Raw genomic sequence first — 54,995 nt, 5'->3', positions numbered from 1 at the left:
CATGGCCGCCGAGGGCCGCGCGCTGCTGATGGTGTCGTCCGACCTGCGCGAACTCATGGCCATGGCCGACCGCATCGGCGTGATGAGCGCGGGCCGCCTGGTGGCCGTGTTCGAGCGCGGCGAGTGGTCCGAGCAATCGCTGCTGGCAGCAGCGTTCTCCGAGCCCGGCGGGCGCACCAGCACCACCCCTTCAACTTCTTCTCCTGTGACCGCATGAACGCCCCCACCGCATCTGCCGCGCCCGCTGCGGCGCCCTCCCCCGCCTCGGTCTGGCGCAGCCAGCTGGGCACCTACCTGGGCCTGATGGCCGTGCTGGCGGGCATGGTGGCGCTGTTCTCGTCGCTGTCCGAGTACTTCTGGAGCGCCGAGACCTTCATCACCATCGCCAACGAGATCCCGGCCCTGGCCGTGATGGCCGTGGGCATGACCTTTGTGCTCATCATCGCGGGCATCGACCTGTCGGTGGGCTCGGTGATGGCGCTGGCCGCCGCCACCTCGGCCGCCGCCATCCTGCAGTGGGGCTGGACGGTGCCCGCCGCCGCCGCGCTGGCCCTGGCCACGGGCCTGGTGTGCGGCACCATCACCGGCATGATTTCTGTCGCATGGCGGCTGCCCTCGTTCATCGTGTCGCTGGGCATGCTCGAAGCCGTGCGCGGCAGCGCCTATGTGGTGACCGACTCGCGCACGCAGTACGTGGGCGATGCGATCTCGTGGCTGTCGGCCCCCTTCTTTGGCGGCATCTCGTTCGCCTTCTTGCTGGCCGTGGTGCTGGTGGTGGTGGCACAGCTGGTGCTGTCGCGCACGGTGTTTGGCCGCTGCGTGGTGGGCATTGGCACCAATGAAGAAGCCATGCGCCTGGCCGGTGTGGACCCACGCCCCATCCGCGTCATCGTGTTTGCCATGACCGGCCTGCTAGCCGGCTTGGCGGGCCTGATGCAGTCGGCCCGGCTCGAAGCTGCGGACCCCAACGCGGGCACCGGCATGGAGCTGCAGGTGATTGCGGCCGTGGTGATTGGCGGCACCAGCCTCATGGGCGGGCGCGGCTCGGTGGTGAACACCGCGTTTGGCGTGCTCATCATCGCGGTGCTCGAAGCAGGCCTGGCCCAGGTGGGCGCCAGCGAGCCCAGCAAGCGCATCATCACAGGTTTTGTGATCGTGGCGGCCGTCATTGTGGACACGCTGCGCCAGCGCCGCGCCAAGGTCTGAAAGACTAGCCCCGCATCCAGCCGCCCCACCACCCACGACCTCATTCTTCTTTTTGCATGGCTACTATCAAGGACGTTGCGCGCCACGCCGAGGTGTCGGTCACCACGGTGTCGCACGTGGTCAACGGCACCCGCCGCGTGAGCCCCGAGGGGCGCGAGCGGGTCGAGGCCGCCATCCGCGCCCTGGGCTATGTGCCCAGCGCCATCGCGCGCAGCCTCAAGAGCAACAACACGCGCACGCTGGGCATGCTGATCCCCAACAGCTCCAACCCCTACTTTGCCGAGATCGTGCACAGCGTGGAAGACCGCTGCTTTGGCGCGGGCTACAACGTCATCCTGTGCAACACCAACGACGAGGCGCACCGCCAGGGCACCTACCTGCAGGTGCTGGCCGAGCGGCGCATCGACGGACTCATCGTGGTCTCCACCGGGCATGACGCCACGCTGGCCACGCAGCTGGCGGGCCTGTCCATCCCCACCGTGCTGGTGGACCGCGAAATCGACATTGCCGGGCAGCAGCCTTGCGACCTGGTGGAAACCGCCCACATGCAGGGCGGCCTGCTGGCCACGCGCCACCTGCTGTCGCTGGGCCACCGCCGCATTGCCTGCATAGGCGGCCCCGAAGGCATTGCCCCCAGCGAGCAGCGCATTGCCGGCTGGCGCACCGCGCTGGCCGACGCGGGCTGCGGCACGGGCGAGGGCCTGCTGTGGCACGGCAACTTCACGAGCCAGGGTGGCTACGAAGCCATGCACGCGGTGCTGCGCGCACCCGAGCCGCCCACTGCCGTCTTCGTCTGTAACGACCTCATGGCCATGGGCGCGCTGTGCGCCGCGCACGAGCGCGACCTGCGTGTGCCTGAGGCACTGTCCATCGTGGGCTTTGACGACATCGAACTCACCGCCTTCACCAGCCCGCCACTGACGACCGTGGCCCAGCCCAAGCAGCGCATTGGCGCGCTGGCCGTGGACATACTGCTGGAGCGCATCGACGGCAAGCGCCAGGATGCGCGCAAAGTAATGCTACAGCCCGAGCTGCGCGTGCGCGCCTCCACGGCCCATGCGCCCGGAGGTGCGGCATGAGCACCAATAACACACCCCGCATCGCCGTCGTCGGCAGCCTGAACATGGACCTGGTGCTGCAGGTGCAACACGCGCCGGGCCCCGGCGAAACCGTGCTGGCCGACGCCCTGCACCTGGTGCCGGGCGGCAAGGGCGGCAACCAGGCCGTGGCCTGCGCGCGCCAGGGCGCCCGGGTGGCCTTGTTCGGCCGCGTGGGCAACGACGGCTACGGCCACACGCTGCGCGCCGGGCTGGACGCCGATGGCATCGACCACAGCGGCGTGCAGACTGACACCGACACCACCACCGGCGTGGCCGCCATCACGGTGGAAGCGACGGGGCAGAACCGCATCGTGGTCGTGCCCAGCGCCAATGGCCGCTTTGTGCTGGATGCCGCCGCGCTGGGCAAAGCGCTGCAAGGCGCAGGCGGCCTGGTACTGCAGTTCGAAACCCCCCTGCCCCAGGTGCTGGCCGCCGCCGAGATGGCCCATGCGGCGGGCTGCCCCGTGGTGCTCAACCCCTCTCCCATCCAGCCCCTGCCCGAAGCGATGTGGCCGCTGGTCCACACGCTGGTGGTGAACGAGGTGGAAGCCGCCGCGCTGGCAGGCCGGAACGTGACCACGCCCGCCGATGCCGCGCAGGCCGCACAAGCCCTGCGCGCCAAGGGCCCCGCCCAGGTGGTGGTGACCCTGGGCGCGGCAGGCGCCGTAGCCGCCGACGCCGCAGGCAACCGCTACCACCCGGGCCTCGTCGTGAAGGCCGTGGACACCACGGCCGCTGGTGACACCTTCCTGGGCGCGCTGGCCGTGGCGCTGGCACGCGGCGAGCCGCTGGACGCTGCCGTGCGCGAAGGCATCCGCGCATCGGCGCTGTGCGTCACCCAGCCCGGCGCCCAGCCCTCCATCCCCACCCGCGCCGCCGTGGCGCACAGCCCCCAACCGCCCGCCTGGAGCCCCTTGTGAAACGCACCGCCCTGCTGCACGCCGAACTCTCCCACGCCATCGCCACCCTGGGCCACGGCGACATGCTGGTGATTGGCGACGTGGGCCTGCCGATCCCCAACGGCCCGCGCCGTATCGACCTGGCGCTCACGCCCGGCATCCCCGCCGTGGCGGATGTGCTGCGGGCGGTGCTGGAAGAAATGCAGGTCGAGAAAGCCGTGATCGCCACCGAAGCCGTGGAGCGCAACGGGGGCCAGTTGCCCGCGTGGTGCCAGCTACCGGTTACGCCACAGTCCGTGTCGCACGACGAGTTCAAACGCCTGACCGAGCAGGCCCGGGTGATGGTGCGCACGGGCGAGTGCACACCGTACGCCAACGTGATCCTGGTGGCGGGCGTGACGTTCTGAGGTTCTGACGTTGTGAAACCCGCCAGGCCCGCCGCGGGCCGGGCGTTGCGGGTTTTGGAGAACGTCTGGCAGGGCACACCTGGGGTACGCTGGGGCATCACCTATTGCCTGCCCCCATGCCCAGCTCCGAGCCCCACGACCTCCTGCCCCCTGAAATCACCGTCCTCGAACGCGGCTGGCTGTCGGCCAACAACATCCTCTTCATCGGCCAGCACGACACGGCCATCGTGGACACCGGCTACTGCAGCCATGCCGATCAAACCGTGGACCTGGTGCGCGGCACGCTGCAGGGCCGCGCGCTGGACCGCATCCTCAACACCCACCTGCACAGCGACCACTGCGGAGGCAACGCGGCGCTGCAAAAGGCTTGGCCCAGCGTGCTCACCGCCATCCCGCCCGGCCAGGCCGACCATGTGCGCCAGTGGGATGCCTATGCGCTCAGCTACACGCCCACCGGGCAGGAATGCCCTCCCTTTCGGGCCGACACGCTGCTGGTGCCGGGCTCGTGTGTGCTGCTGGGCGACAAGCCCTGGCAGGTGCATGCCGCGCCCGGGCACGACCCGCATTCGGTGGTGCTGTTCGAGCCCCAGGGCCGCGTGCTGATATCGGCCGATGCGCTGTGGGAAAACGGCTTTGGCGTGGTGTTCCCCGAGCTGGAAGGCGACGATGCCTTCGCCCAGGTGGGTGCCACGCTGGACCTGATTGAGGCACTGTCGCCCCAGGTCGTGATCCCGGGCCACGGGCCGGTGTTTGCCGATGCGCCCCGCGCCATCGACGGCGCCCGCCGCCGCCTGGACGGCTTTGTGCGCAACCCGGGCAAGCACGCGCTCTACGCAGCCAAGGTGCTGCTGAAGTACAAGCTGCTCGAATGGCAGCAGATCGGCATCCCCGACCTTACGGCCTGGGCGCAAGCCACGCCGTATTTCGGCATGCTGCGCGCGCGGCACTTTGCAGCGCAGACCGAGGCCGAATGGCTGCAGAGCCTGGCGGATGAACTGGTGCGATCAGGCGCTGCGGTGCGCCAAGGGGAGATGTTGCACAACGTGTGATGGGTTTCCGACTCATCGGCGCCGCATTTCCATCGCGTCCACAGAGGCAACGAACCCCAGTTTTGCAAAAAACTCCGGTGCTCCAGGTCGCCCTGCACGCAGTACCCAAGTAACGGACGCGTCGGACCCAACGATGTGTTGTACGAGAGCGCGTCCAACTCCCTGCCGACGCCAAGGCTTGGCGACAACAACCATCGACAGGTAACCGTTCGACAGGCCATCGGTGATGGCACGGGCGAATCCAACCACTTGGTCATCAAGCATCGCCACAGCGGTTAGATGCGATACCTGAACAAGTCGCTGCAGATAGCCGGCGCTTTCAATGCGATGCGCCCAACCGCTCGCGGTGAGCATTCGATAGACGCCATCCAGATCTGCGGATTCGAAATCGCGAAGCTGCACCCTACGCCTCCTCTGAGCCGGAGCCAGGTCTCGTGCCACACCACTCACCAAGCCACCCCAAACACCCCATCAGTGCTTGAACTGCTTGTCGCAGCCCGTCACGTGGTTCTTGCTGCTGGACATGCACTGGTAAAACGACTTCTTGTTGCCCGATGACCCCTGGCAGTCGGACACGCTGTACTTGCCCTTGGCTTCGCGGATCTTGGGGGCTGTGGCGTCGAAAGCCGCCTGGGTCATGTAGCCGTCTCGCACGTTCTTCTGGCCCACTTCCAGCATCAGGTCGGCCTGGTAGTGGATGTTGTCCACGGCCACGGCGCAGTTCAGGGGGACTTGCTTGCTGTCCACGGTGCCCAGCGATTTTTTGAGCCCCTCGCCAAACTCCTCGACGTCCTTGGAGACCTTTTTGGTGCCGTCCGGGTTGTACTGCTGGCCCGCCTTGGCGCTGGCGCCCTTGCCGCTGGAGGAACCACTGCCCCCACTGGTGCCGTTGTTGCTCTGCAGCTTCAGCGGCTCGGTATCCTGCTTGGCAGGCGGGGGCTGCGATCCGTAATGGGTCTTGCCATCGGCATCCACCCATTTGTACACGGGCTGCGCCTGCGCGCCCGCGCTCCACGCCACGGCCGCGCCGATTGTGGCCACACAGGCCATCCATGCCAGTTTGCCCATCACACCCTCTCTTTCTTTTAGTAAAAAACCGCTGAGGCGCTAGTTGAATATGCACCTTCAGCTCCTCTCTTGATAGCAAATCGAATACCACTCGCCCCCGCGTGGCGAGCACCTGGGTGTTAAGGCAGGTCCTTATTCACCTCGGGCAGGTTCGCGTCGCGCGGGCCAATGGTGCCCAGGCGGCTCTTGAGCGACTGGGGCAGGCCGGTGAGGATGGCCGCGTAGTTGGTGGTGTTGGACAGCACCTTCTTCACGTAGTCGCGCGTCTCGGCAAAGGGCACGTTTTCGGCCCAGATGGCAGCATCCAGCACCGGGCCGTTGCGCCAGCTGCGTGGGCGGCCAGGGCCCGCGTTGTAGGCAGCAGCGGCCATGGGCATGGAGCCTGCAAAGTCGTCCAGCGCCAGCTTGAGGTAGGCAGTGCCAATGGTGATGTTGGTGTCGCGGTCGGTGATCTGGTCGGGCGTGAAGTTGGTAAGGCCGATCTTCTTGGCCGTCCAGCGGGCGGTGGCGGGCATCACCTGCATGAGGCCCGAGGCGCCCACATGCGAGCGCGCATCCATCACAAAGCGGCTTTCCTGGCGGATCAGGCCGTACACATAGGCCGGGTCGATGCCGATGCCCTGCGCGCGCTCCACCACGGTGCTGCGGAACGGCATGGGGAAGCGCTGGTTCACCTCGATCACGCCCTTGGTGCGCTCGCTGGTGTTGATGCACCGGTCCCACACCTCTCGCTGGCAGGCAAAGTCGGCAGCGGCCAGCAGTTCGCGGTCCGGCATGCCGCCGGGCTGGTGCAGGTTGGTGGTGTAGTTCCACTCCCGCACGCCTTCGCTGCGCAGCCCCAGCAAAATGGCGTAGAGCGCGCGATTGAGCCCCGGGTTGGCGCGTGCAGCCGCCTTCTCTTCGGCGGTTAGGGGGGCCGGCGCAGGCGGCACGCTGATGCGCTGGCCCAGTTCCTCCAGCGCCAGCTGCTCATAGAACCCGCGCGTGCCGGCAATGCTTTCGAACAGCTGGCGCGCCTCGGCACGGTCTGCGTCGCTGGGCTTGCCGGCCAGCAGCGCACGCGCCTTCCAGTACACCCACGTGCTGTCCTGGCGGCCTTCGGGGCCCATGGCGTCCACAGCCTTGGCCACGGCTTTCCACTGACCGGCGCGCAGCGCGGCGCGCACCTTCCAGCCCAGCAGATCGTCGTTGAGGTCGCTGTCCTTGGTGATGTTGCCAAAGTAGCCCATGGCATCGCTGGACAGCTTTTGTGCAGCCGCCTTGCCGATCACGCCCCAGGCCCAGTTGCGCTCCTCGGGCGAGAGGTGCACGCTCCATTTGCTGTCGAGCTGGCGAGCAGCGCCGTCCGGGTCGCTGCCTGCAAGCTTGATCAGTGCCAGCACGATCAGCTCCTGGCGCACCTTGCCCCGCGCCGTGGCCCGGCCGAGCAGGTATTTGCTGGGCGTGTCGAGCGCTTCCTTGAGCTGGGGCAGCGCATCGGGCGCCACGATTTCGACGGCATTGCGCACCACACGGGGCCGGTTGGCGTCCACACCCAGCCGCGCCTTGCGCCAGATGTCCAGCGCAGAGAGCTTCTTGGCGGTGTACAGCTCGCCCGCCGCATGGTTGCAGCCGTCGTCAGCGTCGCGGATGGCGTACCAGTTGCTGCGCACGTCGTCCGCCACCGTGGCGGGTGCCGTGCCCTTGATGTGGTCGATGAGCAGCGCGTAGCAGCGCACCTCGCGGTCGTCCGACATGCGGTAGCTGGGGTGCTGCTCGGCAAACTGGCTCCAGTCGCGCCGCTGACCCAGCAGCAGCAGCCAGTCGTTGCGCAGGCGGTCTTCCTGGTAGGTGCCGGCGTAGCGCTGCATGAATGACTGGATCTCCTGCGGCGACGCCTCGCCCAGGCGCACCCGCAGCTCCCAGTAGGCCGCCCAGGGTTCCAGCGCATGGCCGCGCGCGGCAGGCAGCAACTGCGCGAGCTTGTTGCGGTCGCCCTTGCGGAACGCCTGCTGCATCTCCAGCAGGGTATCGTCACCACGGTTTTGCGCCATGACAAGCGGCGCGGTGGCGGCCAGCAGGGTGACGGCCACAAGGGGTGTCAGAATCGCTCTGAGAAATTGCATGGGGGAATTATCTGATGGACAAAGCAGCCCTTCGGCGCACATTGATAGAAGAACGCCTCAACCTGCCCGACCGCCTACAGCGGGCCGACCTGTTGCAGCAGGTGATGCGCATCTGGCTGGTGAACCGGCCGGATACGGTGATCGGCGCCTACTGGCCGATCAAGGGCGAGTTCGACCCCCTGCCCGCCCTGCACCGCTGGAAGGAAGACGGCGAGCTGCTGGACGAACCCCTGCGCCGCCGCATCGGCCTGCCGGTGGTCAACAAGCAGCACAAGACCCTGACCTTCCACGCGTGGTACCCAGGCTGCCCCATGGAAGAAGACGCCTACGGCATCCCCAAGCCCAAGGACACCGAGGTCATCGTGCCCACGCTGCTGTTTGTGCCCTGTGTGGGCTACGCCGCCGGAGGCTACCGGCTGGGCTACGGCGGCGGTTTTTACGACCGCACGCTGGCCACGCTGCAGCCCAAGCCCTTCACGGTGGGCCTGGGCTTCACCAACGGCTATCTGGACGAGTTCGAGCCCGAGGAGTTCGACCTGCCGCTCGATGCCATCCTGAACGACAACGGCGTGGTCTGGCCGGTCTGATCCCCTCAGTGCCCGCTGGCGGCCGCACGGCAGACCGCCCACGGGCACTTGCCGGTCGGCACGAAGGCCTGTGATGCCTGTGATGCCTGCTGCGCATCATTCGGACCGATTTTTCGCATCGCTGGCGCGCGCCGCAACGGCTAGCATGGCAGGCTGACTCTTCATTTCAGGTGCCCACCATGCTCAAGCTCTACATCGGCAACAAGAACTACTCGTCCTGGTCCATGCGCCCCTGGGTGCTGCTCAAGCAGGCGGGCATCGTCTTTGAAGAAGTGCGCGTGCGCTTTGACAGCTTTGACGCGCAATCGGAGTTCAAACGCACCATCGGCGCCGTGAGCCCGACTGCCAAGGTGCCCGTGCTGATTGATGGCGACCTGGTGGTGTGGGACACGCTGGCGATTGCCGAATACGTGGCCGAAACCCATCCCGACAAAAAGCTCTGGCCCACGGACGCCAAAGCCCGCGCACGCGCCCGCAGCGTCTGCGCCGAGATGCACAGCGGCTTCACCGCCCTGCGCAGCCACTGCCCCATGAACATCGAAGCCCAGCTGGCCGACACCGGCGCCCTGATCTGGCGGGACCAGGCGGGCGTGCGCGCCGACGTGCAGCGCCTGGTGGAGATGTGGAGTGCGCTGCTGCAGGAGCACGGCGGCCCCCTGCTGTTTGGCGACTTCACCGTGGCCGACGCCTACTTCGCCCCCGTGTGCATGCGCCTGCACACCTATGCCCTGCCGGTGCCTGCGCCCATCCAGGCCTATGTGGACCGTGTGCGCACCCTGCCCGGTGTGAAGGCCTGGATCGACGAGGCGCTGGCCGAGAAGGACTTTCTGGACTTCGAAGAACCGTACCGCCTGCGCCATACCGAAGGCTGAGCCCCATGGCCGTCACCCTCTACCTGCGCTATGTGCTCAACACCAGCAAGCTGAAAGAGTTTGAACACTACGGAAAACTGTGGATTCCGCTGGTCGAGAAATTCGGCGGCCAGCACCACGGCTACTTCATGCCCAGCGAGGGCGCCAACAACATTGCGCTGGCGCTGTTCACGTTCGAGAGCCTTGCAGCCTACGAGCGCTATCGCGAGGCCTCGATGCAGGATGCGGACTGCCAGGCGGCTTTCCGCTATGCCGAGGAGACGGGGTGCATCGTGAGCTATGAGCGGAGCTTCTTCAGGCCTGTATTCGCCTGAATGAAGCCGCGCACAGGCAGTCCTTTAACGGAACTGCTTGCGCAAAAACGCCTTGTGCCGCGCGATGTGTGCCAGCTGGGCGGGGGCAATGGTGCCGCCCAGGTCTTCGTCTTCGGTGTTGAGCACCTGGTTGGCATAGGCCAGCGCACGCGCCACCACCTCCTCTTCACTCACTCCCTGGGTGGCCGCCAGGTCCATGGCCACGCGGCGCATCGCGCGCTGCGACAGCATCCACATGGCACCGAACGAATCCCACGCGGCCGCCATCTCCTTGAACTTGTCGTGTTCGGCCAGGATGTCGTTGAGCGGCTTGGCCAGGATCTCCTGCAAGCCTTCCACCTGGGCCTTCAGGGCCTCGAACTGCGCTTCGCGCTGCAGGGCCTCGGCAGCCGCGTTGGCGGCGGCGTCAGGCGCCTGGGGCACGGGCACGCTGCCGTCGGGGTTGAGCTGGGCAATGGTGAGATCAGACGATAGGGACATGGTGGCGGGACTATACGACCCTCGTCCTAAACTACACCGATGCAAATCTACATGGTGGGCGGCGCGGTCCGCGACAAGCTGCTGGGCCGGCCGGTGAATGACCACGACTGGGTGGTGGTGGGCGCCACGCCCGAACAGATGCTGGCGCAGGGCTACCTGCCCGTGGGGCGCGACTTCCCCGTCTTTTTGCACCCCGAGACGCGCGAGGAATACGCCCTGGCCCGCACCGAGCGCAAGAGCGGGCGCGGCTACCGGGGCTTTGTGGTGCAGAGCTCGCCCGATGTGACGCTGGAGGAAGACCTGTCGCGCCGCGACCTCACTATTAATTCAATAGCATCCAGCACAGATGAATCCGGCGCTACCCGCCTGTTTGACCCCTACCACGGCGAAAACGACCTCCGTGCACGCGTGCTGCGCCATGTGACCGATGCTTTCCGCGAAGACCCCGTGCGCATCCTGCGCGTGGCGCGGTTTGCGGCGCGCTTCACCGACTTCACGGTGGCGCCCGAGACGATGCAGCTGATGTGCGAGATGGTCGCGCATGGCGAGGTGGACCACCTGGTGGCAGAGCGCGTGTGGCAAGAGCTGGCGCGCGGGCTGATGGAAGCACAACCCTCGCGCATGTTCGAGGTGCTGCGCGAGTGTGGCGCACTGGCCGTGCTGCTGCCCGAGGTGGCGTGCCTGTGGGGCGTGCCCCAGCGGGCCGAGTACCACCCCGAGGTGGACACCGGCGTGCACCTGATGATGGTGCTGGACATGGCCGCGCGGCTGTCGGCGCCGCTCACCGTGCGCTTTGCCTGCCTGGCGCACGACCTGGGCAAGGGCACCACGCCCGCTGACGTGCTGCCGCGCCATATCGACCACGAAACCCGCAGCGCCGAGCTGCTGAAAGACGTGGCCGAGCGCCTGCGCGTGCCGGTGGACTGCCGCGAGACCGCCGATGTGGTGGCGCGTGAACATGGGCACATCCACCGCAGCCAGGACCTGTCGGCCGCAGCACTGGTGCGCCTGCTGGAACGCTGCGACGCCATCCGCAAGCCCGAGCGGTTTGCCGAGATCCTGCTGGCCTGCGAATGCGATGCGCGCGGGCGGCTGGGATTTGAAGAGTCTGCCTACCCGCAGCGCCCCCGCCTGCTGGCCGTGCTGGCCGCCGTCCAGTCGGTCGTCACGCGCGAGATTGCTGCGCAGGCCTCCGCCAGGGGTCAGAGCGGTCCGCAGGTGGGTGCGCTGATCCACCAGGCACGGGTCGAAGCCGTGGCGCAGTGGCTGCAAGCCCAGGCGCACAGTGCAGCCACCTGAACCGGTGCGCTGCGTCTCAAAGATCGGTCTAAGGCAACGCTGAATAAGTCCCCGCAGTGGCGCGCCCCCTGATTTGGGATGGGATGCAAGGCGCAAACCACAGCGATAGCCGTAGCTATCGCGAGGATTTGCAACGCGGCAGACCGCCCAAAGCAGGGGTGCGCGGTGCGCGAGGGACTTGTTCAGCGTTGCCCTAACCCTCCCTACAATCCGCGTCCGCTCGCGCCCTGGGAAGGGTGCGCCTTTTGGCTGTTTTGCGATCACGACGTCCCCATGACCTCTGTGCACATCCGCCCCGCCACCACGAATGACGCCGACACCATCGCGCCGCTGTTTGACGCCTACCGGCAGTTCTACGAGCAGGCGCCGGACCTGGCCGGAGCGCGGGCCTTCATCGCTGAGCGGTTGGAGCGGGAAGAGTCCGTGATCCTTCTGGCGTTGGATGGGACGCAGACGGCCGTGGGCTTTTGCCAGCTCTACCCCACGTTCTGCTCGGTAGAGGCCGCGCCCATCTACACACTGTACGACCTGTTCGTGGCGCCTGCAGCACGCAAGACAGGCGCTGGGCGCAGCTTGCTGCTGGCAGCAGAAGCCACCGCCCGCGCGCATGGCAAGGTGCGCATGGACCTGACCACGGCCCACACCAACACCACGGCGCAAAAACTTTACGAGTCGCTGGGCTGGACGCTGGACACGGTGTTTCGCGCCTATAACAAACGCATCAGCGCCTGAACCGTCCTGCCACTGGCGCTGCCAGTCGCCCTCACCAGCGCAGCAAGCGTGGCCCCAGGATTGCCCCCAGCGCGGTCGGAATGGCCATGCCCACCACGTACCACACCGCCAAAAACGGGGTGGCCATCTCGGGGCAGTGCAGGGCGTACACCAATGCGCCCAGCGCACCTGCCAGCAAGCCAGCGCCCGCACCGGCCCACGCCAGTCGCGTCGGGGCGGCGCCCTTCAGCGCCCAGAAGCCCGCAACAAACGCCGGCACGGACAGCGCTGCGATATTGAACGGGCAAGTACGCCACGTGCTGCCCAGAATCAGCGGCACACGCTCGGCCGCAGGCACCTGCCACAGAGCCCCCAGCGCCATGGCCCACAGCAGCAACGGCGGCACCGCCAGCCACAGCAGCGCATGGCCCAGCGGCATGCCCGGGCGGGCCATGCGGCGCAGCAGCGCCAGGCCGGCGGCAGCCAGTGCAGCGGCAAACACCAGCTTGCCCCAGAACATGGGCAGCGCCATGGTCGCCAGCAGATCAGGCCGCAGGCCGAACAGCGCCAGCATCAGCACCCCGGCGCCGGCAATGCCCGCCGCGCTGGCCACAGCAAACCGCTGCTCGATGGCGGTGCGCTGCACAGGCCGCTCATCCGCAGCCAGCAGGTGGATCAATTCATCGGTTTTCATGTCATTCCTCCTGGGACTTGCGCAAACCAGAATGCGACGCCGAGCCGCTGGATGGACCCGTCGATTTGCCTGAACCCTGTTTTGCGTAAGTCATGTCTCTGATCCTGGCGGCCAGGGCCTTGAGCCCCCGGTGTACGCCGACTTTGACGGCCGACTCCGACAGCCCCGTAAGGCGCGCCGTCTCGACCACCGACAAACCTTCCAGCTTCACATACTCAATCGGCAGACGCTGCTTGTCCGGCAGGGTCTGCAGCAACTGCCCCAGATCGCGCCGCGCCTCGGCAGCCTCGCTGTCGCTGCTGGCAAACAGCTCGTCCGCATCGTCCAGCGGGTCGTTGCGCGCCTCCTTGGCGGCATGCGAGCGTAGCCAGTCGATGAGCTTGTAGCGCGCAATCGCATGCGCCCAGGCCGTCACCGGCATCTCGGGCCGGTACGTGTGGCGCTGGTTGTGCACGGCCAGCAGCGTCTCCTGCACCAAGTCTTCCACCTCATCGGGCCGCTGCGCAAGGCGGCGGCGCAGGAAGGCGCGCAGGTGGGCGCTCAACTCCTTCAGAAAGCGCTGGTAGGCGGCTGCATCGGCATCCAGGCCCTGCAACAACAAGCCGCGCAAGCGCTCTTCCACTATCTCCATGGTGTCTCCCTGAAGGCAATTCGGATGCCGGGACGAATGGGTTACAGGCCGTGCAAAAAAATTTTGTGGTGCATGCCACCCCATTTTTTGCGCAGCGCTGTAACCCGCTGGCTGCACAGCGCGAATTACAACGCAGATCGGGCCACGCAACGCAACCGCTGTGCTGTCACCCGGTCGGATTCAACCTTTATCAACCCTTGGAGAACCGCACCATGACCACCCGCACCCTCAGCCTCGGCGCCCTCGCCCTTGTGGCCCTGACCTCTGGCGCCGCCATGGCCCAAACCAGCGCCGCCCCCATGGACGGCGCCAAGCCCGCCATGGAGAAGTGCTACGGCGTCTCGATGGCCGGCAAGAACGACTGCGCCGCAGGCCCTGGCACCACCTGCGCAGGCACGTCCAAGATGGACTACCAGGGCAACGCCTGGAAGTTTGTGCCCGCAGGCACCTGCACCACGATCAAGACGCCCAAGGGCATGGGCATGCTGACGCCCATGAAGAGCTGACCATGGCACCCGCTCTCACCGCCGGCCTGGGCCTCAAGCCCCAGCACTACGACGAGGCGCTGCGGTGCACCGCCCCCGGCCTGTGGTGGGAGGTGCACCCCGAGAACTACCTAGCCGACGGCGGCCCGCGCCTGGCCTGGCTCGAAGCCATTCGCGCGCGCCACCCGGTAGCCCTGCATGGCGTCTCGCTGTCGCTCGCGGTCGACGCGCCGCCCGATGCGGCCCACCTGGCACGGCTGGCCGCCCTGGCAAAGCGGGTGGAGCCAGTCATCATCTCGGAGCACTTGGCATGGTCCAAATGGCGCGGACAGTACCTGCCCGATCTGCTGCCGTTTCCGCGCACGCACGCGGCGCTGCAACGCATCGCAGACAACATCGCCCGCACGCAGGATGTGCTGCAACGCCCTATCGCCATCGAGAACCCCACGCACTATCTGCACATCGACGGCCACGACTGGCTGGAGACCGAATTTCTGGCCGAGCTGGTGCGGCGCACCGGCTGCGCCCTGCTGCTGGACGTGAACAACGTGTACATCAGCGCCAACAACCTGGGCTTTGACGCGCAGGCCTACCTCGATGCTTTCCCCCTGCACGCCGTGGCAGAGATCCACCTGGCGGGCCACCATGCGGACCCGGTGCATGGCGATACGCTGCTCATCGACAGCCACGATGCGCCCGTGGTGCCCGCCGTGTGGGCGCTGTACGAGCAGGTGATGGCGCGCACCGGCCCCGTTCCCACCCTGATCGAACGCGACGACCAGCTGCCTGCCTTCCGTGAACTGCTGGCCGAGCGGGAGCAGGCCCACCGCGCGCTCGCCCATGCACAGCCCCGTGAGGTTGCATGCAGCTGAGCACCTTTCAGGATGGCTTCTCTGCCGCGCTGCTCGGCCCGGCGACCGATGCGCCGTGGCTGTCTGCACTGGAGTCCCAACCGGGCTTTGCCGTGTACCGCAACACCGTGCTCAAGGGCTGCATCGATGCGCTGCAGGCCAACTACCCCACGGTGGGTCAGCTGGTGGGTGACGACTGGTTCCGCGCCGCTGCAGCAGTGTTCGCCCGCACCCAGCCGCCGCGTAACGGCCTGCTGGTGAGCTATGGCGAAGGGTTTGCCGACTTTCTGGCCGGGTTTGCCCCGGCCGCCGAGCTGCCCTACCTGAGCGCCGTGGCGCGCCTGGACCGATGCTGGACCGAATGCCATCTGGCGGCAGATGCCACCGCCGTGGACCGCCAATGGCTGGCACAGCAGACCCCTGACACTTTGCCCCAAGCATCACTGCGGCCCCACCCCGCTGCACGCTGGGCTTGGTGCGACGAGCATCCAGCTTATGCCCTGTGGCAGAGCCACCGTGAAGGTCTGCATCCCAATGAGGCGCTGGAGTGGACGGGCGATGGCGCCTTGCTGACCCGGCCGCATGCCGAGGTGGTGTGGCATCCCTTGTCGCGCGCAGGAGTGGTTTTTTTGGACGCCTGTGCCCAAGGCCATACGCTGGAAGCCGCCGCCACCTCGGCCCTGAATGCCGAACCCACCGCTGACTTTGCTGCCCTGATCAGCACCTTGCTGGACGCAGGCGCCTTGATACCCACCGATTCACGCACAGGCTGAGGAGCCCTTCATGACCACCAGCACACACTTCCCTTCGGCCCCTGCCAAAGGCCCACGCTTGCTCTTGGCGCGCCTGGCCGACACCGCCGCCTGGCTCACCCCGCACAGCCTGCTGGCGCTGGTCAACCGGGTGGCCATCGCGGGCATCTTCTGGATGTCGGCACGCACCAAGGTCGAGGGCTGGTTCACCATCTCCGACAGCGCCTACGCGCTGTTCCGCGACGAATACAAGCTGCCCTTGCTGCCGCCCGAGCTGGCGGCGCAGATGGCCGCCGTGGCCGAGCACCTATTCCCGGTGCTGCTGGTGCTGGGCCTGTTCACACGCCTGTCGGCCCTGGCACTGCTGGGCATGACGCTGACGATTCAACTGTTTGTCTATCCGGACGCATGGCCCACCCACCTGTCATGGGCGGGGCTGATGTTGTACCTGGTGGGGCGCGGTGCGGGGAGCGTGTCGATGGACCGCGTGCTGGGAATCCGCTGACCGCTGCGCATCAACCTGCGGTGGTGCGCACCCAGCGCACGATATCGGCCGCCCCCAGCGCGCCCGAAATACGCGCCACCTCACGCCCTTGCTGGAACAGGATCATGGTCGGAATGCTGCGGATGGCATAGCGCGCCGCAATGGCCTGCTGGTCTTCGGTGTTGAGCTTGGCCAGGCGCACGCGGGGTTCCAGCTCGCGGGCGGCCTGCGCAAAGGCGGGTGCCATCTGGCGGCAAGGTCCACACCACGGGGCCCAGAAGTCCACCAGCACCGGGATGTGGCTGCGCGCCACATGCTTGTCAAAGCTGGTCGCATCCAGCTCCAGCGGCGCCCCCGCAAACAGGGGCCGATGGCATTGGCCGCAATCGGGCGCGCTGCCCAGGTCGGCGCTCTGCACGCGGTTGGTGGTGTGGCAATGGGGGCAGACGATGTGCAAGGCTTCGGTCATGGCGCGGCAAGGGCTGGAGGCAAAAAAGCTAGGGATGTCCTGCATAACCCTCGCGGGTCGGTGGTAGTGCGGATCGGGACAGGCCGCAAGGCGTCTTTTTGCAGCCCATAGCGGGGCTATGGGCCAAAAAAGCAACGCAGCGGATGGCCCGAGACCGCGCTATCACAGACTGCAGGGAGTTATGCAGGACATCGCTTACTGATCACATGGCGCCGCAGGCGCTTCGTTTCAAGGCTCCGCCCTGCAATCCGTGGTCACCCCAGTTGCAACCGGTCGCAGACCTTGCGCGCGTTTACCAGCCCTGAATCCCCCTGGTGGCCGTGCCTGCATTGCAGCGTCTGCTATGGTTTCGCGCATGCAGCTGCTCCCCACACTGACAACTGCCCATGCGCTTTTTCTCGATTTCGATGGCACGCTCACCGAGCTGGCACCACGCCCTGAGGCGGTGCGCATCGCATCGGGCCTGATTCCCACGCTGTCATCGCTGCACGCCCAGTTGGGAGGTGCGCTGGCCATCGTGACCGGCAGACCCGAAGCCGACATCGACGGATTTCTGGCGCCGCTGCGCCTGCCGCTGGCGAGCGAACATGGGGCCCAATACCGCCTCTTTGACACTTCGGTGCCCGCCACCGCACCACCCGCGCTGGAGTCCGTCTTGCAAGCCGCTCAGTCCCTGGCAGCGCGCCACCCCGGTCTGCTGGTGGAGACCAAACGTGTGAGCGTCGCCCTGCACTACCGCCTGGCGCCCCACCTTGAATCCCTGTGCCACGACACGCTGGTACACGCCATGCGCGAGGTGGACGGTGTGGAACTGCTGCGCGGCAAATGCGTCTTTGAAGTGAAGCCCCGTGGCGTTCACAAGGGCCAGGCCATCATCGATTTCATGACGCAGCCCCCCTTTGAGGGCCGCACGCCGGTCTTTGTGGGCGATGACGTCACCGACGAGGCCGGCTTTGCCGCTGTGCAATCGCTCGGCGGCTGGGGCATCAAGGTGGGTGAGGGGCCCACCATGGCACAACACCGCTGCATGACATCGGCCGCACTGCGGGGCTGGCTTTCGTCTGCACGCACAACGCTGGAGCGCGAACGATGAACACCGCCGCCACACAGCCCCAGACGGGCTCGCTCAACCTCGGGATGATCGGCAACTGCGCCATCAGCGCACTGATCGACGACCACGCCCGCATGGTGTGGTGCTGCCTGCCGCGCTTTGATGGCGATCCGGTGTTCAACGCCCTGCTGCAGCCCGGCGACGAGGGCAGCCACTTCGCGATCGAGCTGGAAGACCTGGCATCGGCCCACCAGTGGTACGAGCCCAACACCGCCATCCTGCGCACGCAGTTGTTCGACAAGGCGGGCCACGGCATCGAGATCACCGACTTTGCGCCGCGCTTTTACAGCCGCTCGCGCTACTTCCGGCCCATGACGCTGGTGCGCCGGGTGCGGCCCATCCAGGGGTCGCCGCGCATCCGGGTGGCGCTCAAGGTGCGCTACGACTGGGGCCAGACCACGCCCGAGATCACGCGCGGCAGCAACCACATCCGCTATGTGGGCGACAGCATGACGCTGCGCCTGTCCACCGATGCACCGGTGTCGCATGTGCTGTCGGGCCAGGCGTTTGTGCTCACGCGCGAACACAACTTTCTGCTGGGCGCCGACGAGACGCTGGTGGATGGCATTGCGGACACCGCCCGCCACTTCGAGCAGGAGACCACGGCCTACTGGCGCAGCTGGAGCCGCGCGCTGGCCATCCCGCTGGAGTGGCAGGACGCGGTGATCCGCGCAGCCATCACGCTCAAGCTGTCGCTGTACGAAGAAACCGGCGCCATCGTGGCCGCCATGACGACCAGCATCCCCGAATCCGCCCACAGCGGCCGCAACTGGGACTATCGCTACTGCTGGCTGCGCGATGCCTTCTTTGTGGTGCGCGCGCTCAACAGCATCTCCGAGGTGGGCACCATGGAGGACTACCTGCGCTGGCTGAGCAACGTGGTGGTCGAAGGCGGCGACGGCCACATCCAGCCGCTGTATGGCATTGGGCTGGAGAAAGACCTGCCCGAAAGTTTTGTGCCCCAGCTGGCGGGCTACCGGGGCATGGGCCCGGTGCGCGTGGGTAACCAGGCGGCCGAGCATTTTCAGCACGACGTGTACGGAAACATCGTGCTGGGCGCGGCCCAGGCCTTCCACGACCACCGCCTGCTGCACCGCGCGGGCCTGGCCGAATTCAAGCGGCTGGAACAGGTGGGCGACAACGCCGTGCGCGTGTACGGCCAGCCCGACGCCGGCATGTGGGAGCTGCGCACGCGCGCCCGGGTACACACCTCGTCGGCCCTGATGAGCTGGGCCGCCTGCGACCGGCTGGCCAAAATCGCCGCCACGCTGCAGCTGGCCGACCGCGCCAGCCACTGGCAGCAACATGCCGACCGCATGCGCGCCGAAATTCTCGACAAGTCGTGGTGCGAAGAACGCCAGGCGTTTGCCGAGAGCTTTGGCGGGCACGAGCTGGACGCCAGCGTGCTGCTGATGGCCGAAGTGGGCCTCATCGACCCGAAAGACCCACGTTTTGTGAGCACCGTGGAGGCCATGGAAAAGAGCCTGTGCGATGGCCCCTACATGCGCCGCTACGAGGCGGCCGACGACTTTGGCAAGCCCGAAACGGCCTTCAACATCTGCACCTTCTGGCGCATCGACGCGCTGGCGCGCATTGGCCGCAAGGCCGAGGCGCGGGCCATCTTCGAAACCATGCTGGCCGCGCGCAACCCGCTGGGCCTGCTGTCGGAAGACACCCACCCCGACACCCGCGAGATGTGGGGCAACTTCCCGCAGACCTATTCAATGGTGGGCGTGATCAACGCCGCCGTGCGCCTGTCGGCGCCCTGGGACAGCGTGATTTGAGGCGCTGTCCGACAGCGGCCAGGGGCGGTCTGCACGGATGATGGCCCCCATGAGCCGTCTTGTCGTCATCTCCAACCGCCTTGCCGATCCCCGCAAACCCGCCGCCGGGGGCTTGGCCGTGGCCCTGGGTGAAGCCCTCAACCAGACCGGAGGACTCTGGTTTGGCTGGAGCGGCACCGTGGTCGAAGGCGGCACGCCTGGCGAGGGCGAACTGCACACCCGCCAGGCCGGCCCTGTCACCCTGGCCACCGTGGACCTGTGCCGCGAAGACCACGACAGCTACTACCACGGCTACAGCAACAGCGTGCTGTGGCCGGTGTTCCATTACCGGCTGGACCTGGCCGACTTCAACGCCAGCTACATCGCAGGCTACCGCCGCGTGAACCAGATGTTTGCGCGCAAGCTGCTGCCGCTGCTGCGCGACGACGATGTGATCTGGGTGCACGACTACCACCTGATCCCGCTGGCCGCCGAGCTGCGCGCCATGGGCTGCAAGCAGCGCATCGGCTTCTTTTTGCACATCCCCATGCCGCCACCGCTCATCATGGCGGCCATCCCGCAGCATGAATGGCTGATGCGGTCGCTGTTCGCCTACGACCTGGTGGGCCTGCAGAGCGAGGCCGATGTGGCGCATTTCACCCGCTATGTGCGCAACGAAGGCAGCGCCGAAGCGGTGGACGAAAAGCGCGTGCGCGCCTTCGGGGCCACGGTAGTGGTGCAGTCGTTTCCCATCGGCATCGACGTGGACGAGTTCACGCGCCTCACGCACGCCCCCGACGCGGTGGAGACCTACGAGAACATGCGCGACGAGTATTCGCGCAGGCGCCTGCTGCTGGGCATCGACCGGCTCGACTACTCCAAGGGCATCCCGCACCGCGTGCGGGCCTTCCGCGAGCTGCTGGACCGCTACCCCGAAAACCGGGGCAGCGCGACGATGATCATGATCGCCTCGCCCAGCCGTGACGACGTGCACGCGTATGCAGACCTGCGCCAGGAGCTGGAGGGCCTGTGCGGCTCGGTCAACGGCGACTACGGCGAGCTGGACTGGATGCCCGTGCGTTATATCCACCGCATGGTGGCGCGCAAACGTGTGCCGGGCCTGTGCCGCGCCGCCGCCGTGGGGCTGGTCACACCGCTGCGCGACGGCATGAACCTGGTGGCCAAGGAATACGTGGTGGCGCAAGACCCGGACAACCCCGGCGTGCTGGTGCTGTCACGCTTTGCGGGTGCGGCAGAGCAATTGAAAGAAGCTCTGCAGGTGAACCCCTACGACCCCCAGGGCATGGCCGACAGCATTCAGCAGGCGCTGCAGATGCCGCTGGCCGAGCGACAGGCGCGCCACCAGAAGCTCATGGCGAGCATCCGGGAGCACGACGTGCACTGGTGGCGCAAGGCGTTTCTGGATGCGCTGCAGACGGCGGGCTAATTTGAGATACCAGCGCAGCAGCAGCGGCCGCTGCACTACAACAGCTTGGTGATCAGACTGACCACAAAGCTCAGCAGCAGCGTGGACGCCAGCGGCACATCCCAGTCCCGCCCCAGCCACCGAAACCGAAAGTCTCCAGGCAAACGCCCAAAGCCCATGCGGCGCAACAGCGGCGACAGCCAGCTGATGAACATCAGGGCCAGGAGGATGACAAGGAGCCAGCGAAACATGGGCAGCGCGGCAGCAGGCGGTCAGAGCCGGTGCGAACGGTCGCCGTGGCTGAACCCCAGCGGCTCCCACGGCTCGCCCGCACCCACGGCCAGCACCTTGAACAGCTCGCCCATCTCGTGCTCCATGATCAATTTGGCCGCTGTCGCCCGCTGGGTTTGCGGTAGCTGCTCCATTTTTGGGAGCAGTCCACAGTTGATGAGGAAATGCGCCTGCGTGGTGTAACCCAGCACGTTCAGGCCCGCCTCCTGCGCGGCCAGCGCCATGGCGGTGAAGTTGACGTGTGCAGTGATGTCTTTGCGGCCCACCTCCACCAGCGGGTCGCCATCGGCCAGGTGGCCCTGGTGGCACATCACCGTGCCCATGTGGCGCTGAGGGTGGTAGTACTCGTCTTCGCCAAAGCCATAGTCCAGCAAGAAGGCTGCGCCGCGCGTGAGCCGGTCGGCCAGCATGCGCATGAAGCCTTCGCCCTGGGCGTGTATTTCTGTCAGGTAGTCCTGCGGGCCTTCGATGGCGATGGGCGGGCGCAGGTCGGTGGGGCGGTCGGCCCAGGCAAAGCGGCCGTCTTCGGCCACCACCACACCGCGCTCATGCCACACGCCGCCCTGCTGGCCGCCATGGCGCGTCAGCAGCTGCACAGGCATCGCATCGAGCACCTCGTTGCCCACCACCACGCCTTCGATGTGCTCGGGCAGTGCATCCACCCAGCGCAGCTTGGGGGCGTGGGCCACCAGCTTGGCCTGCTGGCGGGCGCGCAGGCTGCCCGACAGATCGACGATGGTGTAGCGCTGCACCTGGTCGCCCAGCGCATCCAGCAACTGCAGCGCCAGCGCGCCGGAGCCTGCGCCAAACTCCCAAACTTCATGGGTGCCAGTGCGCTCCAGCGCCTCGCCCACCTGCACGGCCAGCGTCTGGCCGAAGAGGGGCGTGAGTTCGGGCGCGGTCACAAAGTCACTGCCCGACTCGGGCATGGCACCGAATTTGGTGGAGTCGTTGGCGTAATAGCCCAGGCCGGGCGTATACAACGCCAGGGCCATGAAGCGGTCAAAACCCAGCCATCCGCCCTCGGCGGCAATGGCCTGGGTGATGTGCTGGTGCAGGGCGGTCGTTAAACTGTCGGGTCTTTGGGTCACGGCCCGCATTGTCCCCCACATGTCCACCCCTTCCCTCCCCCATCGCCCCCGCACCGTGCTGGTGACCGGTGCCGCCAAGCGCCTGGGTCGCAGCATTGCGCTGGCCCTGGCCGCCGGCGGCTGGCAGGTGGCGGTGCACTACCGCTCGTCAGCGCAAGATGCTATCAATACCGTAGCTGAATGCGCAAGATTGACTAGCGCAAGCGCCCATTTTGAGGCTGATTTTGATGACGAGGCCGCCGTGCGCGGCCTGCTGCCCCGCGTGGTGGCGCACTTTGGCCGCGTTCATGCCGTGGTCAACAGCGCCTCGCTGTTCGAGCACGATGACGCCGCCACCTTCAGCTTTGCGGCACTCGAAAAGCACCTGCGCAGCAACACGGCGACGCCCGTGCTGCTGGCCCAGGCCCTGCACCAGCATGTGGCCGACCGTGTGGCGGCGGGAGAGGCCGACGCGCAGGGCGCCGTGGTCAACCTGCTGGACCAGAAGCTCTGGAACCAGAACCCCGACTTTGTGAGCTACACGCTGTCGAAAGCGGCACTGGAGGCCGCCGGCACCATGCTGGCCCTGGCCCTGGCGCCGCGTGTGCGCGTGGTGGGCGTGGCGCCCGGACTCACGCTGACCAGCCACATGCTGAGCGACGAAAAGTTCGCCCAGCTGCACGCCTTGAGCCCCCTGGGCCGCTCGTCCACCCCCGAAGACGTGGCCGCCACGGTGAAGTTTGCGCTGGAGAACCGCTCCATCACCGGCACCACGCTGCTGGTCGATGGTGGCCAGCACCTCATGAAGTTTGACCGCGATTTCTCGCTGATGTGAGCCCAACGCCGGCGCACCCAACGAGCCCCCACCCCATGACACAGACCCCTTCCCAGATGACTGGCACGCAGATCCTGACGCTCACCGGTTTGCGCTTTGATGCCAACCTGGGCATCCTCGACCACGAAAAGACCGACCCGCAGCCCATCCAGGTGGACGCTGAGCTGAGCCTGGGGGTGCAGCCGCTGGCCCCGCGCGACGACGACATCGGCCATGTGCTGGACTACCGGCGTGTGCGCCAGATCATCATCGACGAGTGCACGGCCGAGCATGTGAACCTGCTGGAGAGCCTGATCGGCAAGCTGGCCAACCGCCTGATGCAGTTGCCCGGCGTGCTGGGCGTGCGCGTGAAGATTGCCAAACTCGAAATTTTTGACGACTGCGAAGTGGCCATTCGCGTCGAGACAGGACAGTGGTGACCCCATGAGCACCGTAGTGAACGAAGCCCCACCCACCAACCCCGCCCTCTCCGCCCCCTCCGGCTGGACCGACGAGCCTGCAGAGGCCGCCGCCGGCGGCGCCGCCCGCATGAAGATCGAGCGCGAAACCCACAAACTGGAAAAGCGCCTGTGCCGCGAGGTCGGCAAGGCCATCGTCGACTTCAACATGATTGAAGAAGGCGACAAGGTCATGGTGTGCATGTCCGGCGGCAAGGACAGTTATGCGCTGCTCGATATCCTGCTCAAGCTCAAAGCCCGCGCGCCCATTCACTTTGACCTGGTGGCGGTGAACCTGGACCAGAAGCAGCCTGGGTTCCCCGAGCATGTGCTGCCCGAATACCTGGCCAGCACCGGCGTGCCGTTCCATATCGAAAACGAAGACACCTACAGCATCGTCAAGAAGCTGATCCCCGAGGGCAAGACCACCTGCAGCCTGTGCAGCCGCCTGCGCCGGGGCATTCTGTACCGCGTGGCCGATGAGCTGGGCTGCACCAAGATCGCGCTGGGCCACCACCGCGACGACATTTTGCAGACGCTGCTGCTCAACATGTTCTTTGGCGGCAAGATGAAAAGCATGCCGCCCAAGCTGGTGAGCGACGACGGCAAGCATGTGGTGATCCGCCCGCTGGCCTACGTGGCCGAGAAAGACACCGCCCGCTGGGCCGCGCACCGCAACTTCCCCATCATCCCGTGCAACCTGTGCGGCAGCCAGGAGAACCTGCAGCGCAAGCAGGTGGGCGAGATGCTGCGCGAGTGGGAAAAGCGCTTTCCTGGCCGCGTGGAGAACATGTTCAACGCGCTGCAGAACGTGGTGCCCTCGCACCTGCTGGACGGCAGCCTGTACGACTTCAAGAATGCCAAGGCCACGGGCATTGCCAGCGAAGACGGCGACAAGGCGTTTGACAAGGAAGAGTTTGCGGCGCCATCGCCGTCGTTGCCGGGTGTGCAGGTGGTGCAACTGTCGTGAACTGCCGGGGCCAGCGGCACTCTCACGGAGATCCTTGTTTCAGGACACTCTGACCATGACACAACGCCGATGGATTACCGCCCTGCTCCTGGGCCTCACCGTCACCCTGCTCGCAGGCTGCAGCACCACCCGCGTGGTGGAGGGCCAGGTGCAGAGCTTCTCAACGCTGGCGGCCATGCCCGCACCTGCCACGTACCGCATTGAGCGCCTGCCTTCGCAGCAGGCCCCTTCGTTCAACGCCATCGCCACGCTGGCCGACCAGGCCCTGGCACGCGCAGGTCTGCAGCGCGACGAGGCCGCGCCCCGCCTGCTGGTGCAGCTGGGTGTGCAGGCCGACGCCGTGCCGCGCTATGACCCCTTCCGCCCCTATGGCCCCTACGGCGCTTACGGGCCCGGCCCCTGGGGCATGGGCGGCTGGTATGGGCGGGGCTGGGGCGTGCATGGCGTGTGGCGCTTTGGCGAACCCACGCCCCTGCACCGCCGCGCAGTCAGCATCGTGATGCGCGACGCCAGCACCCAGGCCGTGGTGTACGAAACCTCGGCCGTGCACGAAGATGTGTGGGTGAGCGACCCGGCCGTCTATGGCGTGCTGTTCGACGCGGCCCTCAACGGCTTTCCCAAACCGCCCCAGGGGCCCCGCCAAGTGCGCATACCCCTGGCCCCCCCTGCCCCCTAGGGCGTCCCATCCTCAGTCATTCCGCCACTGCATGCAAGCCACCCGCATCGTTGCCATCCGCCACGGCGAAACCGCCTGGAACGTGGACACCCGCATCCAGGGCCACCTGGACATCCCGCTCAACGACACCGGCCTGTGGCAGGCCACCCAGGTCGCCCAGGCCCTGGTGGGCGAGCCGATTGCAGCCATCTACTCCAGCGACCTGCAACGCGCGCACGCCACCGCGCAGGCCGTGGCCCGCACCACGGGCGCCCCGTTGAAGACCGAGCCGGGTCTGCGCGAACGCAGCTTCGGGCACTTTCAGGGCCGCACGTTTGCCGAGATCGAGGCCGAGCTGCCCGAGGACGCCTTGCGCTGGCGCAAGCGCGACCCGCACTACACACCCGAGGGCGGCGAGTCCCTCGTCACCTTGCGTGACCGCATCGAACGCACCGTGACCGCGCTCGCACAACAGCATGTGGGCGAGCAGGTGGTGATGGTGGCGCATGGCGGCGTGCTTGACGTGCTGTACCGCCTGGCCACGCGCCAGGACATCCAGGCGCCGCGCACCTGGCAACTCGCGAACGCCGCCATCAACCGCCTGCTGTGGACGCCTGACGGCCTCACCCTTGTCGGCTGGGCGGACACCCAACACCTTGACCAGATTGTCGTGCGCGATGAAAACCACGCCTGAAGCCTTGCAAACCACCGTCGGCCAACGCGTGGACCTGATCGACACCCCCGCGCTGGTGGTGGACCTGGACGCCATGGACCGCAACATCCAGCGCATGGCCGACTTCGCACGCAAGCACCAGGTGCGCTGGCGCCCCCATGCCAAGCTGCACAAAAGCGCCGAAATCGCGCTGCTGCAGCAACGCGCGGGTGCTCAGGGTGTGTGCGTGCAGAAGGTGGCCGAGGCCGAGGCGCTGGCTGCCGGTGGCGTCGATGACATCACCATCACCAACCAGGTCATCGCCATGCCCAAGCTGCACCGCGTGGCGCGGCTGGCCGCGCAGCTGGCGGCACGCGGCGGGCGCCTGGGGGTGGCGGTGGACCATGCCGATGGCATCGCCCGCCTGGCCGAAGCCATGGCCCAATCCGGCAGCGATGCGGGCATCGATGTGCTGGTCGAGATCGACGTGGGCCAAGGCCGCTGCGGCGTGCCACCGGGCGAGGCCGCCGTGCCCCTCGCACTGGCCGTGTCGCGCAGCCCCCGGCTGCGCTTTGCGGGCCTGCAGGCGTACCATGGCCGAGCCCAGCACCTGGCCAGCAGCGTGGGCCGCCGCGAGGCCATCGCCAAGGTGGTGGAGGCGGCCTATCACACGCGCCAACTCATCGAGGCAGAGGGCCTTGCCGTGCCCCTGATCACGGGCTCGGGCACTGGCACCCTGGTGCACGAGGCTGCCAGCGGCGTGTTTGGCGAGCTGCAGGCGGGCTCGTTTTTGTTCATGGACGCCGACTACGCCCGCAACGAACGCGACCCGGCCCAGCCCGCGTTTGAGCACGCGCTGTACGTCAAGACCCAGGTGGTTTCGGTGCGCGACACCCACGCGGTGTGCGACGCAGGCCACAAGAGCCATGCCATCGACTCGGGCCTGCCCACCGTGGCCCTGCTGCTCGCCGACCGCACCCTGCGCTACGCCAACGGGGGCGACGAACACGGTTTGCTTTACGCAGACGCTCCCGATGCCCGCCTGCCCAGTTTGGGGCACATGCTCTGGCTCATCCCCGGTCATTGCGATCCCACCGTCAACCTGTACGACTTTTTGATCGGCGTGCGCGGCGGGCTGGTGGACGGGGTCGTGGAGCGGATCATCCGCGTGGATGCGCGGGGAGCGCTGACGTAGACGCGGCCCTCTAAACACGGGCGCTATAGGGGTTCACCTGCCCCAGTGAGGGCTGGCTGCTGGACCACAATCCAGCAGCATGAGCCCCAGCCAGATCATCGTCCTTGCGACGCCCGTCTTCTTTGTGCTGATCGCCATTGAACTGGCCGTCGGCTTCAAGCGCCAACGCAACACCTACCGCCTGGCCGATGCGGTGAGCAGTATCAGCCTGGGCATGCTCAGCCAGACCAGCGCAGTCTTCACGCGCCTGCTGCGCATCGGCATCTACACCGCCCTGTTCGAGCATGTGGCACTGTGGCGCAACGATGCGTTCTGGACCAGCCTGCCCGGTTGGCTGCTGGCGTTGGTGTTCTACGACTTCTGCTACTACTGGCTGCACCGCATGGGGCACGAGTCGGCCGTGCTCTGGGCCGCGCACGCGGTGCACCACCAGAGCCAGGACTACAACCTCAGCACCGCGCTGCGCCAGACCAGTTCGGGCGCGCTGCTGGGCTGGATCTTTTACGTGCCCATGGCGCTGGCTGGCGTGCCGCCCCTGGTGTTCGGCGTGGTGGCGCTCATCGACCTGCTCTACCAGTTCTGGGTACACACCGAGCAGGTGGGGCGCCTGGGCTGGTTCGACCGCTGGTTCTGCAGCCCCAGCAACCACCGCGTGCACCATGCCGTCAACGACGCCTACCTGGACAAGAACTACGGCGGCATCCTGATCCTGTGGGACCGTATGTTCGGCACCTTCAAGGACGAAGACGCGCAGGAGAAATGTGTGTACGGCACGCGCGGCCTGCTCAACAGCTGGGATCCGCTGTGGGCCAACGCCCAGGTTTATGCGGGGCTGGCGCACGACAGCTGGCATGCGCGCAGCTGGGCAGACAAGCTCCGGGTGTGGATCAAGCCCCCAGGCTGGCGCCCGGCCGATGTGGCCGAGCGGTTTCCCAAGCCCGCGTTCAGCATGGCGCAGATGCAGCTCTATCACCCGCCCATGTCGCGCGCCGTGCAGTGGTTTGCGCTGGTGCAGTTTGCGCTGCTGCTCACGGGCGTGGCAGCCTTTTTGTGGCAGGCCGATGCAGCGCCGTTGGCGCACAACGCCATCTGGTTTGCCGTGCTGCTGACGGTGCAATGGTCGCTGGGCGCGGTGATGCAGGGGCGCATCGGCATGCTGATGGCGCTGATGCTGCAAAGCGCGGCGCTGGCCACGGCCACCAGTGCGCTGGGGCTCACGGCGTGGCATTGGCTGTTCAAGCCACTGACCATGGTAATCGCTATTATTTTGGTAGCTACCAGCGCATATTCGACTAGCGCAAGGGGCACACCGGGCTCCAATACGCCCTGGATCTTGCTGATGGCCGCCCTGAGCGGGTCCTTGGCGGGGGATGTGTTCCTCATGTTCCCGGGGTTGTTCATCCCCGGTCTGGTGAGCTTTCTGGTGGCGCACCTGTTCTATGTGGCGCTGTTCAAAAGCGGGCAGACCTGGTTTCCGCACCGGGGTGCACTGGCGGCCACGCTGGGCATCGGCGTGGCCATGTACGCCTTTCTGTGGACGGGCGGCCTGCCGCCTGCACTCCGCGCCCCCGTCGCGGCCTATGTGCTGGTGATTGCGTTGATGGCGGCCCAGGCCATTGGCCGCGCCACCGTGTTGCGCGACGCCGCTTCGCTGTGTGTCGCCATCGGCGCCGGGTTCTTCATGCTCAGCGACTCGCTGCTGGCCACCAACCGCTTCGTGACGCCCCTGCCCATGGCCCAAGTGTGGGTGCTGGCGACGTACTACGCGGCGCAGGCGCTGATCGTGGCGGGCATGCTGCGGGGCACAGCCCGCGCGGAGCCCAGCTCTGCCGCGCCCCTCACACCCCAAACAGATCTTGCCCGCTCGCCTTCGGCGGCGTGACCCCCAGATGGCGGAACGCGGCCAGCGTGGCAATGCGCCCGCGCGGCGTGCGCTGCAGGAAGCCCTGCTGGATCAGGTAGGGCTCGATCACATCCTCGATGGTGCCGGCCTCTTCCCCAATGCTGGCAGCGATGTTGTCGAGCCCCACAGGCCCGCCGTCAAAGCGGTGGATCACGGCTTCGAGCAGCTTGCGGTCCATCACGTCAAAGCCCTGCGGGTCCACATCCAGCATGGCCAGCGCCTTGTCGGCAATGGACTTGGTGATGCGGCCATTGCCCTTGACCTCGGCATAGTCGCGCACGCGGCGCAACAAGCGGTTGGCAATGCGCGGTGTGCCACGCGAGCGGCGGGCGATCTCGAAGCCGCCGTCCTCGTCCATGGGTGCGTTGAGCAACCCGGCACTGCGCTGGACAATGCGCGCCAGCTCTTCGGCCGTATAGAACTCCAGCCGCGCCACGATGCCAAACCGGTCGCGCAGCGGGTTGGTCAGCATGCCCGCGCGCGTGGTCGCGCCCACCAGGGTGAAGGGCTGCAGGTCCAGCTTGATGCTACGCGCCGCAGGGCCTTCGCCGATCATGATGTCGATCTGGTAGTCCTCCAGCGCGGGGTAGAGGATTTCCTCCACCACGGGTGACAGACGGTGGATCTCATCGATGAAGAGAACGTCGTTCTTTTCCAGGTTGGTCAGCAGCGCCGCCAGGTCCTTGGGTTTTTCCAGCACCGGTCCGCTGGTCTGGCGCAGGTTCACCCCCAACTCGGCCGCGATGATGTGCGACAGCGTGGTCTTGCCCAGGCCCGGCGGGCCGAACAGCAGCACGTGGTCCAGGGCCTCCTCGCGCTTCCTCGCCGCGCCGATGAAGATCTCCAACTGCTCCCGCGCCTTGGCCTGGCCCACGTACTCCTGCAGGAGCTTGGGGCGCAAGGCGCGTTCGATGGCCTCCTCTTGGGGAGAGGCAGGGGCGGCAGAGATGACGCGTTTGGCGGGGGCGGGGGAGAAGTCGTCGGTCTGGATGGTCACGGCAGTTATGTCTGGGCGGCGAATGCCATGCTGGCATGCAATCTGCCACTATATCGCCCAAGGATTCCCCGGGGGTCAAGTAAGCGGGAACAGCGCCGATAGATGAACCAGACCATGACCAAGACGATGCCTGCGCCCCCTTGCCTGCCCCGGCCCCTTTTCCTCCACCAGCTGGCTGTGTTGGTTGCCTGTGGCGCTACCGCCCTCGCTGCGACCGGTCAGATTCCCCCGCCCTCACCAGCCCGGTCCGCCAGCGGCTCCATCCGTATTGAGAACCCGCAGGAAAAGGCCGACTTGGCCACTCGGATCGACGAAGCCATCCAGCGCGCTAAAACGAAGAACGCGCCCACCACGTCGGCAGGTGCGCGTCGGCGGGCCGAGCCTATCCCCAGCGTGGAGGTGCGTATCCCGACCGAGCGCCCCAGCAAACCAGCCAAGACCATGGCCATCCCACAGGCCCCGGCCCGCCCTGCCGTTCAGGACCCTGAAGCCAGCCGGCGCTATATCCAGACACGGGCAGCGGAACTGGCGGCAGTTGCGCCACCTCCACCGCCCCCAGACCCACGCACGGTGCGCTGGGACTACGACAGTGGAGACCGGGGTCCCCAGGCCTGGGGCAGCCTGCACCCGGACTTTGCAACCTGCAGCAGGGGCATGCGGCAGTCGCCGATCCATATCAAAGCCCAAGACGTAGAGGTCGGTCCGGCGCCCCCTCTGCCCTTCAACCACCAGTTCTTCGGAGGCACGGTGTTGCACAGCGGGCATGGCTTGGAACTGAAAGTGGAAGGCGACAGCATCCTGACGCTGCGCGGAATGCCCTGGCGCCTGGTGCGCCTGCAGTTTCGCCACCCTGCTGAAGAGCGCGTGCATCAGCACAACTACCCGATGGCAACCGATCTGGTGTACCAGGGACCTGACGGTCAAACAGCGGTGGTGAGCGTGCCCATGCAGTTGGGAAGCACCAACGCCTTCATCACCCGCATCTGGACCCATATGCCCCTGGATGTGCAAGACAGCGTGCGTCTGCCGCAGCCGGTGCTTTCCGTGGACGAGCTGCTACCGCAGGACCGGCGCTATTACCAGTACGCAGGCTCCATCACCCAGCCGCCCTGCACCGAGGGCGTACTGCGCATTGTGATGAAGACCCCGGTCAATGTAGGGCCCGCACAGCTGCGCATGCTGCAGCGTGTGTCGCCACCCAACGCACGTCCTGTGCAGGCCTCTAACGGACGCCTGGTTCGCGAGGCCCAATAAGCGCTTCACTTCGCCAGCGACTTGAGCGCCAGCTTGATCCCATCGCTCACACCCACATCGACTGGCAGCGCCTTGAGCGCCGCCGCCGCTTCCTTGTCGTTGTAGCCCAAAGCCAACAGCGCCTGCAAAATGTCGGCTTGCGCATCGCTGTTGGCTGCGCCGCGCACAGCACCGATGTCAGCGCCCAGCTTTCCCTTCAGCTCCAACAGCAAGCGCTCGGCAGTCTTCTTGCCGATGCCGGGCACCTTGACCAGCCGCCCTGCCTCCTGCAGCGAAATCGCCTGCGCCAGATCGCTCACGCCCATGCCGCTCAGGATGGACAACGCCGTGCGCGGCCCCACGCCAGAAATCTTGATCAGCTCGCGAAACGCCTGGCGCTCGGAGGCGGTCGCAAAGCCGTACAGCAGCTGCGCATCCTCGCGCACGATGAACTGGGTCAGCAGGCTCACGCGCTCGCCCACAGCGGGCAGGTTGTAGAACGTGCTCATGGGCACATTCACCTCGTAGCCCACACCGTGGCAGTCCAGCAGCACCTCGGGGGGATTCTTCTCCAGCAGGGTGCCGGTCAATTTGCCTATCATTGATGTCCTTTGGCGGCGCGGGCGTGACATGCCGCGCCGTCGTTCTTGCCGTTTTCCGTTGCCTGACTGGAATTATCCGCGTGATCCTGCGCCACACCTTCACCCCCCACAACAACACCCGGCTTACGAACCTGTGTGGCCCGGCCGATGCGCACCTGCGCACTATCGAGGTGGCCTTGCAGGTGAGCATTGCGCACCGGCACGAGCAGTTCAAGGTCGACGGCCCCAAGGCCAAAGCCACGCAGGCGATGGAGCTGTTGCAGGCCCTGTATGAAATGGCCGAGCGGCCCATCGGCGAGGACTACATCCAGCTGATGCTGGCGGGCGACAGCGAACTGCTGGAGGCCCCGGACGACGCCATCATCCTCAACACCCGCCGCGCCGACCTGCGCGGGCGCACCCCCACGCAGAACCTGTACCTGCAGAACATTGCCACGCACGACATCACCTTCGGCATTGGCCCCGCAGGCACCGGCAAGACGTATCTCGCTGTAGCCAGCGCCGTGGATGCCCTGGAGCGCAGCAGCGTACAGCGCATCGTGCTGACCCGCCCGGCGGTGGAAGCGGGCGAGCGCCTGGGCTTTTTGCCGGGCGACCTGGCGCAGAAGGTGGACCCCTACCTGCGCCCGTTGTACGACGCACTGTACGAACTGATGGGGCATGACAAGGTGCAAAAGGCGTTCGAGCGCAACGCCATCGAGATCGCACCGCTGGCCTTCATGCGCGGTCGCACGTTGAACAATGCGTTCGTCATCCTGGACGAGGCGCAAAACACCACGCCCGAGCAGATGAAGATGTTCCTCACCCGCATCGGGTTTGGTGCCAAGGCGGTGGTGACGGGCGACGTGAGCCAGATCGACCTGCCCAAAGGAACGCTGAGCGGCCTGATCGACGCCGAGCGGGTGTTGAAACGCGTGAAGGGCATCTCGGTCACCCACTTCACCAGCGCCGACGTGGTGCGGCACCCGCTGGTGGCCCGCATCGTGGACGCCTATGACGCCCCCCGCCGCGCAGCCGCTGCGCGCACACGCGACTGAACTCCTAATTTGATAGCTGCTTGCGGTCATGCATCAAGCGCTAAGTGCCAAAAACAATCCCAATGTCTTTGAACCAACTCTCCCTGTCGCTGCAGTTCGGCACCTTTGACGGCGTGGCCGCCCACCGCGCCGTACTGCCCCGCCATAAGGTCACACGCTGGATTCGCCACGCGCTGGCCACCGACGCCGAGATCACCGTGCGCATCGTGGGTGCCGAAGAAGGCCAGCAGCTCAACCGCGAATACCGCAAGAAGGACTACGCCACCAACGTGCTCACGTTCGACTACACCCAGGAGCCCGTGGTGACCGCCGACCTGGTGCTCTGCGCCCCCGTGATTGAGCGGGAGGCGAAGGAGCAGAACAAGAGCCTGGAAGAGCACTACGCCCACATGCTGGTGCATGGCACGCTGCACGCCCAGGGCTGGGACCATGAAACCAGCGAGGCCGATGCCGAGGAGATGGAGGCGTACGAGACCGACATCCTGCAAGAGCTGGGCTTTGAAGACCCCTACGCGACCTGATCGGCCGCACGGCTCCCCCGCGACTCGGCGGACAACCCACTTTTAAACGTCGCTTCAAAACGCAGCCGCAGGTAAAGCAGTCGCACCTTTTACAGTCGCAATCCGGACTCAATAACTCCGAATCTCCACCTAACATCGGTGCAATGCCACGCGCGTTACGCCGTGGCCAAGGAGATACTTTGGATACCGCCCTTCTCGTCGCTGCCGCCTTCGTCGCCGGCGCCCTCAATGCCGTCGCCGGTGGCGGCAGCTTTCTGACACTGCCCGCCCTCGTCTTCACCGGCGTGCCGCCCGTGGTGGCCAATGCAACGGGCACGGTAGCGCTGCTTCCGGGCTACATGGCGGGGGCCTGGGGGTTTCGGGAAGACATGCAGCCGCCGCCCGGCCTGTCCATGCGGGCGGTGGTGCTGCTGGCCCTCATCGGCGGATCGGCCGGGGCTGCGCTGCTGCTGATCACACCCGACGCCACCTTCCGCAAGGTCGTGCCCTGGCTGCTGCTGGCGGCCACGGCGATGTTTGCACTGGGCCCCCGGCTGCGCCAGTGGGCCGGTGCGTCGGCCCATGGCCCTGCTGCGCCGGGGAAGGCGGCCCTGGGCATGCTGGCCGTGGCGGGGTATGGTGGCTACTTCAACGGCGGGCTGGGCATCTTGCTGCTGGCGCTGTTTGGCCTGCTGGGGCAAACCCAGCTCAACGCCATGAACGGCATGAAAAATCTGGTCTCGGCCCTGCTCACCGCGATTGCGGTAGCCATCTACGCAGCGGGCGGCATCGTGCTGTGGCCCCAGGCGCTGATGATGATGGTGGCGGCCACCGCAGGCGGCTACGGCGGTGCCCGCGTGGCGCGCAAGCTGCCTGCCAACGTGCTGCGCTGGGGCATCGTGGTCACCGGGCTGGTGATGGCAGCGGTGTTCTTCTGGCGGCAGTGAACAGCAGCTCCTCAGCCCCGTCGCCAACGCCCAGATCCACGCCTGCGGCGGCACCAGCACCCTCGCCGGCGCCGGCGCCAAAGGCAGACAGCGGCCGTCCGCCCAACCGCGTGCTGTGGGCCATGCTGCTCACGCTGCTCAGTGGTTTTGCGTTAAGCCAGGCGTTTCGCACAACCACCGCCATCCTGGCCCAGGGGCTGACCGCCGAGTTCGGACTGTCTCCGGGGTCGCTGGGGGCCTTTGCCGGGTTGTTCGGCCTGTCGTTCGGCGTGGCCCAATTGCTGATGGGCGTGGGGCTGGACCTGTGGGGCCTGCGGCGCACGGTGCTCATGGCCTTCCCGCTGGCGATTGGCGGGGCCGCGCTCTCCGCAGCAGCGCCCGGCTACGCGTGGCTGATGGTGGGCCAGTTGATGATCGGCGTGGGCTGCTCGCCTGCGTTTCTGGCTTGCACACTGTTCATTGCAAGGCATTTTCCGGCCGACCGGTTTGCCTACTTGTCGGGTGTGGCCATGGGTGTGGGTGGGCTGGGCCTGCTGTTCACCGGCACGCCGCTGGCCTGGCTGGTGCAGCACGGCGGCGGCTGGCGCACGGGCTATGCCGTGCTGGCAGTGCTCAGCGCGCTGTCGTGGCTGCTGATCTGGCTGCGGGTGCACGAGCCCGCCCCGCTGGTGCCGCCCCCGGCGCAGCGCGAAACCTGGGGCCAGGCGCTGCTGGGCTTTGGCCAGCTGCTCACGATGCCGCACACCTGGGGCATCCTGCTGCTGGGCATGTCGGGCTACGCCGCTTTTTTGTCGCTGCGGGGCCTGTGGCTGGCGCCGCTGCTGATGGACCGCTACCACCTCACCCTGGTGGACAGCGGCAACGTGGCGCTGGGGCTGTCGCTGATTGCACTGTTCGCCCCCGGGTTGGCGGGCCGGCTGGACCCGGGCATTGGCCGCCGCCGGCGCTGGATTGGCAATGCCTCGCTGCTCATGGCCGGGCTGTTCGCGCTGCTGGCCTTTTTGCGGGTGCACCCTGCGGCCAGCGTGGTGCTGATTTTGCTGATGGGCCTGCTGTGGGGCTACGGCGTGCTGCAGTACGCCGATGTGCGCGCTTCGTATCCACCCGCACTCACGGGCCGGGCCCTGTCCGCCTACACCATGGCGATGTTCCTGGGCGTGGCGCTGATGCAGTGGTTCACTGGCATCGTGGCCACCGGCGCCCAGCGTCTGGGCTGGGATGCCCACACGGCCGTCATGCTGTCCATTGCGGCCTGGCTGGCGCTGGCGTCGACGGCGTTTCGGTTTTTGCCTGTATCGCCACTGGTTTCTTCGCAGACACCAGAACCCAAATAGCCTGTAGCGCCCGCCTATCAAGACCGACGGCTACGGCGGTGCCCGTTTGGCACGCCAATTGCCTGCCAAAGTGCTGCGCCGGGGCGGCGTGGTCACTGGGCTGCTGATTGCCGCCGCGCTTTTCTGGCGGCACTGACGGGCTGACCTACCCCGTTGCCAGGAACGCAGCCCGTACGAAGGTCAGCCGCCGCGCACCAGCAGCACAGGCACAGGGGACTGGCGCAGCACCTGCTCGGCGTCGCTGCCCAGCAGCATGCGCCCCACACCCCGTCGGCCATGGGTGCCCAGCACGATGATCTGGGCGCCCCATTCCTTGGCCTTGGTGAGGATCAGGTCACTGACCCGCCCGGAATAACTCTCGAACAGTTCGGCCTCCACCGCAATGCCAGCAGCCTTCGTCCGCGCCTCGGCATCCGACAGCACTTGCTGACCCGCTTCCTTCAAGAGATCGAACACGTTGGGCGGTAACGCCATGGCGGCCTCAAAGCTCGTCATCAGCGAAATTTCATCCACCACATGCAGCAGCTTGATGGTGGAGCCCATCACACGCGCCAGGGCAATGGCCTCATTCAGGCCCGCGAGCGAAGTGGGGCTGCCGTCCACAGGCACCAGGATCTTTTCGTACATGAGAGTTCCCCTTAAAAACCCATCGTAGCGCCTCACCGTGCGCAGGCACACCCCAGGCAGCTCTGTGCAGCACTCAGGCGGCCACCACGGCGGGCGGCATCCGCAGCGGTATCGTCACCGGCCCGTCATTGACCAGATGCACCTGCATGTCGGCCGCAAACTGGCCGGTGGCCACCACGGGGTGGACTTTGCGGGCCTGGTCCACCAGGTAGTCATACAGCCGCCGCCCTTCGTCGGGCGCCGCCGCCTGGGTAAAGCTCGGGCGGTTGCCGCCGGTGGTGTCGGCTGCCAGCGTGAACTGGCTGACCAGCAGCAGTCCACCACCGATGTCCTGCACGCTCTGGTTCATCTTGCCCGCAGCGTCCGAAAAAATCCGCAGCTTCAGGATCTTGGCCAGCAGCTTGTCGGCCTCGGCCTCGGTGTCGGCACCCTCGGCGCACACCAGCACCAGCAGACCCGCGCCGATGGCGCCCACGGTCTGCCCGTCCACATCCACACGCGCTTCGCGCACACGTTGCAATACGCTGATCACTTCACGGCATCCTTCACATCGTCACGGGGGTCGTCGAAATGCGCCTCCACATCGGTGGGCAGCAGTTCGATGGTGGCACGCAGGCCGGGCACGGCCGTCATCAGCGCGCGCTCGACCTGGCCGCGCAGCTCGGCCGCGTGGCGCAAGGTCCAGTCGGCGGGCATGTGCAGGTGCATGTCCACAAATTGGCGCTGGCCCGCGCGGCGAGTAGAGACATGGTCGAAGCGCACGGCACCGGGCGCCTGGGCCGCCACAAACTGCTGCAGCGTGGCGTCGATGGTGGACTGCACCTCGGGCTCCACCGCTGAATCCATGAGGCCCTGGGACGAGCGCCATACCAGCTCCACGCCTTCTTTCAGGATGTTTAGCGCCACCGCAATCGCCGCCACCGCATCCAGCCACAGCCATCCGGTGAGGGCCGCGCCCGCAATGCCCACCAGCACACCAGCCGAGGTCCACACGTCGGTGACCAGGTGGCGGGCATCGGCCTCCAGCGCGATGGAGCGGTGCTCGCGCGCCGAGCGGAACATCACCCACGCCAGCAACCCGTTCAGGGCCGAGCTGAGCACCGACAAGCCCAAGCCCCAGCCCACCTGCTCGATGGGCTGCGGGTCGAACAAGCGGTGCCCGGCTGCCCACAGGATGCCTGCCGACACGCCCATGATGAGGATGCCCTCGAAGCCCGATGAAAAGTATTCGGCCTTGTGGTGGCCGTAGGGGTGGTCGTCATCGGCCGGGCGCTGCGCCACCGTCACCATGGCCAGCGCAAACATGGCGCTGGCCAGGTTCACAAACGACTCCATCGCGTCCGACAGCAAACCCACCGAGCCCGTGACCACCCAGGCCAGCGTCTTGAGCGCGATGGTGACCACCGCCACGGCCACCGAGGCCCACAGCAGGTTGCGGGGTGAAAGCCAGGGGTGGGATGCGGAAGATGGCGCGGACATGGTGAATGAGCGAGGGAGCCGAAACAATGGCGAACAGGCGAGTCAGAAATTACACCAGAGCCACCTTAAGCTCCGTTTAACAGAGCGCCCAGGGTGCGCACCCAGCGTTGATGCAACGCAGCCCCATGCCAGAATCCGCGCATGCCCCCCGCCTGGCGCCGCCTTCTGCCCCGACACGCCCTGCACCTGCCCAGCCTGCTGTTGTGGGTGGCAGTGGCCTGCATCGGTTGCGGCTGGCTGGTGGTGGACCGCCTGCAGCAGCTGCACGCGGCGTTTGAGACCGACGCGCGGATCGCGCACCGGCTGCTGAGCCAGCGCGTGGTGCAGCACGACGCCATCATGGCCACGCTGGCGCTGCTGCAGCCTGCTGCCGCTGCGGCTGCGGCGGATGACCCGCACAACGCGGCATCGCCCCTGCCCCGCCTCACATCGGTGTACCCGCAGATCCTGGCCGTGCTGCAGCGCTCGGCCCACAGCGACTGGCCGCCCGCAATGCAGGCCGAGCTGAGCGCAGCCGAGGCCACATCACGGCGCACCGGCCACGCCGCGATGGCAGGGCTGAACCTGCCCGCAGGCCGTTTCTACCTGGTGCTGGCAGGCACACCGGCCAGCTACGCGCTGCACATCGACCTGCGCGCCACCATCCCCACAGACGAGTGGCCCATGGACATGGCCACCAGCCCGGTGCGCGTGACGCTGGAGCAAAGCGGCACGGCCTTTGTGGTGCAGCCCGGCCAGGCCGACAGGGGCAGCGGCATCCGCACCTACGACTTTCACAAACTGCTGGCCGCCGCCAGCCAGCCGCTGGACGTGGTGGCCCGCCGCAGCGTGGGCCTGCATGAACTGCCCTGGTGGCGCATGCTGGGCTGGTGCCTGCTGACGGCCGCGCTGTGGGCCGCAGGCCGCGCCCTGTGGCGCCAGCGCGTGGCGCGCCAGCGGGCCGAAGAGCTGCTGCGCCTGGGCCAGGTGGCGCGGCTGAACACCCTGGGCGAGCTGGCCGCCGGCATGGCCCACGAGCTGAACCAGCCGCTCACGGCCCTGCTGTCCAGCACCCAGGCCGCCCAGCGCCTGCTGGCCGACGACCGGCCCGATCTCGACACCGCACAGACTGCCATGGCCCGCGCCGTGGAGCAGGCGCGCCGCGCATCCACCGTGGTGGGCCGGCTGCGCCGCCTGGTGGAACGGCCCGACCTGGCCGGTCAGGCCCAGCCCCTGGCACTGCCCACCGCCGTGCAGGACGTGCTGCACCTGCTGGAGCCCGAGCTGGCGCAGCGCGGCGTGGTGCCCGAGGTGTTGGCCGCCGCAGACCTGCCCCCGGTGCTGGCCGAGCCCGTGGCCCTGCAACAGATCGTCCACAACCTGCTGATGAACGCGCTGCAGGCGCTGGAGCAAGTGCCCCCCGCTGAACGCCAGCTGCACCTTGCCATGGCGCAGGCTGGTGCCGGACAGGTGGCGTTGTCGGTGCGCGACCACGGCCCCGGCATCCCGCCCGAGGCGCGCCAGCACCTGTTCGAGCCCTTCTACACCACACGCACCGGCGGGCTGGGCCTGGGCCTCACGCTGTGCGAGAGCCTCGCGCAGGCCATGGGCGCGCAGCTGAGCCTGGCGCCCGAGGCCACGCCCCCATCCGCCGCCCAACGGGGGGCAGAGTTTGTGCTGACCCTGCAAGCCGCACCACCCCACGATGACCGATAGCGCCCCCTCCCTCTCGCCCCTGATCCACCTGGTGGACGACGATGCTGCTGTGCGTGAGGGCCTTGCCCTGCTCATCAGCACCGTGGGCCTGCGCGTGCAGACCTGGGCCGATCCGCAGTCGTTCATGGCCGGGTTCGACCGCGCCAGCATCGGCGCCATCGTTCTGGATGTGCGCATGCCGGGCATCAGCGGCCTCACGGTGCTGGAGCAGCTGCTGGCGCAGGGCGTGGACCAGCCCGTGATTTTGCTCACCGGCCACGGCACGGTGGAGATGTGCCGCCGCGCCTTCAAAACTGGCGCGGCCGAGTTTCTGGAAAAGCCGGTGGACGACGAAGTGCTGATCGAAGCCCTGCAAAACGCCGTGCGCCAGCATGTGCGATCGCGCGAGCGCCACCAGGCCGACCAGCAGGCGCGCGAGCGTTTTGCGCAGCTCTCGGCCCGCGAGCGCGAGGTGCTGGGGCTGATCGTGGGGGGGCTAACCAACAAGGAAATCGGCCGGGCGCTCGCGCTGTCGCCGCGCACGGTGGAAACACACCGCGCCAACCTGTTCGCCAAACTGGGGGCCGAATCACTGGCGCAGCTGATTCGGCGCTATGCGGCACTGGTGGATGCGTCCTGACAGCGCCCGCACAGGGCCTCCGTAGTTCTACGGAGGCCCGCGCGTAGCCACCCGAATGGCCGGAAACGGCGGCGTTTTCTACAGTTCTCCCACGGCGCCACAAAGGGTGGCACCGACGCCAAAACACCGGAGAACACCATGCAAAACCGCCTCGCCACCGTCGCCGCCCTCACCCTGTCCCTGATCGCCACTGCCGCCAGCGCCGAAGGCGTGCGCACCGAAAAGAACATCTCGCTGGACCTGGCCACCCAGATCGCCGCCCAGACCGTGGCCACCTGCACCGCCAACGGCTACGCCGTGACTGCCACCGTGGTGGACCGTGCAGGCATCGTGCGCGCCGTGCATCGCGCCGACAACGCGGGCCCCCACACGCTGGAAGCCAGCCGCCTCAAGGCCTACACCTCGGCATCGGCAAAGAACACCACGCTGGCCATGATGGAAGGCGCGCAGAAGAACCCTGCGGCCGCCAACCTGGTGAACATCCCTGGCTATCTGCTGCTGGGCGGCGGCGTTCCGGTGAAGGTGGGCAACGAAGTGATCGGTGCCGTGGGCGTGGGCGGTGCACCCGGCGGCCACCTGGACGAGCAATGCGCCGTGGCAGGCATCGCCAAGGTGCAGGATCTGCTGAAGTAATCACCCGTCCTCACCCCCAACGCACGCCATCGGAGGCCCCCATGAAGCCCTGGAACCTTGTTTTCGCCCTGGCCACAGCGCTGGCCTGCGCCACCCCGGCCCAGGCCCAGGTGCCTCCCACGGCGGCAGAAACTGCGGCCTACCAGGGCCTGCATGCGGCTGCGGCGCGGGGCGATGTGCCCAGGCTCACCCAACTGATCGCGGCGCGGGCCGATGTGAATGCCCGCGATGGCTACGGCCGCACGCCGCTGCATGTGGCCACCTTTGCCCGGCAGGCCGAAGCGATCCGCGCCCTGGCCCAGGCCGGGGCCGACCTGAACGCGCTGGAGAACGACCGCTACGACGCCGTGACGATCGCCGCCGTGGCGGACGACGAAGCCACGCTGCGCGTGCTGCTGCAACTGGGCGCCAGCGCGAAACAGGTGACCAGCCGCTACGACGGCACGGCCTTGATAGCCGCCGCCCACCTGGGGCACGACGGCGTGGTGCGCCAGCTGATCGCCGCTGGGGCGCCGCTGGACCATGTGAACAACCTGCACTGGACGGCGCTCATCGAATCCATCGTGCTGGGCAACGGTGGCCCGCGCCACCAGGCGACGCTGCAGGCGCTGCTCAAGGCCGGCGCCAGCCAGGCCCTGACCGACCGGCAGGGCAACACGCCCCTGCAGCTGGCGCGCCAGCGGGGCTATGGCGAGATGGTGCAGATGCTGGAAGCAGCTGCAGCGCGACGCTGAACCGTCCAAAGGCAGAAGCCAAACGCTATTAATTCAATAGCTACCGGGACATGAAGCACTAGCGCATCCGGTGCTTTTTATTCAAATTCCTGGTTTCCAGTCACCAGACGGGCCTTCACGCTCTTGCCCTTGACACGCCCGCTGTTGAGCCGCTGCACGGCCTGGGCGCCAATCGAGCGGTCCACGGCCACGTAGGTCGAGAAGTCGTTCACGTTGATCTTGCCCACCTGCTCGCGGGTGTAGCCCATGTCGCCGGTCAGCGCGCCCAGCACGTCGCCAGCACGGATCTTCTCCTTGCGGCCACCGATGATCTGGATGGTGACCATGGGCGGCACCAGCGGGCCGTTGCCGGTCGGTGTCAGGTCGGCCACAGGGAACCAGCGCGACTCTCGGCCCTGCAGTTGCTCGATCTTGCCCACGCTGCCCATCTCGTCCAGGCTGGCCAGGTTCAGCGCCAGCCCTTCGGCATCGCCCCGGCCCGTGCGGCCGATGCGGTGGATGTGCACCTCGGGGTCGGGCGTCACGTCCACGTTGATCACGGCGGCCAGGTTGGCAATGTCCAGCCCGCGCGCGGCCACGTCGGTGGCCACCAGCACCGAGCAGCTCTTGTTGGCAAACTGCACCAGCACCTGGTCGCGCTCGCGCTGCTCCAGCTCGCCAAACAGCGCCAGCGCGCTGAAGCCCTGGGCCTGCAGCACGGCCACCAGGTCGCGGCACTGCTGCTTGGTGTTGCAGAACGCGATGGAAGAATCGGGCCGGAAGTGGTTGAGCAGCAGCGACACCGCGTGCAGGCGCTCGCTGTTCTTCACCTCGTACCAGCGCTGCTCGATCTTGCCCTCGGCATGCTGCGCCTGCACGGTGATCTGCTCGGGCGACTTCATGAACTGGGCGCTCAGCTTGGCGATGCCCTCGGGGTAGGTGGCCGAGAACAGCAGGGTCTGGCGCTCTTTGGGACACTGCTTGGCCACCACGACGATGTCGTCGAAGAAGCCCATGTCGAGCATGCGGTCGGCCTCGTCGAGCACCAGCGTGTTGAGCGCCTCCAGCGTCAGGTGCTGGCGCTCCAGGTGGTCCATCACCCGGCCAGGCGTGCCCACTACGATGTGGGCGCCATGCTCCAGGCTTAGCATCTGGCCGCGCAGCGGCACGCCGCCGCACAGGGTCACGACCTTTATGTTTTCCTCCGCGCGCGCCAAGCGGCGGATCTCGGTGGTCACCTGGTCGGCCAACTCGCGCGTGGGGCACAGCACCAGGGCCTGCACCGCAAACCGGCGGGGGTTGAGGTTGGCCAGCAGGGCCAGGGCAAACGCGGCGGTCTTGCCGCTGCCGGTGCTGGCCTGGGCGATCAGGTCCTTGCCCAGCAGGGCGGGCGGCAGGCTGGCCGCCTGGATGGGGGTCATCGTGGTGTAGCCCAGCTGCTGCAGGTTGGCCAGCATGGCGGGGCTGAGGGCCAGCGCACTGAAATCAGTGCGAGCTTGGTTTTCTTTGGAGGTCATGGGCCGATTATCCGGCCCGGCCTGCCGCGCCCCCTATCACTGAAGGGCCAGCACCCCCACAAAGGCCAGGGTGTGTGCCAACACGCCCGGCGCCACCGCCAGGGCGTAGCGCCAGCCCCCGCTGGCCAGGGCCACCACACATTTGCTGCCCGCATGCACCAGCAGCGCGGCCATCAGGGCCTGGGCGATGGCGGGTGCGAACGCGCTGTCCGGACCGCCGCGCACCAGCACAGCGGCGGTGGCGGCGTGCACGTCGGCCAGCGCCGCCAGCAACGCGCCAGCCAGCATCCCTGCATCGCCCTGCCAGGCGGTGAGCGCCTGCACGCCAACCTGGATGCCCGTGAGCAGGGCTGCGATCAGCAAGGCATCGCGCAGCTTGAACATGGGGGTATCTGGTGGGACCGCCAAAGCCCCGTCCACCCCGGCATCTGCCGCCGTGGCCGTACGGCGCCCCGCGCCCCGCCCACCCCACCAGCCCACAGCCGCCGCCACGCACCCGCCTGCCAGCGCGGGCAGCCACAGCCGCGCCAGCCACTGGGGCTGCACCGTGGCGGCCACCACCAATATCTGTGCCATGGTGGCCACACACGACAGCACCGCAGCCCCCGCGTTGGCGCGCGCCGTGGCCCCGCCCGCGCGCACCTCCATGCCCAGGCTGCCGATGGTGGCGGTGCTCGATACGAAGCCCGACGCCAGCGCTGACAACGCCACCGCGTGGCGCGCCTGCATCAGCCGCTTGGCCAGGTGCGCCAGCGACTGGATCACCAGCAGCACGATGACCAGGCGCACCACCACCTGCGGGTTCAACACGCCTTGCCACAGGGGCGTGTTGGGGGCCAGCGGGTACACCAGCAAGGCCAGCGCGGCCAGAATGAGTCCGCTGCGCACCTCGCCGGGTTGCAGCCACTGGTTGGAGAACTGGTGCAGCGCGTCCCGCAGCGCCAGCAGCCCCGTCACCACCACCGCCAGGGCGGCGGCCAGCAACTGGTCGCGCGCACAGGTCACCCCGATCACATAGGCCAGCAACAGGGCGATCTCGGTGGTCACACCCGGGTCGCCGGACCGGTCGCGCGCGTAGGCCACCACGGCCAGTGCTGCCACCAGGGCGGCCCCCACCGCCACCAGCGCAGGCACGGCCGTGAGCGCCGCCGCCGCGCCCGCCAGGGAGGCCAGCGTGAACGACCGCACCCCGGCCAACGCACGGTCGGGCCCGGCGCCCTTGCGGCGCTCGCGCTCGATGCCCATGAGCAAACCACAGCCCGCCGCGCTCGCCAATACGGCCAGCGCGCTGGAAAACCCGCCAAACTCCTGCATGGGACGCCCACACCTTTCCTGTTGATCGTGATTGCGGCAACGCAGCATGGTGACAGAAAGACCGGCCGCACAGCGCCTCCGGTCAGCGAACATGCGGAATTGCCCCAAGGCTGGAGTCAGGTGGATCGGCTATAACGAATCCCACCAGCGCCAGCCCATGCAAGACAGCCCACACGCAGCCCCCGCCCCTGGCCCCAGCGGCTCCAGCGACGCTTTGCTGCGCCTGATTGCCGACTCGGTGCCAGCCCTGATGGCCTACTACGACTTGCCGGGCCTGCGCTGCCAGTTTGCCAACCAGGGCTACGCCGCCTACAACGGCCACAGCACCGAATCCATCCTGGGCCTCACCGTGCAGGAGGCGATTGGCGACAAGGCCTGGCAGGCCATCCAGCCGCACGTGGATCGTTGTTCGCACGGTGAGCGCGTGAAATACACCCGCGAGCAGACCCTGCCCAATGGCGAGGTGCGGATGATCGAGGTCAACCTGATTCCGCACTTTGATGGCGCGGGGCAGCAGCTGGGCTCCTTCGTGCTGATCACCGACATCACTGAGCGCTGGCGCGCCGAGCGCGAGGTGCGCCAGAGCGAAGAGCGCATGCGCAAGTTCACCGAGGCCACGGACGAGGCCATCGTGTTCCACCGCGACGGCCTCATCACCGACGGCAACGAGGCGCTCACCCGGCTCACCGGCTACAGCCTGCAAGAAGTCACCGGCCTGTCGATCTTCAACTTCATCAGCCCCGAATGGCGCGCCACCGCGCTGGAGTACACCCGCAGCGGGCGTGAAGACCCTTATGAAGTCACCATCCAGCACAAGGACGGCCACGCCATCCCCGTCGAGGTCGTCGGCAAGACCATGCCCCTGCACCACGCGGACTACCGCATCGTGGTGGTGCGCGACATCACGGCCCGCAAGCAGGCGCAGGAACGCGAGGCCTTCATCGCCCTGCACGACACCCTCACGCAGCTACCCAACCGGCACTTCCTGATGGAACAGCTGTCGCAGGTGCTGTCGCTGGCGCGCAGGCGCCACGGCCGCGCGGCCGTGCTGTTCATGAACCTGGACCATTTCAAGACCGTGAACGACTCGCTGGGGCACCACGCGGGTGACCAATTGCTGCGCAACGTGGCCGAGCGCCTGCGCAACGGCGTGCGCGACGCCGATGTGGTGGCCCGGCTGGGTGGCGACGAGTTTGTGGTGGTGCTGACCGACGTGCAGACGCCCGATGACGCGGCCATGGTGGCCGACAAGCTGCTGGAGTCCATGCACGGCGTTTTCACGGTCGATCAGCTGCCGCTCACCATCTCCCCGTCCATCGGCATCAGCCTGTACCCGGACCACGGTGGCAGCGCCGACATGCTGCTGCGCTGCGCCGATGCGGCCATGCAGCACGCCAAAGAGAGTGGGCGTGGCAACCGCCAGTTCTACGCCGCCAGCATGGACGCCAGCGCCCTCGATGTGCTGCACCAGGAGCGCCTGCTGCGCGACGCCATCGCCCGCAACGACTTCGAGCTGCACTACCAACCACAGATACGCCTGGCTGACGGCACGCTGCAAGGCCTGGAAGCGCTGGTGCGCTGGCGCCACCCTGAGCGGGGACTGGTCGGGCCAGATGAGTTCATCACCTTCTCTGAATCGCGCGGCCTCATCACGCCCATCGGCCGCTGGGTCATGCGCGAGGCCTGTCGCCAGCTCAAGGCCTGGCAAGACGAGGGCCTGGCTCCGGTGCCCGTGGCCGTCAACCTCTCGGCCCTCGAATTCCGCCAACGGGACGTGGCCGCCGAGATCGCCGCCGTGCTGCTCGAAACTGGCCTCGCCCCGCAATACCTGGAGATAGAGCTGACAGAGTCCGTGCTCATGCACCAGACCGGCCAGGTGCTGGACACCCTCAACGCGATCAAGGGCCTGGGCGTGGGCATCTCCATCGACGACTTCGGCACGGGGTATTCATCGCTGGCCTACCTCAAGCGCTATCCCATCGACAAGCTCAAGATCGACCGATCCTTTGTGGCCGACACCCCAGAGAACACCGACGACGTGGCCATCGTCACCGCCATCATCCAGATGGGCCGCAGCTTACAGCTCCAAACCGTGGCCGAAGGGGTGGAAACGCAGGCGCAAATCGACCTGCTGGCGGGACTTGGGTGTGATTTGATCCAGGGGTTTGTAGTGTCAGCCCCTTTGGACGCAGAGGCAACAGAGCGCTGGTTGCGCAGGTAACACATTCCTTGCCTTCCCGGCCATCTGGCTTGTGGACAATAGGGGAATGCCCATCATCCCCGACTTCATCGCCCCCACCCGCCACACCGACCCGGCCGATGCCCTGGCCCAGGTGCAGCGTATTTACCAGCAACAAATCGGCCACCTGCGCGACGCCATGCAGCGTTTTGTGGCGGGCGAGACGCCCGAGGGTCCGGTGCGGGCTTTCTACCCGTTTGTGCGGGTACACACCACCACCGTGGCGCGGGCCGACACCAAGCTGGCCTACGGTTTTGTGGAGGGCCCCGGGCGCTATGAGACGACGCTGACCCGACCCGACCTGTTTGCCAACTACTACGCCGAGCAGTTCCGCCTGCTGCGCGCGGCGCACAACGTGGAACTGGAAGTGGGCACCAGCACCCACCCGATCCCCATCCACTTCTCGTTTGCCGAACACGATCACATAGAAGGCACGCTGACCCCGGCCCGCCGCATGCTGATGCGCGACGTGTTCGACCTTCCCGACCTGGCCGCCATGGACGACGGCATCGCCAACGGCACCTGGCAGGCCGCGCCAGGCGAGGCGCAGCCGCTGTCGCTGTTCACCGCGCCGCGCGTGGACTACTCGCTGCACCGCCTGCGCCACTACACAGGTACGGCGCCCGAGTGGTTCCAGAACTTTGTGCTGTTCACCAACTACCAGTTCTACATCGACGAATTCGTGCGCCTGGGCCACGCCGAGATGGCCAAGCCCGACAGCGAATACATCGCCTTCATCGAACCCGGCAACGTGGTCACGCGCCGCGTCGGCCTGAGTGCCGAGGCGGGCGACGAGCTGGGCGCGGCCCCGCCCCGCCTGCCGCAGATGCCCGCCTACCATCTGGTGCGCAAGGACGCGAGCGGCATCACCATGGTCAACATCGGCGTGGGCCCGGCCAATGCCAAGACCATCACCGACCACATCGCCGTGCTGCGCCCCCACGCCTGGATGATGCTGGGCCACTGCGCGGGCCTGCGCAACAGCCAGCAGCTGGGCGACTACGTGCTGGCCCACGCCTATGTGCGCGAGGACCATGTGCTGGACGAAGACCTGCCGCTGTGGGTGCCCATCCCGGCGCTGTCGGAGATCCAGGTGGCGCTGGAACAAGCCGTGGCCGACGTCACGCAAATGGGCCGCGACGAACTCAAGCGGATCATGCGCACCGGCACCGTGGCCAGCACCGACAACCGCAACTGGGAGCTGCTGCCCGACAACACGCCCCAGCGCCGCTTCAGCCAGAGCCGCGCCGTAGCGCTGGACATGGAAAGCGCCACCATTGCCGCCAACGGCTTCCGCTTCCGTGTGCCCTATGGCACCCTGCTGTGCGTGAGCGACAAGCCCCTGCACGGCGAGATCAAGCTACCCGGCATGGCCAACCACTTCTACCGCGAGCGCGTGGACCAGCATCTGCGCATCGGCATGCGCGCCATCGAGATCCTGCGCAACGGCGGGGTCGCCCGGCTGCACAGCCGCAAGTTGCGCAGCTTTGCCGAGGTCGCGTTTCAGTAAACGACAGGCCCGGGCCGCTGCGCATGCCACTGGATTTCCTCACCCTCATGACGGTCATGGCGGCCAACCTGTTCATGATCTCGGCCGCGTTCAAATTGGCGCGGGGCATGCTGGGCACTTTCACCGACCAGTACCCGAGCTTTCACGCACATCATCCTGTCAACTTGGCAGCTGCTGTGGCCACCAATGTGAGCCTGGTGCTGGGCACCGTCGCCCTGCTGGTGGCATGGCGGACGGAGGCCGAACACAAGTTGTGCACGCTGGCGATGACCGACGGCCTCACCGGTATGCTCAACCGGCACGGCTTCACCGCCCAAGGAGCAGCCTGCTGACACACGCGGCACAACACAAGTTGCCCATGACGGCGTTGATGCTGGACTTGGACCATTTCAAGCAGGTCAACGACACTCATGGCCACGAAGCCGGGGACCGCGCCCTGCAACTGTTTGCCCGCCTGCTGGGCGGCACCTGCCGCAGCGGCGACCTGGTGGGGCGCCTGGGGGGCGAGGAGTTTGGCGTGCTGCTACTGCACAACAGTGCGCCCGCCGGACTTGCGCTGGACTACAGTGCCGGGAGGGCCGCGCTGCCGCCCGATGAGACTGGCTCGGCCGAACTGATGGCCCATGCCGATGGCACCCGCTACGCAACCATGACGACCATCCGGGAGCGTCTAGTCGCGGCGGACTGGCAGCAGCCGAGGGCACTACGCCATCAAAGTCCTAGGAACACACGTCGTATCATTCCCAAGCGATCTTTACGCATGTATTCACAATGAAAGTCCGCGCTCTAGCAATGCACGTCGGCGTGCGGTGCGCGCCTGCCGGGCAATACAAGAGCACTTGCAACTGTGCAGACTTGCAATAGGTTTTTCGTGCGGAGTGATACTTGAGCGGAAGCTGCTGCCTATGGCACATGCTGCCCGAGTAGTTACTCAAGGATCGTGCAGAGCTTATATACGTTGCAATCTGGCGTGAGCTTATGAGCGGGGTGCTGGATCGGGCAGACTTTAAAGATCTCGTTGAGGCAGCCCACAAGAGGCAGGTGCCAGCGTCTCAAACATATTCTTGATAGTGAATGGGCAGATTGTGTAGAACAAATACAAAGCAATCTACAACAACCATTAAGTGAACAAGAAGACCCCAGAAATTTATCGCTGCATTAGGCGCTAGGGTATGTAGTACTTACAGCATGCAGTCACCGCAACTACAGCATATATACCGGACGGTAAAGAGATGCTGAAAGCAGTGCACCTCTCTGCAAAAATGCGCAAGTACAATACAAGCGCTGATGAACAGCAGTGAATGTTAGAATAGCCGTTGGCACAAGGAGTGCGAGACATCCAGTGAGCGCGTATCCACAAACAGGTTGTAAAATGCTATTAATTACGGATTTTTAATATAACTCTAGCGCAAAAGATAATAATTTGAAAATTTACGCATGCTTGAGAAACCCAAAAATTACAGGCATGCTACGCTGCTGAAATCAACGCCAGACTGTATTAAAAAAAGCTCAACTCTCCAGTTTACCACTGAAAATTTAAATAAGCGACCAGAAAATTTGGGGACCGGAGTACATCCTTTACGATCAACTCGCCAGACAAAAAGAGTAAACAAGTTATCCCTAAGACTTATTTCCCTGCTCCAGCAAATGCAACAGATATTGTCCATAGCCACTCTTGGCCAACACTTTAGCAAGTCGCTCAACTTGCTTGGCAGAGATGAAACCGTTGCGCCAAGCGATCTCTTCTGGGCACGCGATTTTTAGGCCTTGACGTTGCTCCAACGTGGCAATGAATTGCCCAGCATCAAGCAAACTTTCATGGGTACCTGTATCCAACCACGCATAACCGCGCTGCATACGCTGCACAGTGAGAGTACCGCGGTCCAAATAGGCTTGGTTGACAGATGTGATTTCCAGTTCACCTCGCTCACTCGGCTTGACCTTCTTGGCAATCTCAACTACGTCTGAATCGTAGAAATACAAGCCAGTCACAGCGAATTTGGATTTCGGTTGTTGCGGCTTCTCTTCAATACTCAGGGCCGCGCCATTGGAATCGAAGTCCACCACACCGTAACGCTCCGGGTCCTGCACATGGTATGCGAACACTGTAGCACCTACTATCTGGGCATCGGCGTTTGCGAGCAAAGTTGCCAGATCATGCCCATAGAAAATGTTATCACCCAACACCAGCGCACTGGGAGCTCCTGCAAGAAAATCCTCTCCAATAATGAACGCTTGCGCCAAACCGTCTGGGCTAGGCTGCACGGCATACTGCAAGTTCAATCCCCACTGGCTACCGTCACCCAGCAGTTGCTCAAAACGGGGCGTGTCTTGCGGCGTACTGATGACGAGGATGTCTCGAATGCCCGCGAGCATCAGCGTACTCAGTGGGTAATAGATCATGGGCTTGTCGTACACCGGCAGTAGTTGCTTGCTGATGGCCAGGGTGGCAGGATGCAGCCGGGTACCGGAGCCTCCGGCAAGGATGATGCCTTTGCGTTGCGTCATGTGAGGGTGCCGATCAGAGAATTTCAGCCAGCATGCGCGCCACACCCGCTTGCCAGCGTGGCATCTGCAAGCCGAAGGTGGCTTGCAGCTTGCCAGTGTTCAGGCGCGAGTTGTGCGGGCGCACGGCGGGAGTGGGGAACGCGCTGGTCGGGACGGGCGCAATCTCACTTGCTTTTATTTTGATAGCAGGCTGCGTAATCTTTGCCTGCGCAATCACGAATTTTGCGTACTCGTTCCAGTTCGTTGCACCAGCTGCGGCGCAGTGGTACAGGCCTGCGTCCTGCGGACGCTGCTGCAGGTGGCGCAGCGCATGCGCCGTCACGTCGGCCAGCAGGTCGGCCCCCGTGGGCGCCCCCCACTGGTCGTCGATCACGGTCAGGCGATCGCGCTCCTGTGCCAGGCGCAGCATGGTCTTGGCGAAGTTGCCGCCACGCGCAGCGTAGACCCAGCTGGTGCGCAGGATGAGGTGCCTGGGGCCCGCCTGGGCGATGAGCTGCTCGCCCTCGAGCTTGGTGCGGCCGTACACGCTCAAGGGGGCGGTCGTGTCGGTCTCGACCCAGGGGCGGCTGCCGCTGCCGTCAAAGACGTAGTCGGTGCTGTAGTGGACCAGCCATGCCCCGAGCTTCGCAGCCTCCTGCGCAATGGCGCCGGGCGTGGTGGCATTCAGCGTGCGGGCGAAATCGGCCTCGCTCTCGGCCTTGTCCACGGCGGTGTGGGCCGCGGCATTGACGATGACGTCAGGACGTAATACACGCACCGTCTCGGCCACACCGGCGGGGTTCGCGAAGTCCCCACAGTGCTCGGTGCTGTCGTAGTCCAGCGCCGTGACCGTGCCCAGCACCGACAGGCTGCGCTGCAGCTCCCAGCCGACCTGGCCGCCTTTGCCAAACAGCAGGATGTTCATGCGCGGGCGTCCGCCGCAGAAGCGGGCTGCTGCTGGTACTGGGTCTCCACCCAGTCGCGGTACACGCCGGTCTGCACGCTAGCCACCCAGTCGGCATGCTCCAGGTACCACTGCACCGTCTTGCGGATGCCGGTGTCGAAGGTTTCGGCAGGCTTCCAGCCCAGCTCGCGCTCGATCTTGCGTGCATCGATCGCGTAGCGGCGGTCGTGGCCGGGGCGGTCCTTCACGTAGGTGATCTGGGTGCGGTAGCTCTGGCCGTCAGCGCGGGGGCGCAGCTCGTCGAGCAGGCCGCAGACCATATTCACGATCTCGATGTTGGGCTTCTCGTTCCAGCCGCCCACGTTGTAGGTCTCGCCGGGGGCACCGGCTTCTAGCACGCGGCGGATGGCGCTGCAGTGGTCCTTCACGTACAGCCAGTCGCGCACCTGCATGCCGTCGCCGTACACCGGCAGGTTCTTGCCAGCCAGGGCGTTGACGATCATCAGCGGGATCAGCTTCTCGGGGAAGTGGTAGGGCCCGTAGTTGTTGCTGCAGTTGGTGGTGAGCACCGGCAGGCCGTAGGTGTGGTGCCAAGCTCGCACCAGGTGGTCGCTGGCGGCCTTGCTGGCGCTGTAGGGGCTGTTGGGCTCGAAGCCGCGGGTTTCAGTGAAGGCCGGGTCGGTGGGCGAGAGCGAGCCGTACACCTCGTCGGTGGACACGTGCAGGAAGCGGAAGGCCGCACGCTCGCCCTCGGGCAGCGCGCTCCAGTAGCCGCGCACCGCTTCAAGCAGGCGGAACGAGCCGACGATGTTGGTCTGGATAAAGTCCTCGGGCCCATGGATGGAGCGGTCCACATGGGATTCGGCTGCGAAGTTGACCACGGCGCGCGGTTTGTGCTCGGCCAGCAGGCGTGCCACCAGAGCGGTGTCGCCGATGTCGCCCTGCACGAAGATGTGCCGGGGGTCGCTCTGGATGCCATCCAGGTTGTGCAGGTTGCCCGCGTAGGTGAGCTTGTCGAGGTTGACCACAGGCTCGCCGGAGGCGGCAAGCCAGTCAAGAACGAAGTTGGCGCCGATGAAGCCTGCGCCGCCGGTAACCAGAATCATAGGGTGGGCTGTGTGAAATGCCAGCTCGGCAGAACCCACGATTATCCCACTCGACCAGGCTACCGGGTAACAGAGTTCAACGCGGGTCTTTCTGCACGAACCAGGGAAACGTCAGAAGTGGATGCCGCGCATCATCTGCTGCAAGGCCACGGCCTCGGCCGACAGCTGCGGTTTGGCGTCCTTGCTGCCCTTGGCCGCGGTGGAATCCGGAAACATGCGGAAGCTGGTGTTCATGGTGATCTGGGCCACCCGTGGCACCAGCGCGTGCAGCAACTGGCCGGTGATGCCCAGGCGCGTGGCGATGCGCACCGGCTTGAAGATGCAGGCCTGGGCAATCATGTCGGCCGCCTCTTCCGGCGCCAAGGTGGGCACGTTGTTGTAGATCTTCGTGGGCGCAATCATCGGGGTGCGCACCAGCGGCATGTTGATGGTGGTGAAGGTGATGCCCTGGTCGGCAAACTCGCTCGATGCACAGCGCGTCCAGGCATCCAGCGCCGCCTTGCTGGCCACATAGGCCGAGAAACGCGGCGCATTGGTCAACACACCGATGGAGCTGATGTTGACCACATGACCTTTGCGTTTTTCCACCATGCCGGGCAGCAAGCCCATGGTTACCCGCAGGCAGCCGAAGTAGTTCAGCTGCATGGTGCGCTCGTAGTCGTGGAAGCGGTCGTAGCTCGACTCGATGGCGCGGCGGATGGAGCGGCCCGCGTTGTTGATCAAAAAGTCCACGCCGCCATGGTTGTCGATGAGCAACTGCACGAAGCGGTCGCAATCGGCCATGTCGGCAATGTCGGCCGAATAGGCGATGAACTGGTAGCCCTTGGCCTTGGCTTCGGCGCAGGCTTCGTCCAGCTTGTCCTGGTCGCGGCCGCAGATGATGGTGGTGGCGCCCGCCTCGGCAAACTTGTGCGCTGCTGCCAGGCCAATGCCGGACGACCCGCCCGTGATCAGCACCACCTTGCCCGCCACCGTGCCCTTGAGCGTGCGGTCGATGAACAGCTCGGGGTCCAGGTGACGTTCCCAGTAGTCCCACAGGCGCCAGGCGTAGTCCTTGAGGTTGGGGCACGAAACGCCTGAGCCCTTGAGCGCCGCCAGTGTCTCGCGGCAGTCAAAGCGTGTGGGGTAGTTCACGAAGGTGAGCATGTCCTCGGGCAGGCCCAGGTCCTTCATGACTGCGTTGCGTACCCGGCGCACGGGCGCGAGCGCCATCAGGCTCTTCTTCACGCTCTTGGGGATGAAGCCCAGCAACGCAGCGTTGACGAACAGGTTCATGCGCGGCGCATGGGCTGCGCGGCTGAAGATATCGAGCACATCGCCCACGCGGTAGCCCACCGGGTCCACCAGGTGGAAGCACTTCTTGCCGATGTCTTTCTGGTGGCTGATCACGTTGAGCGCGCTCACCACAAAGTCCACGGGCACGATGTTCACGCGCCCGCCTTCCAGGCCCACGGTGGGCATCCAGGGTGGCAGCAGCTGGCGCAGGCGCTGGATGAGCTTGAAGAAGTAGTAGGGCCCATCGATCTTGTCCATCTCGCCGGTCTGGCTGTCGCCCACCACCATGGCCGGGCGGTACACCGTCCAGGGCACCTTGCAGTCCTGGCGCACGATCTTTTCGCTCTTGTGTTTGGTCTGGAAGTACGGGTGGTCCAGGCCCTCGGCTTCCTCGAACATGTCTTCGCGGAACACACCTTCATACAGACCTGCGGCGGCGATGGACGAGACATGGTGGAAGTGCCCGGCATCAATCGCCTTGACCAGGTCCACCGTGTTGCGCGTGCCCTCGATGTTCACGGCCACCTGGGTTTCCTCATCGGCAGCCAGGTCATACACCGCGGCGAGGTGGTAGAAGTGGTCGATCTGGCCCTTGAGCTTCTTCACGTCGTCTGCCGAGACGCCCAGCTTCTTGGCGGTGAGGTCGCCAAACACGGGGACGGCGCGTGCAGGGCCTACGCCCCAGAAGCTGCGCAGGTCGGCCACCTTGTTGGCACTCTCCTTGCGGATCAGGAAGTGGACCACCGCCCCCTTGCGCTCCAGCAGCTTCTTGACCAGCCGCTTGCCAATGAACCCTGTTGCCCCCGTCACGAAATACTGCATGGATAACTCCTCTGAGATAGCTTCATTCTTGCCCAAGGCCTGCACACCCCGATTCAGCAGAAACCCGCGCCGATGCTAGGTGCCCAGCCGGCAGGCGGGCTAGATGGCACGCTCTACATTTTTAGGAGCGCGCGCCTACACCTTGCGCACCGTGCGGCGTACAGTGCGGCCATGCGTCGAAGGCAAAATCGCCCCGGCAACCCCAACCAACCGCACCATGGAGGCCTTATGGTCAAGAAACTGCAGAAACTCAGCGCTGACAAGAAGAAGAGCAACGCCCAACTGTCCAGCACCGTCAAGGACTCCGCCCAGCAGATCTGGCTGGCCGGTCTGGGTGCCTTCTCCAAGGCGCAGGAAGAAGGTGGCAAGGTGTTTGAAGCCCTGGTCAAGGAAGGCCTGACCATCCAGCGCAAGACCCAGGCCGTGGCCGAAGAAAAGATCACCGAAGCCACCAGCCGCGTGACCACCATGGCCAGCGACATCGGCTCCAAGGCCCAGGGCCAGTGGGACAAGCTCGAAAACATCTTTGAAGACCGCGTGGCCAAGGCCCTGGCCAAGCTGGGCGTGCCCTCGGCCCGCGACCTGGAAGCCCTGAGCGCCCGTGTGGACGCACTGGCCAAGGGCAGCAAGGCTG

At 66.3% G+C, this 54,995-nt stretch carries 59 protein-coding genes (2 of these 59 running past the window's edge); 39 read left to right on the top strand and 20 right to left on the bottom strand.

Annotated features, from left to right (window positions below; all coding sequences use genetic code 11):
• The 6 genes from ACODSM_RS05760 to ACODSM_RS05735 form a co-directional block, all read left to right on the top strand.
• A protein-coding gene (locus ACODSM_RS05760) for a sugar ABC transporter ATP-binding protein (RefSeq protein WP_488804622.1) crosses the window boundary here: on the top strand, positions 1-217 show its end. The gene continues 1,445 nt to the left of window position 1, outside the view; the window shows 217 of its 1,662 coding nt (coding positions 1,446-1,662); its start codon lies beyond the left edge, outside the window; the stop codon is at positions 215-217.
• Positions 214-1,206, top strand: a complete 993-nt coding sequence (locus ACODSM_RS05755) for an ABC transporter permease (protein ID WP_488804621.1) — start codon at positions 214-216, stop codon at positions 1,204-1,206. The genes ACODSM_RS05760 and ACODSM_RS05755 overlap by 4 nt, the downstream gene beginning before the upstream one ends.
• 56 nt (positions 1,207-1,262) lie before the next feature.
• On the top strand, positions 1,263-2,285 hold the full coding sequence (locus ACODSM_RS05750; protein WP_488804620.1) for a LacI family DNA-binding transcriptional regulator: 1,023 nt from the start codon (positions 1,263-1,265) through the stop codon (positions 2,283-2,285).
• On the top strand, positions 2,282-3,226 hold the full coding sequence (rbsK, locus tag ACODSM_RS05745) for a ribokinase (protein ID WP_488804619.1): 945 nt from the start codon (positions 2,282-2,284) through the stop codon (positions 3,224-3,226). Before ACODSM_RS05750 ends, rbsK begins: the two co-directional genes overlap by 4 nt.
• Complete coding sequence (gene rbsD / locus ACODSM_RS05740; RefSeq protein ID WP_488804618.1) at positions 3,223-3,612, top strand: D-ribose pyranase; 390 nt, start codon at positions 3,223-3,225, stop codon at positions 3,610-3,612. Before rbsK ends, rbsD begins: the two co-directional genes overlap by 4 nt.
• Positions 3,613-3,728: 116 nt before the next feature.
• Positions 3,729-4,661, top strand: a complete 933-nt coding sequence (locus tag ACODSM_RS05735; RefSeq protein ID WP_422848625.1) for an MBL fold metallo-hydrolase — start codon at positions 3,729-3,731, stop codon at positions 4,659-4,661.
• Between the two features lie 12 nt (positions 4,662-4,673).
• Here the strand turns inward: ACODSM_RS05735 and ACODSM_RS05730 are convergent, their stop codons facing one another.
• The 3 genes from ACODSM_RS05730 to ACODSM_RS05720 form a co-directional block, all read right to left on the bottom strand.
• Positions 4,674-5,063: a GNAT family N-acetyltransferase gene (locus ACODSM_RS05730; RefSeq protein ID WP_488804617.1), complete on the bottom strand. Its 390-nt coding sequence runs from the start codon at positions 5,061-5,063 to the stop codon at positions 4,674-4,676.
• A 69-nt stretch (positions 5,064-5,132) separates the two neighbouring features.
• Positions 5,133-5,729, bottom strand: coding sequence for a DUF4124 domain-containing protein (locus ACODSM_RS05725; RefSeq protein WP_422848623.1), 597 nt, complete (start codon positions 5,727-5,729; stop codon positions 5,133-5,135).
• A 119-nt stretch (positions 5,730-5,848) separates the two neighbouring features.
• A complete protein-coding gene (locus tag ACODSM_RS05720) occupies positions 5,849-7,834 on the bottom strand; it encodes a lytic transglycosylase domain-containing protein (RefSeq protein WP_488804616.1) in 1,986 nt (661 codons plus the stop codon).
• 14 nt (positions 7,835-7,848) lie between these two features.
• On the opposite strand from ACODSM_RS05720, the gene ACODSM_RS05715 reads away from it, so the two are divergent.
• From ACODSM_RS05715 to ACODSM_RS05705, 3 genes are all read left to right on the top strand, one after another.
• A complete protein-coding gene (locus tag ACODSM_RS05715; RefSeq protein WP_060985741.1) occupies positions 7,849-8,421 on the top strand; it encodes a 5-formyltetrahydrofolate cyclo-ligase in 573 nt (190 codons plus the stop codon).
• Between the two features lie 179 nt (positions 8,422-8,600).
• The gene (locus tag ACODSM_RS05710) at positions 8,601-9,293 is read left to right on the top strand and encodes a glutathione S-transferase family protein (RefSeq protein ID WP_110961708.1); all 693 of its coding nucleotides are present in this window, start codon (positions 8,601-8,603) and stop codon (positions 9,291-9,293) included.
• A 5-nt stretch (positions 9,294-9,298) separates the two neighbouring features.
• Positions 9,299-9,607, top strand: a complete 309-nt coding sequence (locus tag ACODSM_RS05705; protein WP_110961532.1) for an NIPSNAP family protein — start codon at positions 9,299-9,301, stop codon at positions 9,605-9,607.
• 24 nt (positions 9,608-9,631) lie between these two features.
• Here ACODSM_RS05705 and ACODSM_RS05700 read toward each other — a convergent pair whose 3' ends face one another.
• On the bottom strand, positions 9,632-10,087 hold the full coding sequence (locus ACODSM_RS05700; protein ID WP_488804615.1) for a hypothetical protein: 456 nt from the start codon (positions 10,085-10,087) through the stop codon (positions 9,632-9,634).
• Positions 10,088-10,126: 39 nt separating this feature from the next.
• Here ACODSM_RS05700 and ACODSM_RS05695 point away from each other — a divergent pair, with 39 nt between their 5' ends.
• Complete coding sequence (locus tag ACODSM_RS05695) at positions 10,127-11,386, top strand: multifunctional CCA addition/repair protein (RefSeq protein ID WP_488804614.1); 1,260 nt, start codon at positions 10,127-10,129, stop codon at positions 11,384-11,386.
• 273 nt (positions 11,387-11,659) lie between these two features.
• Positions 11,660-12,118: a GNAT family N-acetyltransferase gene (locus ACODSM_RS05690; RefSeq protein ID WP_488804613.1), complete on the top strand. Its 459-nt coding sequence runs from the start codon at positions 11,660-11,662 to the stop codon at positions 12,116-12,118.
• Between the two features lie 31 nt (positions 12,119-12,149).
• Here ACODSM_RS05690 and ACODSM_RS05685 read toward each other — a convergent pair whose 3' ends face one another.
• The gene (locus tag ACODSM_RS05685) at positions 12,150-12,791 is read right to left on the bottom strand and encodes an NrsF family protein (RefSeq protein WP_488804612.1); all 642 of its coding nucleotides are present in this window, start codon (positions 12,789-12,791) and stop codon (positions 12,150-12,152) included.
• A 1-nt stretch (position 12,792) separates the two neighbouring features.
• On the bottom strand, positions 12,793-13,422 hold the full coding sequence (locus ACODSM_RS05680; RefSeq protein WP_291442275.1) for a sigma-70 family RNA polymerase sigma factor: 630 nt from the start codon (positions 13,420-13,422) through the stop codon (positions 12,793-12,795).
• Between the two features lie 212 nt (positions 13,423-13,634).
• Between ACODSM_RS05680 and ACODSM_RS05675 the strand changes: the two genes are divergently transcribed.
• Genes ACODSM_RS05675 through ACODSM_RS05660 form a run of 4 tightly spaced genes read left to right on the top strand, consistent with a single transcriptional unit; the run spans position 13,635 to position 16,015 of the window.
• A complete protein-coding gene (locus ACODSM_RS05675) occupies positions 13,635-13,928 on the top strand; it encodes a BufA1 family periplasmic bufferin-type metallophore (RefSeq protein WP_015015875.1) in 294 nt (97 codons plus the stop codon).
• 2 nt (positions 13,929-13,930) lie between these two features.
• On the top strand, positions 13,931-14,779 hold the full coding sequence (bufB, locus tag ACODSM_RS05670) for an MNIO family bufferin maturase (protein ID WP_488804611.1): 849 nt from the start codon (positions 13,931-13,933) through the stop codon (positions 14,777-14,779).
• A complete protein-coding gene (locus ACODSM_RS05665; protein WP_488804610.1) occupies positions 14,770-15,531 on the top strand; it encodes an HvfC/BufC family peptide modification chaperone in 762 nt (253 codons plus the stop codon). Before bufB ends, ACODSM_RS05665 begins: the two co-directional genes overlap by 10 nt.
• A gap of 10 nt (positions 15,532-15,541) precedes the next feature.
• Positions 15,542-16,015 (top strand): DoxX family protein, encoded by a 474-nt coding sequence (locus tag ACODSM_RS05660; protein ID WP_110961541.1) that lies wholly within the window; start codon positions 15,542-15,544, stop codon positions 16,013-16,015.
• A 10-nt stretch (positions 16,016-16,025) separates the two neighbouring features.
• Here the strand turns inward: ACODSM_RS05660 and trxC are convergent, their stop codons facing one another.
• Complete coding sequence (gene trxC / locus ACODSM_RS05655; RefSeq protein WP_015015879.1) at positions 16,026-16,463, bottom strand: thioredoxin TrxC; 438 nt, start codon at positions 16,461-16,463, stop codon at positions 16,026-16,028.
• Between the two features lie 355 nt (positions 16,464-16,818).
• Between trxC and otsB the strand changes: the two genes are divergently transcribed.
• Genes otsB through otsA form a run of 3 tightly spaced genes read left to right on the top strand, consistent with a single transcriptional unit; the run spans position 16,819 to position 20,784 of the window.
• Entirely contained in the window at positions 16,819-17,556 is a 738-nt protein-coding gene (gene otsB / locus ACODSM_RS05650; protein WP_291442266.1) for a trehalose-phosphatase, read from the top strand.
• Complete coding sequence (locus ACODSM_RS05645) at positions 17,553-19,358, top strand: glycoside hydrolase family 15 protein (RefSeq protein WP_488804609.1); 1,806 nt, start codon at positions 17,553-17,555, stop codon at positions 19,356-19,358. Before otsB ends, ACODSM_RS05645 begins: the two co-directional genes overlap by 4 nt.
• Before the next feature lie 49 nt (positions 19,359-19,407).
• Positions 19,408-20,784: an alpha,alpha-trehalose-phosphate synthase (UDP-forming) gene (gene otsA / locus ACODSM_RS05640; RefSeq protein WP_488804608.1), complete on the top strand. Its 1,377-nt coding sequence runs from the start codon at positions 19,408-19,410 to the stop codon at positions 20,782-20,784.
• A 35-nt stretch (positions 20,785-20,819) separates the two neighbouring features.
• Here the strand turns inward: otsA and ACODSM_RS05635 are convergent, their stop codons facing one another.
• Entirely contained in the window at positions 20,820-21,014 is a 195-nt protein-coding gene (locus ACODSM_RS05635) for a DUF2905 domain-containing protein (protein ID WP_056745516.1), read from the bottom strand.
• 21 nt (positions 21,015-21,035) lie between these two features.
• On the bottom strand, positions 21,036-22,154 hold the full coding sequence (locus tag ACODSM_RS05630) for a class I SAM-dependent methyltransferase (RefSeq protein WP_488804634.1): 1,119 nt from the start codon (positions 22,152-22,154) through the stop codon (positions 21,036-21,038).
• Positions 22,155-22,164: 10 nt separating this feature from the next.
• Between ACODSM_RS05630 and ACODSM_RS05625 the strand changes: the two genes are divergently transcribed.
• From ACODSM_RS05625 to ACODSM_RS05595, 7 genes are all read left to right on the top strand, one after another.
• Positions 22,165-22,959 (top strand): SDR family oxidoreductase, encoded by a 795-nt coding sequence (locus ACODSM_RS05625; RefSeq protein ID WP_488804607.1) that lies wholly within the window; start codon positions 22,165-22,167, stop codon positions 22,957-22,959.
• A 35-nt stretch (positions 22,960-22,994) separates the two neighbouring features.
• Positions 22,995-23,378 carry a dihydroneopterin aldolase gene (locus ACODSM_RS05620; protein WP_192420890.1) on the top strand — a complete coding sequence of 128 codons (384 nt, stop codon included), beginning with the start codon at positions 22,995-22,997 and terminating at the stop codon, positions 23,376-23,378.
• 4 nt (positions 23,379-23,382) lie between these two features.
• Positions 23,383-24,366 carry a tRNA 2-thiocytidine(32) synthetase TtcA gene (gene ttcA / locus ACODSM_RS05615; protein ID WP_422848609.1) on the top strand — a complete coding sequence of 328 codons (984 nt, stop codon included), beginning with the start codon at positions 23,383-23,385 and terminating at the stop codon, positions 24,364-24,366.
• Between the two features lie 55 nt (positions 24,367-24,421).
• A complete protein-coding gene (locus tag ACODSM_RS05610; RefSeq protein WP_488804606.1) occupies positions 24,422-25,042 on the top strand; it encodes a DUF4136 domain-containing protein in 621 nt (206 codons plus the stop codon).
• Positions 25,043-25,073: 31 nt separating this feature from the next.
• Entirely contained in the window at positions 25,074-25,715 is a 642-nt protein-coding gene (locus ACODSM_RS05605) for a histidine phosphatase family protein (protein ID WP_015015905.1), read from the top strand.
• The gene (locus tag ACODSM_RS05600) at positions 25,699-26,868 is read left to right on the top strand and encodes a DSD1 family PLP-dependent enzyme (RefSeq protein ID WP_488804605.1); all 1,170 of its coding nucleotides are present in this window, start codon (positions 25,699-25,701) and stop codon (positions 26,866-26,868) included. The genes ACODSM_RS05605 and ACODSM_RS05600 overlap by 17 nt, the downstream gene beginning before the upstream one ends.
• Before the next feature lie 79 nt (positions 26,869-26,947).
• Positions 26,948-28,750: a lysoplasmalogenase family protein gene (locus ACODSM_RS05595; protein ID WP_488804604.1), complete on the top strand. Its 1,803-nt coding sequence runs from the start codon at positions 26,948-26,950 to the stop codon at positions 28,748-28,750.
• On the opposite strand, the gene ruvB is transcribed toward ACODSM_RS05595, so the two are convergent.
• Positions 28,707-29,768 carry a Holliday junction branch migration DNA helicase RuvB gene (gene ruvB, locus ACODSM_RS05590; protein ID WP_291442245.1) on the bottom strand — a complete coding sequence of 354 codons (1,062 nt, stop codon included), beginning with the start codon at positions 29,766-29,768 and terminating at the stop codon, positions 28,707-28,709. The genes ACODSM_RS05595 and ruvB overlap by 44 nt on opposite strands.
• Positions 29,769-29,882: 114 nt before the next feature.
• Here ruvB and ACODSM_RS05585 point away from each other — a divergent pair, with 114 nt between their 5' ends.
• Complete coding sequence (locus ACODSM_RS05585) at positions 29,883-31,022, top strand: carbonic anhydrase (RefSeq protein WP_488804603.1); 1,140 nt, start codon at positions 29,883-29,885, stop codon at positions 31,020-31,022.
• A 5-nt stretch (positions 31,023-31,027) separates the two neighbouring features.
• Here ACODSM_RS05585 and ruvA read toward each other — a convergent pair whose 3' ends face one another.
• Positions 31,028-31,603, bottom strand: coding sequence for a Holliday junction branch migration protein RuvA (gene ruvA, locus ACODSM_RS05580; RefSeq protein ID WP_488804602.1), 576 nt, complete (start codon positions 31,601-31,603; stop codon positions 31,028-31,030).
• 80 nt (positions 31,604-31,683) lie between these two features.
• Between ruvA and ACODSM_RS05575 the strand changes: the two genes are divergently transcribed.
• The 4 genes from ACODSM_RS05575 to ACODSM_RS05560 all read left to right on the top strand — a co-directional run bounded on the left by ACODSM_RS05575 (position 31,684) and on the right by ACODSM_RS05560 (position 35,421).
• Complete coding sequence (locus ACODSM_RS05575) at positions 31,684-32,640, top strand: PhoH family protein (RefSeq protein ID WP_060985313.1); 957 nt, start codon at positions 31,684-31,686, stop codon at positions 32,638-32,640.
• Positions 32,641-32,702: 62 nt separating this feature from the next.
• Positions 32,703-33,161 carry an rRNA maturation RNase YbeY gene (ybeY, locus tag ACODSM_RS05570; protein WP_209816313.1) on the top strand — a complete coding sequence of 153 codons (459 nt, stop codon included), beginning with the start codon at positions 32,703-32,705 and terminating at the stop codon, positions 33,159-33,161.
• Positions 33,162-33,340: 179 nt separating this feature from the next.
• A complete protein-coding gene (locus ACODSM_RS05565) occupies positions 33,341-34,087 on the top strand; it encodes a sulfite exporter TauE/SafE family protein (protein ID WP_488804601.1) in 747 nt (248 codons plus the stop codon).
• Positions 34,084-35,421, top strand: a complete 1,338-nt coding sequence (locus tag ACODSM_RS05560) for an MFS transporter (protein WP_488804600.1) — start codon at positions 34,084-34,086, stop codon at positions 35,419-35,421. The genes ACODSM_RS05565 and ACODSM_RS05560 overlap by 4 nt, the downstream gene beginning before the upstream one ends.
• A gap of 180 nt (positions 35,422-35,601) precedes the next feature.
• Here the strand turns inward: ACODSM_RS05560 and ACODSM_RS05555 are convergent, their stop codons facing one another.
• The 3 genes from ACODSM_RS05555 to ACODSM_RS05545 form a co-directional block, all read right to left on the bottom strand.
• Positions 35,602-36,048 carry a universal stress protein gene (locus tag ACODSM_RS05555; RefSeq protein WP_015015916.1) on the bottom strand — a complete coding sequence of 149 codons (447 nt, stop codon included), beginning with the start codon at positions 36,046-36,048 and terminating at the stop codon, positions 35,602-35,604.
• Positions 36,049-36,121: 73 nt separating this feature from the next.
• Entirely contained in the window at positions 36,122-36,580 is a 459-nt protein-coding gene (dtd, locus tag ACODSM_RS05550; protein WP_488804599.1) for a D-aminoacyl-tRNA deacylase, read from the bottom strand.
• The gene (locus ACODSM_RS05545; protein WP_488804598.1) at positions 36,577-37,527 is read right to left on the bottom strand and encodes a cation diffusion facilitator family transporter; all 951 of its coding nucleotides are present in this window, start codon (positions 37,525-37,527) and stop codon (positions 36,577-36,579) included. The genes dtd and ACODSM_RS05545 overlap by 4 nt, the downstream gene beginning before the upstream one ends.
• A 141-nt stretch (positions 37,528-37,668) precedes the next feature.
• Here ACODSM_RS05545 and ACODSM_RS05540 point away from each other — a divergent pair, with 141 nt between their 5' ends.
• The 4 genes from ACODSM_RS05540 (at position 37,669) to ACODSM_RS05525 (ending at position 41,208) form a co-directional block, all read left to right on the top strand.
• A complete protein-coding gene (locus ACODSM_RS05540; protein ID WP_488804597.1) occupies positions 37,669-39,222 on the top strand; it encodes a sensor histidine kinase in 1,554 nt (517 codons plus the stop codon).
• A complete protein-coding gene (locus ACODSM_RS05535; protein WP_488804596.1) occupies positions 39,212-39,841 on the top strand; it encodes a response regulator transcription factor in 630 nt (209 codons plus the stop codon). The genes ACODSM_RS05540 and ACODSM_RS05535 overlap by 11 nt, the downstream gene beginning before the upstream one ends.
• Before the next feature lie 138 nt (positions 39,842-39,979).
• Complete coding sequence (locus tag ACODSM_RS05530) at positions 39,980-40,474, top strand: GlcG/HbpS family heme-binding protein (RefSeq protein ID WP_488804595.1); 495 nt, start codon at positions 39,980-39,982, stop codon at positions 40,472-40,474.
• A 41-nt stretch (positions 40,475-40,515) separates the two neighbouring features.
• Complete coding sequence (locus tag ACODSM_RS05525; RefSeq protein ID WP_488804594.1) at positions 40,516-41,208, top strand: ankyrin repeat domain-containing protein; 693 nt, start codon at positions 40,516-40,518, stop codon at positions 41,206-41,208.
• A 77-nt stretch (positions 41,209-41,285) separates the two neighbouring features.
• On the opposite strand, the gene dbpA is transcribed toward ACODSM_RS05525, so the two are convergent.
• Together dbpA and ACODSM_RS05515 are read right to left on the bottom strand one after the other, a co-directional pair.
• Positions 41,286-42,704, bottom strand: coding sequence for an ATP-dependent RNA helicase DbpA (gene dbpA / locus ACODSM_RS05520; RefSeq protein ID WP_488804593.1), 1,419 nt, complete (start codon positions 42,702-42,704; stop codon positions 41,286-41,288).
• Positions 42,705-42,740: 36 nt separating this feature from the next.
• Complete coding sequence (locus ACODSM_RS05515) at positions 42,741-44,018, bottom strand: DUF4010 domain-containing protein (protein WP_488804592.1); 1,278 nt, start codon at positions 44,016-44,018, stop codon at positions 42,741-42,743.
• Positions 44,019-44,175: 157 nt separating this feature from the next.
• Between ACODSM_RS05515 and ACODSM_RS05510 the strand changes: the two genes are divergently transcribed.
• Genes ACODSM_RS05510 through ACODSM_RS05495 form a run of 4 tightly spaced genes read left to right on the top strand, consistent with a single transcriptional unit; the run spans position 44,176 to position 48,542 of the window.
• Positions 44,176-46,239 (top strand): putative bifunctional diguanylate cyclase/phosphodiesterase, encoded by a 2,064-nt coding sequence (locus tag ACODSM_RS05510; protein ID WP_488804591.1) that lies wholly within the window; start codon positions 44,176-44,178, stop codon positions 46,237-46,239.
• Positions 46,240-46,285: 46 nt separating this feature from the next.
• Positions 46,286-47,767, top strand: coding sequence for an AMP nucleosidase (locus tag ACODSM_RS05505; RefSeq protein WP_488804590.1), 1,482 nt, complete (start codon positions 46,286-46,288; stop codon positions 47,765-47,767).
• 23 nt (positions 47,768-47,790) lie between these two features.
• On the top strand, positions 47,791-48,099 hold the full coding sequence (locus ACODSM_RS05500; RefSeq protein ID WP_488804589.1) for a hypothetical protein: 309 nt from the start codon (positions 47,791-47,793) through the stop codon (positions 48,097-48,099).
• Between the two features lie 26 nt (positions 48,100-48,125).
• Positions 48,126-48,542 carry a GGDEF domain-containing protein gene (locus ACODSM_RS05495; protein ID WP_488804588.1) on the top strand — a complete coding sequence of 139 codons (417 nt, stop codon included), beginning with the start codon at positions 48,126-48,128 and terminating at the stop codon, positions 48,540-48,542.
• An 845-nt stretch (positions 48,543-49,387) separates the two neighbouring features.
• Here ACODSM_RS05495 and rfbA read toward each other — a convergent pair.
• The 4 genes from rfbA to ACODSM_RS05475 form a co-directional block, all read right to left on the bottom strand.
• Complete coding sequence (gene rfbA, locus ACODSM_RS05490) at positions 49,388-50,275, bottom strand: glucose-1-phosphate thymidylyltransferase RfbA (protein WP_488804587.1); 888 nt, start codon at positions 50,273-50,275, stop codon at positions 49,388-49,390.
• 13 nt (positions 50,276-50,288) lie between these two features.
• Positions 50,289-51,179: a dTDP-4-dehydrorhamnose reductase gene (gene rfbD / locus ACODSM_RS05485; RefSeq protein ID WP_488804586.1), complete on the bottom strand. Its 891-nt coding sequence runs from the start codon at positions 51,177-51,179 to the stop codon at positions 50,289-50,291.
• Positions 51,176-52,264, bottom strand: coding sequence for a dTDP-glucose 4,6-dehydratase (rfbB, locus tag ACODSM_RS05480; protein WP_488804585.1), 1,089 nt, complete (start codon positions 52,262-52,264; stop codon positions 51,176-51,178). The genes rfbD and rfbB overlap by 4 nt, the downstream gene beginning before the upstream one ends.
• Before the next feature lie 111 nt (positions 52,265-52,375).
• A complete protein-coding gene (locus ACODSM_RS05475) occupies positions 52,376-54,361 on the bottom strand; it encodes an SDR family oxidoreductase (protein WP_488804584.1) in 1,986 nt (661 codons plus the stop codon).
• 228 nt (positions 54,362-54,589) lie between these two features.
• On the opposite strand from ACODSM_RS05475, the gene ACODSM_RS05470 reads away from it, so the two are divergent.
• A protein-coding gene (locus ACODSM_RS05470) for a phasin family protein (RefSeq protein WP_488804583.1) crosses the window boundary here: on the top strand, positions 54,590-54,995 show its 5' portion. Its footprint extends 200 nt past the window's final position; only the first 406 of its 606 coding nucleotides appear in the window; it begins with the start codon at positions 54,590-54,592; the stop codon falls past the right edge of the window.

Source organism: Acidovorax sp. FG42 (assembly GCF_057809195.1).
The sequence above is the reverse complement of the archived record's forward strand: the minus strand, read 5'-3'. Positions and strand labels throughout refer to the sequence as shown.

Coding starts and splice junctions, on each gene's coding strand:
- ACODSM_RS05645 (WP_488804609.1), top strand. CDS start 17,553: ATGAACACCGCCGCCACACAGCCCCAGACGGGCTCGCTCAACCTCGGG.
- otsA (WP_488804608.1), top strand. CDS start 19,408: ATGAGCCGTCTTGTCGTCATCTCCAACCGCCTTGCCGATCCCCGCAAA.
- ACODSM_RS05725 (WP_422848623.1), bottom strand. CDS start 5,729: ATGGGCAAACTGGCATGGATGGCCTGTGTGGCCACAATCGGCGCGGCC.
- ACODSM_RS05525 (WP_488804594.1), top strand. CDS start 40,516: ATGAAGCCCTGGAACCTTGTTTTCGCCCTGGCCACAGCGCTGGCCTGC.
- ACODSM_RS05660 (WP_110961541.1), top strand. CDS start 15,542: ATGACCACCAGCACACACTTCCCTTCGGCCCCTGCCAAAGGCCCACGC.
- ACODSM_RS05630 (WP_488804634.1), bottom strand. CDS start 22,154: ATGCGGGCCGTGACCCAAAGACCCGACAGTTTAACGACCGCCCTGCAC.
- ACODSM_RS05515 (WP_488804592.1), bottom strand. CDS start 44,018: ATGCAGGAGTTTGGCGGGTTTTCCAGCGCGCTGGCCGTATTGGCGAGC.
- ACODSM_RS05755 (WP_488804621.1), top strand. CDS start 214: ATGAACGCCCCCACCGCATCTGCCGCGCCCGCTGCGGCGCCCTCCCCC.
- ACODSM_RS05475 (WP_488804584.1), bottom strand. CDS start 54,361: ATGCAGTATTTCGTGACGGGGGCAACAGGGTTCATTGGCAAGCGGCTG.
- ACODSM_RS05500 (WP_488804589.1), top strand. CDS start 47,791: ATGCCACTGGATTTCCTCACCCTCATGACGGTCATGGCGGCCAACCTG.
- ACODSM_RS05705 (WP_110961532.1), top strand. CDS start 9,299: ATGGCCGTCACCCTCTACCTGCGCTATGTGCTCAACACCAGCAAGCTG.
- ACODSM_RS05535 (WP_488804596.1), top strand. CDS start 39,212: ATGACCGATAGCGCCCCCTCCCTCTCGCCCCTGATCCACCTGGTGGAC.
- ACODSM_RS05690 (WP_488804613.1), top strand. CDS start 11,660: ATGACCTCTGTGCACATCCGCCCCGCCACCACGAATGACGCCGACACC.
- ACODSM_RS05680 (WP_291442275.1), bottom strand. CDS start 13,422: ATGGAGATAGTGGAAGAGCGCTTGCGCGGCTTGTTGTTGCAGGGCCTG.
- bufB (WP_488804611.1), top strand. CDS start 13,931: ATGGCACCCGCTCTCACCGCCGGCCTGGGCCTCAAGCCCCAGCACTAC.
- rbsK (WP_488804619.1), top strand. CDS start 2,282: ATGAGCACCAATAACACACCCCGCATCGCCGTCGTCGGCAGCCTGAAC.
- trxC (WP_015015879.1), bottom strand. CDS start 16,463: ATGACCGAAGCCTTGCACATCGTCTGCCCCCATTGCCACACCACCAAC.
- rfbB (WP_488804585.1), bottom strand. CDS start 52,264: ATGATTCTGGTTACCGGCGGCGCAGGCTTCATCGGCGCCAACTTCGTT.
- ACODSM_RS05595 (WP_488804604.1), top strand. CDS start 26,948: ATGAGCCCCAGCCAGATCATCGTCCTTGCGACGCCCGTCTTCTTTGTG.
- ACODSM_RS05505 (WP_488804590.1), top strand. CDS start 46,286: ATGCCCATCATCCCCGACTTCATCGCCCCCACCCGCCACACCGACCCG.
- ACODSM_RS05620 (WP_192420890.1), top strand. CDS start 22,995: ATGACACAGACCCCTTCCCAGATGACTGGCACGCAGATCCTGACGCTC.
- otsB (WP_291442266.1), top strand. CDS start 16,819: ATGCAGCTGCTCCCCACACTGACAACTGCCCATGCGCTTTTTCTCGAT.
- ACODSM_RS05555 (WP_015015916.1), bottom strand. CDS start 36,048: ATGTACGAAAAGATCCTGGTGCCTGTGGACGGCAGCCCCACTTCGCTC.
- ACODSM_RS05715 (WP_060985741.1), top strand. CDS start 7,849: ATGGACAAAGCAGCCCTTCGGCGCACATTGATAGAAGAACGCCTCAAC.
- ACODSM_RS05685 (WP_488804612.1), bottom strand. CDS start 12,791: ATGAAAACCGATGAATTGATCCACCTGCTGGCTGCGGATGAGCGGCCT.
- ttcA (WP_422848609.1), top strand. CDS start 23,383: ATGAGCACCGTAGTGAACGAAGCCCCACCCACCAACCCCGCCCTCTCC.
- ACODSM_RS05675 (WP_015015875.1), top strand. CDS start 13,635: ATGACCACCCGCACCCTCAGCCTCGGCGCCCTCGCCCTTGTGGCCCTG.
- rfbD (WP_488804586.1), bottom strand. CDS start 51,179: ATGAACATCCTGCTGTTTGGCAAAGGCGGCCAGGTCGGCTGGGAGCTG.
- ACODSM_RS05625 (WP_488804607.1), top strand. CDS start 22,165: ATGTCCACCCCTTCCCTCCCCCATCGCCCCCGCACCGTGCTGGTGACC.
- ACODSM_RS05735 (WP_422848625.1), top strand. CDS start 3,729: ATGCCCAGCTCCGAGCCCCACGACCTCCTGCCCCCTGAAATCACCGTC.
- ACODSM_RS05540 (WP_488804597.1), top strand. CDS start 37,669: ATGCCCCCCGCCTGGCGCCGCCTTCTGCCCCGACACGCCCTGCACCTG.
- ACODSM_RS05585 (WP_488804603.1), top strand. CDS start 29,883: ATGACCAAGACGATGCCTGCGCCCCCTTGCCTGCCCCGGCCCCTTTTC.
- ACODSM_RS05495 (WP_488804588.1), top strand. CDS start 48,126: ATGACGGCGTTGATGCTGGACTTGGACCATTTCAAGCAGGTCAACGAC.
- ACODSM_RS05665 (WP_488804610.1), top strand. CDS start 14,770: ATGCAGCTGAGCACCTTTCAGGATGGCTTCTCTGCCGCGCTGCTCGGC.
- ACODSM_RS05545 (WP_488804598.1), bottom strand. CDS start 37,527: ATGTCCGCGCCATCTTCCGCATCCCACCCCTGGCTTTCACCCCGCAAC.
- ACODSM_RS05530 (WP_488804595.1), top strand. CDS start 39,980: ATGCAAAACCGCCTCGCCACCGTCGCCGCCCTCACCCTGTCCCTGATC.
- ybeY (WP_209816313.1), top strand. CDS start 32,703: ATGTCTTTGAACCAACTCTCCCTGTCGCTGCAGTTCGGCACCTTTGAC.
- ACODSM_RS05510 (WP_488804591.1), top strand. CDS start 44,176: ATGCAAGACAGCCCACACGCAGCCCCCGCCCCTGGCCCCAGCGGCTCC.
- ACODSM_RS05600 (WP_488804605.1), top strand. CDS start 25,699: ATGAAAACCACGCCTGAAGCCTTGCAAACCACCGTCGGCCAACGCGTG.
- ACODSM_RS05710 (WP_110961708.1), top strand. CDS start 8,601: ATGCTCAAGCTCTACATCGGCAACAAGAACTACTCGTCCTGGTCCATG.
- ACODSM_RS05610 (WP_488804606.1), top strand. CDS start 24,422: ATGACACAACGCCGATGGATTACCGCCCTGCTCCTGGGCCTCACCGTC.
- ACODSM_RS05605 (WP_015015905.1), top strand. CDS start 25,074: ATGCAAGCCACCCGCATCGTTGCCATCCGCCACGGCGAAACCGCCTGG.
- ACODSM_RS05700 (WP_488804615.1), bottom strand. CDS start 10,087: ATGTCCCTATCGTCTGATCTCACCATTGCCCAGCTCAACCCCGACGGC.
- rfbA (WP_488804587.1), bottom strand. CDS start 50,275: ATGACGCAACGCAAAGGCATCATCCTTGCCGGAGGCTCCGGTACCCGG.
- dbpA (WP_488804593.1), bottom strand. CDS start 42,704: ATGACCTCCAAAGAAAACCAAGCTCGCACTGATTTCAGTGCGCTGGCC.
- ACODSM_RS05750 (WP_488804620.1), top strand. CDS start 1,263: ATGGCTACTATCAAGGACGTTGCGCGCCACGCCGAGGTGTCGGTCACC.
- ACODSM_RS05695 (WP_488804614.1), top strand. CDS start 10,127: ATGCAAATCTACATGGTGGGCGGCGCGGTCCGCGACAAGCTGCTGGGC.
- ruvA (WP_488804602.1), bottom strand. CDS start 31,603: ATGATAGGCAAATTGACCGGCACCCTGCTGGAGAAGAATCCCCCCGAG.
- ACODSM_RS05720 (WP_488804616.1), bottom strand. CDS start 7,834: ATGCAATTTCTCAGAGCGATTCTGACACCCCTTGTGGCCGTCACCCTG.
- ACODSM_RS05635 (WP_056745516.1), bottom strand. CDS start 21,014: ATGTTTCGCTGGCTCCTTGTCATCCTCCTGGCCCTGATGTTCATCAGC.